General features: G+C 48.6%; 45 protein-coding genes (2 of these 45 cut by a window edge). 8 read left to right on the forward strand and 37 right to left on the reverse strand.

Going from position 1 to position 57,671, the window contains the following annotated elements:
- A protein-coding gene (locus QD47_RS01640) for an amino acid permease (RefSeq protein ID WP_044644484.1) crosses the window boundary here: on the forward strand, nt 1-846 show its 3' portion. It extends 621 nt beyond the left edge of the window; 846 of the gene's 1,467 nt are visible here — the last part of the coding sequence; the start codon falls outside the window, past its left edge; it ends in the stop codon at nt 844-846.
- 121 nt (nt 847-967) lie between these two features.
- On the opposite strand, the gene QD47_RS01645 is transcribed toward QD47_RS01640, so the two are convergent.
- Nucleotides 968-2,308 (reverse strand): MFS transporter, encoded by a 1,341-nt coding sequence (locus QD47_RS01645; RefSeq protein ID WP_044644485.1) that lies wholly within the window; start codon nt 2,306-2,308, stop codon nt 968-970.
- A 52-nt stretch (nt 2,309-2,360) separates the two neighbouring features.
- Nucleotides 2,361-3,488, reverse strand: a complete 1,128-nt coding sequence (locus QD47_RS01650) for a transglutaminase domain-containing protein (protein ID WP_044644486.1) — start codon at nt 3,486-3,488, stop codon at nt 2,361-2,363.
- 281 nt (nt 3,489-3,769) lie between these two features.
- On the opposite strand from QD47_RS01650, the gene QD47_RS01655 reads away from it, so the two are divergent.
- The 3 genes from QD47_RS01655 to QD47_RS30435 are packed head-to-tail and all read left to right on the forward strand — an operon-like array spanning nt 3,770 to nt 6,228.
- On the forward strand, nt 3,770-4,015 hold the full coding sequence (locus QD47_RS01655; RefSeq protein ID WP_044644606.1) for a FeoA family protein: 246 nt from the start codon (nt 3,770-3,772) through the stop codon (nt 4,013-4,015).
- The gene (feoB, locus tag QD47_RS01660) at nt 4,006-6,015 is read left to right on the forward strand and encodes a ferrous iron transport protein B (protein WP_044644487.1); all 2,010 of its coding nucleotides are present in this window, start codon (nt 4,006-4,008) and stop codon (nt 6,013-6,015) included. Before QD47_RS01655 ends, feoB begins: the two co-directional genes overlap by 10 nt.
- A gap of 36 nt (nt 6,016-6,051) precedes the next feature.
- Nucleotides 6,052-6,228, forward strand: a complete 177-nt coding sequence (locus QD47_RS30435; RefSeq protein ID WP_082067089.1) for a FeoB-associated Cys-rich membrane protein — start codon at nt 6,052-6,054, stop codon at nt 6,226-6,228.
- A gap of 86 nt (nt 6,229-6,314) precedes the next feature.
- Here the strand turns inward: QD47_RS30435 and xylB are convergent, their stop codons facing one another.
- Both xylB and xylA read right to left on the reverse strand, forming a co-directional pair.
- Nucleotides 6,315-7,838 carry a xylulokinase gene (gene xylB, locus QD47_RS01665; RefSeq protein WP_044644488.1) on the reverse strand — a complete coding sequence of 508 codons (1,524 nt, stop codon included), beginning with the start codon at nt 7,836-7,838 and terminating at the stop codon, nt 6,315-6,317.
- Nucleotides 7,839-7,895: 57 nt separating this feature from the next.
- Nucleotides 7,896-9,212, reverse strand: coding sequence for a xylose isomerase (gene xylA / locus QD47_RS01670; RefSeq protein WP_044644489.1), 1,317 nt, complete (start codon nt 9,210-9,212; stop codon nt 7,896-7,898).
- A gap of 159 nt (nt 9,213-9,371) precedes the next feature.
- Between xylA and QD47_RS01675 the strand changes: the two genes are divergently transcribed.
- Entirely contained in the window at nt 9,372-10,544 is a 1,173-nt protein-coding gene (locus QD47_RS01675) for an ROK family transcriptional regulator (RefSeq protein ID WP_044644490.1), read from the forward strand.
- Nucleotides 10,545-10,588: 44 nt separating this feature from the next.
- Here QD47_RS01675 and QD47_RS01680 read toward each other — a convergent pair whose 3' ends face one another.
- The 5 genes from QD47_RS01680 to trxB all read right to left on the reverse strand — a co-directional run bounded on the left by QD47_RS01680 (nt 10,589) and on the right by trxB (nt 16,484).
- Nucleotides 10,589-12,046, reverse strand: coding sequence for a glycoside hydrolase family 1 protein (locus QD47_RS01680; protein WP_044644491.1), 1,458 nt, complete (start codon nt 12,044-12,046; stop codon nt 10,589-10,591).
- Between the two features lie 16 nt (nt 12,047-12,062).
- Nucleotides 12,063-12,899, reverse strand: a complete 837-nt coding sequence (licT, locus tag QD47_RS01685) for a BglG family transcription antiterminator LicT (protein ID WP_044644492.1) — start codon at nt 12,897-12,899, stop codon at nt 12,063-12,065.
- 50 nt (nt 12,900-12,949) lie between these two features.
- Nucleotides 12,950-14,833: a beta-glucoside-specific PTS transporter subunit IIABC gene (locus tag QD47_RS01690; protein WP_044644493.1), complete on the reverse strand. Its 1,884-nt coding sequence runs from the start codon at nt 14,831-14,833 to the stop codon at nt 12,950-12,952.
- A gap of 418 nt (nt 14,834-15,251) precedes the next feature.
- On the reverse strand, nt 15,252-15,482 hold the full coding sequence (locus tag QD47_RS01695; RefSeq protein ID WP_044644494.1) for a glutaredoxin family protein: 231 nt from the start codon (nt 15,480-15,482) through the stop codon (nt 15,252-15,254).
- Between the two features lie 60 nt (nt 15,483-15,542).
- A complete protein-coding gene (gene trxB / locus QD47_RS01700) occupies nt 15,543-16,484 on the reverse strand; it encodes a thioredoxin-disulfide reductase (protein ID WP_044644495.1) in 942 nt (313 codons plus the stop codon).
- A 281-nt stretch (nt 16,485-16,765) separates the two neighbouring features.
- On the opposite strand from trxB, the gene QD47_RS01705 reads away from it, so the two are divergent.
- A complete protein-coding gene (locus tag QD47_RS01705; protein WP_044644496.1) occupies nt 16,766-17,497 on the forward strand; it encodes a ZIP family metal transporter in 732 nt (243 codons plus the stop codon).
- Between the two features lie 77 nt (nt 17,498-17,574).
- On the opposite strand, the gene QD47_RS01710 is transcribed toward QD47_RS01705, so the two are convergent.
- Nucleotides 17,575-18,024 carry a hypothetical protein gene (locus QD47_RS01710; protein ID WP_044644497.1) on the reverse strand — a complete coding sequence of 150 codons (450 nt, stop codon included), beginning with the start codon at nt 18,022-18,024 and terminating at the stop codon, nt 17,575-17,577.
- A gap of 10 nt (nt 18,025-18,034) precedes the next feature.
- Nucleotides 18,035-18,589 (reverse strand): NAD(P)H-dependent oxidoreductase, encoded by a 555-nt coding sequence (locus QD47_RS01715; RefSeq protein WP_044644498.1) that lies wholly within the window; start codon nt 18,587-18,589, stop codon nt 18,035-18,037.
- A 134-nt stretch (nt 18,590-18,723) separates the two neighbouring features.
- Between QD47_RS01715 and QD47_RS01720 the strand changes: the two genes are divergently transcribed.
- On the forward strand, nt 18,724-19,359 hold the full coding sequence (locus QD47_RS01720; protein WP_044644499.1) for an HlyD family efflux transporter periplasmic adaptor subunit: 636 nt from the start codon (nt 18,724-18,726) through the stop codon (nt 19,357-19,359).
- 9 nt (nt 19,360-19,368) lie between these two features.
- The gene (locus tag QD47_RS01725) at nt 19,369-20,892 is read left to right on the forward strand and encodes a DHA2 family efflux MFS transporter permease subunit (RefSeq protein ID WP_044644500.1); all 1,524 of its coding nucleotides are present in this window, start codon (nt 19,369-19,371) and stop codon (nt 20,890-20,892) included.
- A 169-nt stretch (nt 20,893-21,061) separates the two neighbouring features.
- Here the strand turns inward: QD47_RS01725 and QD47_RS01730 are convergent, their stop codons facing one another.
- From QD47_RS01730 to QD47_RS01855, 26 genes are all read right to left on the reverse strand, one after another.
- Nucleotides 21,062-23,044: a heavy metal translocating P-type ATPase gene (locus tag QD47_RS01730; RefSeq protein WP_044644607.1), complete on the reverse strand. Its 1,983-nt coding sequence runs from the start codon at nt 23,042-23,044 to the stop codon at nt 21,062-21,064.
- 320 nt (nt 23,045-23,364) lie between these two features.
- Nucleotides 23,365-24,822, reverse strand: a complete 1,458-nt coding sequence (locus tag QD47_RS01735) for an aldolase/citrate lyase/malate synthase family protein (RefSeq protein ID WP_044644501.1) — start codon at nt 24,820-24,822, stop codon at nt 23,365-23,367.
- Nucleotides 24,823-25,094: 272 nt separating this feature from the next.
- On the reverse strand, nt 25,095-27,509 hold the full coding sequence (locus QD47_RS01740; RefSeq protein ID WP_044644502.1) for a heavy metal translocating P-type ATPase: 2,415 nt from the start codon (nt 27,507-27,509) through the stop codon (nt 25,095-25,097).
- 185 nt (nt 27,510-27,694) lie between these two features.
- Entirely contained in the window at nt 27,695-28,063 is a 369-nt protein-coding gene (locus QD47_RS01745; RefSeq protein ID WP_014278144.1) for an ArsR/SmtB family transcription factor, read from the reverse strand.
- Between the two features lie 153 nt (nt 28,064-28,216).
- Complete coding sequence (locus QD47_RS01750) at nt 28,217-29,341, reverse strand: NADH:flavin oxidoreductase (RefSeq protein ID WP_044644503.1); 1,125 nt, start codon at nt 29,339-29,341, stop codon at nt 28,217-28,219.
- Nucleotides 29,342-29,546: 205 nt separating this feature from the next.
- On the reverse strand, nt 29,547-29,882 hold the full coding sequence (gene cyoD / locus QD47_RS01755) for a cytochrome o ubiquinol oxidase subunit IV (RefSeq protein ID WP_044644504.1): 336 nt from the start codon (nt 29,880-29,882) through the stop codon (nt 29,547-29,549).
- The gene (gene cyoC / locus QD47_RS01760; RefSeq protein ID WP_044644505.1) at nt 29,883-30,491 is read right to left on the reverse strand and encodes a cytochrome o ubiquinol oxidase subunit III; all 609 of its coding nucleotides are present in this window, start codon (nt 30,489-30,491) and stop codon (nt 29,883-29,885) included.
- Nucleotides 30,491-32,467, reverse strand: coding sequence for a cbb3-type cytochrome c oxidase subunit I (locus QD47_RS01765; RefSeq protein ID WP_044644506.1), 1,977 nt, complete (start codon nt 32,465-32,467; stop codon nt 30,491-30,493). The genes cyoC and QD47_RS01765 overlap by 1 nt, the downstream gene beginning before the upstream one ends.
- A 25-nt stretch (nt 32,468-32,492) precedes the next feature.
- A complete protein-coding gene (gene cyoA / locus QD47_RS01770; protein WP_044644507.1) occupies nt 32,493-33,470 on the reverse strand; it encodes a ubiquinol oxidase subunit II in 978 nt (325 codons plus the stop codon).
- Nucleotides 33,471-33,838: 368 nt separating this feature from the next.
- Nucleotides 33,839-34,087, reverse strand: coding sequence for a hypothetical protein (locus tag QD47_RS01775; RefSeq protein ID WP_044644508.1), 249 nt, complete (start codon nt 34,085-34,087; stop codon nt 33,839-33,841).
- Between the two features lie 216 nt (nt 34,088-34,303).
- Nucleotides 34,304-35,650: a GH1 family beta-glucosidase gene (locus QD47_RS01780; RefSeq protein WP_044644509.1), complete on the reverse strand. Its 1,347-nt coding sequence runs from the start codon at nt 35,648-35,650 to the stop codon at nt 34,304-34,306.
- A complete protein-coding gene (locus tag QD47_RS01785; protein ID WP_044644510.1) occupies nt 35,647-38,136 on the reverse strand; it encodes a glycoside hydrolase family 95 protein in 2,490 nt (829 codons plus the stop codon). Before QD47_RS01785 ends, QD47_RS01780 begins: the two co-directional genes overlap by 4 nt.
- Before the next feature lie 115 nt (nt 38,137-38,251).
- Nucleotides 38,252-39,946 carry an ABC transporter substrate-binding protein gene (locus QD47_RS01790; protein WP_044644511.1) on the reverse strand — a complete coding sequence of 565 codons (1,695 nt, stop codon included), beginning with the start codon at nt 39,944-39,946 and terminating at the stop codon, nt 38,252-38,254.
- 88 nt (nt 39,947-40,034) lie between these two features.
- Complete coding sequence (locus tag QD47_RS01795; protein WP_044644512.1) at nt 40,035-40,937, reverse strand: carbohydrate ABC transporter permease; 903 nt, start codon at nt 40,935-40,937, stop codon at nt 40,035-40,037.
- Nucleotides 40,938-40,952: 15 nt separating this feature from the next.
- Entirely contained in the window at nt 40,953-41,966 is a 1,014-nt protein-coding gene (locus tag QD47_RS01800; protein ID WP_044644513.1) for an ABC transporter permease, read from the reverse strand.
- 312 nt (nt 41,967-42,278) lie between these two features.
- On the reverse strand, nt 42,279-42,695 hold the full coding sequence (locus QD47_RS01805) for a cupredoxin domain-containing protein (protein WP_044644514.1): 417 nt from the start codon (nt 42,693-42,695) through the stop codon (nt 42,279-42,281).
- A 130-nt stretch (nt 42,696-42,825) separates the two neighbouring features.
- The gene (cydC, locus tag QD47_RS01810) at nt 42,826-44,646 is read right to left on the reverse strand and encodes a thiol reductant ABC exporter subunit CydC (RefSeq protein ID WP_044644515.1); all 1,821 of its coding nucleotides are present in this window, start codon (nt 44,644-44,646) and stop codon (nt 42,826-42,828) included.
- Nucleotides 44,627-46,426, reverse strand: coding sequence for a thiol reductant ABC exporter subunit CydD (gene cydD, locus QD47_RS01815; protein WP_044644516.1), 1,800 nt, complete (start codon nt 46,424-46,426; stop codon nt 44,627-44,629). Before cydD ends, cydC begins: the two co-directional genes overlap by 20 nt.
- The gene (gene cydB / locus QD47_RS01820; RefSeq protein WP_044644517.1) at nt 46,426-47,439 is read right to left on the reverse strand and encodes a cytochrome d ubiquinol oxidase subunit II; all 1,014 of its coding nucleotides are present in this window, start codon (nt 47,437-47,439) and stop codon (nt 46,426-46,428) included. The genes cydD and cydB overlap by 1 nt, the downstream gene beginning before the upstream one ends.
- The gene (locus tag QD47_RS01825; protein ID WP_044644518.1) at nt 47,426-48,832 is read right to left on the reverse strand and encodes a cytochrome ubiquinol oxidase subunit I; all 1,407 of its coding nucleotides are present in this window, start codon (nt 48,830-48,832) and stop codon (nt 47,426-47,428) included. The genes cydB and QD47_RS01825 overlap by 14 nt, the downstream gene beginning before the upstream one ends.
- A 407-nt stretch (nt 48,833-49,239) precedes the next feature.
- A complete protein-coding gene (locus tag QD47_RS01830) occupies nt 49,240-50,880 on the reverse strand; it encodes a response regulator transcription factor (RefSeq protein WP_044644519.1) in 1,641 nt (546 codons plus the stop codon).
- Nucleotides 50,873-52,663, reverse strand: a complete 1,791-nt coding sequence (locus QD47_RS01835) for a sensor histidine kinase (RefSeq protein ID WP_044644520.1) — start codon at nt 52,661-52,663, stop codon at nt 50,873-50,875. The genes QD47_RS01830 and QD47_RS01835 overlap by 8 nt, the downstream gene beginning before the upstream one ends.
- Before the next feature lie 161 nt (nt 52,664-52,824).
- Nucleotides 52,825-53,406, reverse strand: coding sequence for a peptide deformylase (gene def / locus QD47_RS01840; protein ID WP_044644521.1), 582 nt, complete (start codon nt 53,404-53,406; stop codon nt 52,825-52,827).
- 287 nt (nt 53,407-53,693) lie between these two features.
- Nucleotides 53,694-56,210 (reverse strand): glycoside hydrolase family 3 N-terminal domain-containing protein, encoded by a 2,517-nt coding sequence (locus QD47_RS01845; protein ID WP_044644522.1) that lies wholly within the window; start codon nt 56,208-56,210, stop codon nt 53,694-53,696.
- Nucleotides 56,211-56,212: 2 nt separating this feature from the next.
- Nucleotides 56,213-57,478, reverse strand: coding sequence for a PTS sugar transporter subunit IIC (locus QD47_RS01850; RefSeq protein ID WP_052646706.1), 1,266 nt, complete (start codon nt 57,476-57,478; stop codon nt 56,213-56,215).
- A gap of 35 nt (nt 57,479-57,513) precedes the next feature.
- Nucleotides 57,514-57,671, reverse strand: the 3' portion of a protein-coding gene (locus QD47_RS01855; protein ID WP_044644523.1) for a PTS lactose/cellobiose transporter subunit IIA. 157 nt of this gene lie beyond the right edge of the window; only the last 158 of its 315 coding nucleotides appear in the window; the start codon falls outside the window, past its right edge — the gene reads right to left on this strand; it ends in the stop codon at nt 57,514-57,516.

Raw genomic sequence — 57,671 nt, forward strand, 5'->3', positions numbered from 1 at the left:
TTCATGGCCGCAGGCTTTTCCTTTCAGGGAACGGAGCTGATCGGGGTAGCCGCCGGAGAGAGTGAAAATCCGCGTGAAAATGTGCCGCGCGCCATCCGTCAAATCTTTTGGCGCATCCTGTTCTTTTATATTCTGGCGATTCTCGTCATTGGATTGATTATTCCGTACACCAATCCGAATTTGCTGCGGGGAGATATCAGTGACATCGGGGTCAGCCCGTTCACACTGGTATTTGAAAAAGCGGGGCTTGCCATTGCCGCCTCCGTTATGAACGCCGTTATTTTAACTTCCGTATTGTCGGCAGGTAATTCCGGGATGTACGCGGCAACACGTGTACTGTACGCTTTGGCACGGGAAGGCAAAGCCCCCCGTTTCCTCGGACATATCAATCGGCGCGGCATTCCCATGAATGCACTGCTGATCACGACCGCTGTCGGTATGCTGGCCTTCCTCGCCTCCCTGTATGGGGACGGTGTGGTGTACAACTGGCTGCTAAATGCTTCCGGGATGTGCGGATTTATTACATGGGTCGGTATTGCGGTCAGCCATTATCGTTTCCGCCGTGCCTTTACAGCACAGGGTCGCAGTTTGAGTGAGCTTCCCTACAAAGCCCGCTGGTTCCCGTTTGGTCCCTTATTTGCCTTCGCACTATGTATCATCGTGATTATCGGGCAAGGTGCCGATGCCTTTACAGGGCAAGCGATTGACTGGAAAACGATGATCGCTACGTACATGAGTGTGCCGCTGTTCCTTCTTCTGTGGCTCGGCTACAAATGGATCAAGCGTACCAAAATCGTTCCACTAAACGAGTGTGATTTGGACCCGGATGCGTCTTCTGGTAAATAAACAATAATAAAAAAAGCCCGTCTCCGGGCATATACAGGTAGAAATGCGGATGAACGGTCCTATGGATCGGATCAGGTTCATCCGCATCTTCTCCCTGATATGTGGAGACGGGCTTTTTCTGTTATCCGGAAGAAGAAGCTACTGGAGCTGTCAAAGACATAGACAAGGCACGACGGCTAAAGATGCCATAAATCACAGCAATCAGCGTCAGCAGTGCAGAAAACAAATACAAATTAACGATGCCCAGATGGTCTGCAATCCAGCCCATCAGCAATAGCGAGATGCAAAACGTCATGCTCGTCAGCGTAGCCTGTGCGGACAGCACCTTGGGTAAATCGTGTACAGATACGCTCATTTGCATCATCGTGCGGCGGGATACGACGGACATTTCCGCAGGCAATCCCATCAACAGCACGATAAGAAGTGTAAGCGGCGGTAATGTGTTAAGCGCATACCAAGCCGTTAACAGTCCATAGCAAGCCATCCCCACCAGCATCGCGGGCAGCAGTCTGCGCTGCAAATACTTGACACAAGCGAGAACAATGATCCCACCGCCAATCGCGCCTGCAAAATACGCCGCATTAATGTATCCCCACCATGCCTCGCTTTTGTGCAGCACCTGCTGAGCGAAGGCAAGCGTGAATGCTCCTACCCAAACCGAACCACCCAGCAGGTCGATCATATCCATAAAAATAAGAGCCTTGAGCCTTCGGCTGGCTCCGATAAGACTCCAGCCTTCACGCAATATTTCCTTTTTGCGCTTGGGAGGTAACGCCGGGCTCTCCGGCTCCGGGCCATACAGTGTATCTTCCAACTGTGCGGGGGAGGTTGAAGCCAGTACGTCTCCGCTTTGCACCCGAGTTCCGGGTTGCAGTAAATAATGGGCTTTGCCCTCTAGCGGATCACGGATCAAGCTGGTAAAGATCAGGGCCACCAAATATAGCCCACAAGCCACCAGCAGTGTTTTTTCCGAGCCCATCATGGCTACCAGTACACCGCTAAGCCCCCATCCAGCCAATTGCACGGTCTGATCGCTGACCGATACGAGGCTGTTCGCCCGCATCAGCCCTTCCCCGGACGCAAGGCGCGGAATCAGCGCATTACGTGCAGGTGTGGTCCAACCGTCCAGAAAGGACATCGCTGCTACCAGTGTAAACACAAGCACCCATACCGGGTTTGTGCCCGCTGACCACAAATGCCCCAGCAGGAGAGCGAAGAAAGCCAGTTGGCCAAATTGGGAAACGAACAGAATAAATGGAAGCTGGAACCGGGCCAATATCAGCGGTGCTAAAAAGCCGCTAATCATCTGTGCGCCCATTCGCAACAACGGAACGAGAACCGAGGAAAAGATCGAATCCGTTTCATGAAACACCAGAGAAACCAGCGCCATGATATAAAGAATATCGGCCGCATTCGACATCGTCTGCGTGCCGAGCAGATAAGTAAAGGAACGCTTATGCATATGAATAAAATACTCCCTTATGAATGTAGCTTTTTCTATTGCAGCAAAATGATCAGGTCCATTTCAGGGTTACACGGAGATTTCCGGTGCTGCCTAAATCCGTGATCTGATAGGAAATAGATTTTAACCCGAGCTGATACAACGACTGTAAATCTTCTTTGAGACTTCGCTCTGTTCCCTGATAGCCGAAGGTAAGCGTGGCCCCTCCCTTATTAATCTCTTTGCGAACCTGCTCCTTGATTTCGGAGGATGATTTAACCAGACCCTTGCCGTCTTGCAGCGTATATTCCAGAGTATTGTACAGCTTTTGATACACAGCAGCCTTGGGTCCGCCCGCAGCGACCAATCCCGACAAGGTCTGCCGATACGAGATGTTCGCCTGAGGATACTGTTTAACCCAGGAGTGATCCCGGCGCATTTCGGCATCAGTCAGCAGATAATACGAAGTGCTTACCTCGTTGCCACGATCCGGGGTCGGATCATCCCATGTCGTATCCATGTGGTACCAATGTCCATCCAGCAAAACAAGATTCCATGCATGCAACTGGCCTCCTGCTCTTCCCTCCACAATCCGGTTGGAAATCCCGGCACGTTCCAGCATTTTGTAGGCCAGTAATGAATAGCCCTGACACACTGTACTTCCGGTTTTCAGGCCATCGTATGCCGTGTATTTTTGCTGCGTTTCATCATACTTCAAACGAACCACAATCCAGTCATGAATGGCCTTCACCTTCTCATGATCTGTCATTCCCTTCGTAATGATGTCCCCCAGCACAGCTTTAACCGTGCTATCCACATATGCGGTTTGTTCCTTCGTCTCCCGGTAACTCAGACGGATCGTAACCTCGGCGGACGTGGTTGTGCCTGTATAGCTGAATGCGTAGCTTTTGATCGTATAATTCACATACGGATCACTCTCCATCGCCTGTTTGATGGCTGTCTGTAGCTGCTGCTTGAGACCGTTCACCCGCCCTTGATATGTAAAGGTCAGCGTTTCACTCCGCGTAGCCATTGCCTGTAAGAGCTTATTTTGAAGCTGCTGTGACGAAACGGATGGAGCCGGCTTGACCGACGCAGCATATACATTGTTCCCCCACTCCACAGCATGTGGCAGCAACACAGCCAGCACTGCACCTGCCGCCAGGCATTTTATAAGCCTAACCCCGATTTTTCTGTTCATACAGAGCGTTCCTGCCCTTCTTAGCATAATTGTAAACAGCTCTATCTTACCATAAAAACAACTAACCCAAGCGCTCTACTTTTGTCGGTTACAGGCGGGCAAGAATCTGGATAAAGACAGGTTTTGACACTACGCTTATCTCCCCGACTGAATAGGCAACAGACAGGCCATACCGTTCACAGAGAGTTTTATCACAGCAGCTTGGCACTCCTTATGATATGGTACTGGCATCGGAAATCATTGATATTGATTCTCATTCTACATTAGAAAGGCTGAGCACCATGCCAGAATGTATCTCGCTCCTTCGTACTCCACCGGGTCAACCCGTGCGGCTGCAATCCCTTGCCTCTCTTCACCCCTCATTGCGCCGACGCTTAACGGACATGGGGATTGACGAAGGTTCCATTATACGGTTAAAAAAAATCAGTCTGTTGGGCGGCCCTATTGTCATTGAATGCAACGGTCAACTGGTCGGCCTCCGTCAAAATCAGGTAAAACAACTGGAGGTTGTTCCTTCATGGACATGATTGCTCTATTCGGTAATCCCAACACGGGGAAAACCTCATTATTCAACAAGCTGACTCGTACGTATGCAGAGGTAGGGAACTGGTCCGGGGTGACGGTGGAAAAGAAAACAGGCCTGCTGCGCGACAAGTCTGCCGTTTTGGTGGATTTGCCAGGCGCTTATTCATTGCTTCCACTTTCACTGGATGAAGGCATCGCCACCCGTTATTTGCTGGAAGAACCGCCTGCGGCCCTGATTAACATCGTGGATGCCTCCCAGCTCCAGCGCAATCTGTACCTGACTGTACAACTACTGGAATATGGCCGTCCACTTGTACTTGGGTTAAACATGACCGACGTAGCCGATGCCACCGGTCTTCGGGTAAACAAGGAATTGTTGGCTGATCAATTGAACGTTCCCATCATTCCCATGGTGGCACGCACGGGCAGCGGCAGTAAGCAAATGCTCGCATCACTTCGAGAGGTACGACGTGCGCCAAATTCCTTCCAGTTGGATTACGGCCCTGCCGTCGAGGCTGCTATTACAGATATTTGCAGTTTGCTGACGAATACACTTGTGCCAAGCCCTCGGTGGGCAGCTCTACAGTGTCTGGAAAACAATCCTGTCGTTATGGAATGGATGACGAATAAGGTACAGCGTGAAAAAGTAACTGAACGCATCCAGCGTTGCGAGAAAGAACTTCTCCGTGAAGGCTATTCGGCTACTCCCGCTCAGCATATCCGTTCTGTACGTACAGCGTGGATCGCTGATCTGTGTACAAAGGCGCTCGACACGTCCAAACTCAAGCCGCACAGTCTGACAGACAGGCTGGACGCACTGCTAACACATCGGTATTTGGGGATTCCCATCTTTTTGTTGCTGATGTACGCTACCTTCAAGTTCACCTTCGATTGGGCGGGTACTGTTCTTTCAGATATGCTGGACGGATTTTTTTCAGGGACACTAAGCAGTTGGATTACTGAATTGCTCGTTTACTTGAACGCGTCCGCTTTTACGCAGAGTCTTATCGTGGACGGTATCGTGGCAGGAGTTGGGGGCGTGCTCGTTTTTCTGCCTCAAATCGCTATTTTGTTCCTGATTATTTCGCTGATTGAAGACTCCGGGTATATGGCACGGGTTACGATATTAATGGACCGTCTCATGCAAGCTGTCGGTTTGAACGGGAAAAGCTTCATTCCCTTCATTATCGGATTTGGCTGCAATGTTCCTGCGATTATGGCGGCACGCACCATTGAACAGCCCAGAGAACGCCTCATTACAACGTTGCTGGTGCCCTTTATGTCATGTTCGGCCCGCCTGCCGGTATATGCATTGTTTGCGGGTGTATTTTTTCCAACACATGCGGCAAGCATCATCATGCTGATGTATGTGTTAGGAATCACCGTATCGCTTATACTTGCCAAAATCTTTTCCAAAGTATCCATTTTATCGGGTGAGCCTTCCCTCTTCATCGTGGAGCTTCCCCCTTATCGTGTGCCGCAAGCTCTTACACTGTTTCGTAGCACGTGGGAAAAGGTCAAGGGCTTCGTACGTAAAGCCGGAACGATCATTCTTGCAGGCTCCGTTGGCATCTGGCTCTTGTCCAATTTCGGCCCACAAGGGTTCGGTGCAGACATGAATGATAGCCTGCTTGCCACTGTTGGAGGATGGTTCGCCCCCATACTGGCCCCTCTGGGCTTCGGTACCTGGCAAGCAGGCGCATCCCTGCTCACAGGCTTTATGGCCAAGGAGGTTGTGGTATCGACGATGAATATCATTTACCACGTTCCGGACATGCAGGGACTAGAAATGCAAGTAAGGCATGCCTTTACGCCGTTAGCCTCTTTTAGCTTCATGGTGTTCATTCTGTTGTATGTGCCATGTCTGGCCACGGTAGCGGTCATTCGTAAAGAAACCCTTTCGTGGCGCTGGACCGGATTTTCCGTGATCTATCCTTTGACCGTTGCGTATATTATTGCCGTTGTGATCTATCAGTGTGGCAGGTTATTAGGTTGGGGTTAAGTTAGAGCCTTATGAAAATAGAAGGAAGTGGATTCCATGATCAATATCATCATTTTACTGGTGATTCTCGGTTATAGCGCGTGGGTGTTCGTACGCTTTTTGCGAAAAAGCCGTCAAGGTGCTTGTGCCGGATGCTCATCGAGCAAATCATGTCCGGGCTGTGCCACGAGTGCTGTGAAGGAAGACCAAGCGAACATCAACAGAAATATCTAATCCAAACTTAGCATCCCCATGAAAAAAGCGTCTGCGGGTTTATCCTGACCCGAAGACGCTTTTCCTTTACTCTCAAACTCACAATATTAGCGGTATTCCGCCAACCGTTCATTTAGCTCCCGCGTGTGCAGGTAAACTTCACGATACAGCTCATACAGGCCTTCATATCGAACCACACGTTCCGGGTCTGGCGAGTATCTGGCTGCTTCACGGAGAAAAAATTCCGCGCACGCTTGCAACGATTCAAACCAGCCGCTTCCGTAAGCGGCCAGCATCGCCGCCCCCAATGCAGGCCCTTGCTCACTTTCCAGCTTGATGATATCCGCGTTAAAAATGTCTGCCTGCATTTGCAGCCACGCTTCATTACGTGCACCGCCGCCGATGGAAATGATCTCATTCACCGGTTTGCCCGTTCCTCTGAGAATATCAATGGATTCCTTAAGCGAGAATGTAATTCCCTCCAGCACCGCCCGTGTAAAATGTGCAAGCTTATGTCCCGCATCCATCCCGATAAAGCTGCCTCGAATGGTTGCATCAGGATGAGGGGTACGTTCGCCGACAATATAAGGCGTAAACAGCAGTCCGCGGCTACCCGGCTCAATCGAGTCCACACCTTCCAACAGCGCATCAAAAGAATGCTCCGGTGCAAAGGTATCTTTAAACCACGTCAGGCTGTACCCGGCCGCGAGTGTAACGCCCATAATATAATAAGCATCCTGCTCACTATGATTAAAAAAATGCGCCCGCCCCTGCACATCAATGTCCTTGCGTTCCTCATAGGAAAGTACAACACCCGATGTGCCAATGCTGCACAAGGTGCGGCCTTCGCTCAAAATGCCTGCGCCAATCGCACCACATGCGTTGTCCGCGCCACCTGCATACACCTTCGTTGCAGGCGAAAGTCCGGTCTGCTCCGCAATCTCCGGCAGCAGCGTGCCTGTCTGATCGAACGATTCCACCAACGGTGGGAACAGAGTCAACGGCAGTTCGAAAGCAGCAGCAATCTCTTGGCTCCACTGCTTTTTGGCCACATCCAGCAGCAGCGTGCCCGCCGCATCCGAATACTCCGTTGCCAGTTCTCCCGTCAGGCGATACCGCACATAATCCTTCGGCAGCATAAAATGGGCTGCACCAGCCAGCACGTCCGGCTCATGCTCCTGCACCCACAGCAGCTTGGGCAGCGTGAAGCCTTCCAGCGCCCGGTTACGCGCGATACTTAGCAGCTCCGGCCCGAGCTGTTGTTCAATGCGGCGGCACTGCGCCGTTGTACGTGTATCGTTCCACAGGATGGCTGGACGAAGCACTTGCCCTTCCTTGTCTGTCAGCACAAGCCCGTGCATCTGTCCCGAAAAGCTAATGCCGTCCACAGCATCTGCCCCGCCGATTCCGGCCTTTTCCACGAGCTGCTTCAGTGCTGTTAACGTGCCGCTGACCCAATCCTCGGGATGCTGCTCGCTATACCCTGCCTTCGGTTGATGGAGTGGATAAGACTGGGAGGTTTCAAAAGCCACCTGTCCCTTGCGGTTGACCAGTACCGTTTTGACCGCGCTGGTACCCAAGTCCACGCCGATGACGTAGCGCTCTTGCTCCTGTTTCTGCTTTTCCTGCATCGAAGTTCCTCCTTTCCTGTTACCTTGTAGACGCTGTCTCATGTATAGGTTCTGGCATTAATCCGCCAAAATGTATTGATTTAATGTGGCTTTCAGATACTCCTGACGACCGGATACGTTTTTGCGTGGTGCTTCGTTCTCCAGTGCATATTCTGCCAGCGAAGCAAGCGTTGCTTTACCGGATACGATGTCTGCTCCAATACCTTCTTTAAAGCTGCTATAGCGCTTCTCAATAAAGTCCTCGAATACGCGATCCTCGATCAGTTTGGCAGCTACTTTCAGGCCTTTCGCATACGTATCCATACCCGCGATATGTGCGAGGAACAGATCCTCTGGCTCAAATGATGCTCTACGCACCTTGGCATCAAAGTTGATACCGCCGCGGCCCAAGCCTTCATTTTGCAGCACTTCATACATGGTCAGGGTTGCATCATACAGATCAACCGGGAATTCGTCCGTATCCCAGCCCAGCAGCAAATCTCCCTGATTTGCATCCAGTGATCCAAGCATACCGTTAATCCGTGCTACACGCACTTCATGATCAAAGGTATGACCCGCCAAAGTCGCATGGTTAGCCTCCAGATTGAGCTTGAAATGCTGATCCAGATCATATTTTTGCAGGAAAGCAATCGTCGTTGCCGCATCAAAATCATACTGGTGCTTGGTTGGCTCCTTCGGCTTCGGCTCGATCAGGAACTGGGCATCAAAGCCGATCTCCCGCGCATAGTCTACTGCCAGATGGAACATCCGTCCCAAATTGTCCTGCTCCAGCTTCAAATCTGTATTCAGCAGCGTATCGTAGCCTTCACGACCTCCCCAGAACACATAGTTGTCCGCACCCAGACGTTTGCCCACTTCCAGGCCTTTCTTTATCTGGGCAGCTGCGTGTGCGTATACATCTGCATTGCAAGTCGTCGCAGCTCCATGCAAATAACGTGGATGGCTGAACATATTCGCCGTGTTCCACAGCAGCTTTTTACCCGTTGCCTTCATATGCTCTTCGATCAAATCCACGATGGTATCCAAGTTGCTGTAAAATTCCTTGAGCGACGCGCCTTCTGGAGCAATATCCACATCATGGAAAGCAAAATAAGGCAGGTTCAGCTTATCCAGCAGCTCAAAAGCAGCTTCCACACGGGCCTTCGCCAAATCCAGCCCGGTAAACTTGGACCACGGGCGCTCCGCTGTCTCTACCCCAAATGGATCAGATCCACCTGCAACAAGTGTATGCCAATAAGCCATACTAAAACGCAAATGCTCCTCCATCGTTTTCCCAGCCACGATTTCCTGATGATTATAAAATTTGAACGCAAAAGGATTATTGGACTGCTTGCCCTCAAAATTAATTTTGGATACCTGCTCGAAATAAGCCATTAATAAGTTCCTCCTTTGTGGTAACCGTTATAGCAATCTTTATAGTAAACGTTTACAAAAAAGATTCTAGCACAGCCAAAAGACTTTGTCTATTGCTTAAACTAAGTTTGTTTTTATGATATACTATTGGGAATTACACCAACAGGAAGTGAAAAAATCATGAATGTCACTGGCGATCAGGCGCTTGTCAAAAAGCTGAATAAATCCATTGTGCTTGAGCGCATTCGCCTCCATGCTCCCCTATCCCGGGCACAATTATCCAGTCAAACCGGGTTAAATAAGGCTACCGTTTCCAACCTGGTGGCGGAGCTGATCACCGACGGGCTTGTATATGAAACGGGATTAGGTGAATCCAGTGGCGGTCGCAAGCCTTTAATGTTGCTGTTTAACAGTCGTGCGGGCTTTGTTCTCGGCATCGAGGTCAGCGTGCAGTATATCAAGGGTGCTCTGACCGATTTGGCAGGAACCATTGAAACAGAGCTTACCTTCCCCCTTGCGCAGCATGATCCTGCTTTTGTTATGGAGCAGATTCAAAGGCTGGTTCAGGAGCTTATGCAGACGGTCCCTCCCTCCCCTCATGGCATCGTCGGTATTGGGCTAGGGGTGCCAGGTATGGTGGATGAATCGGGAACTGTTTTGTTCGCGCCCAATCTGGGCTGGGAAGAGGTTCCGCTGCGGCAACAGCTTGAGGAAGAGCTTGGGCTTCCCGTGGTGGTGGATAACGAAGCCAATGTCGGTGCGCAAGGCGAGCTGTACTATGGTATGGACAGCGATCACCGGCAGTTGGTGCGGGATCTGGTCTACATCAGTGCAGGGTCCGGGATTGGGGCCGGGATTATCATAGACGGCAAGCCGTATCAAGGAGCTTGGGGATACGCCGGAGAGACAGGTCATATGTCCATTGACTGGAACGGGCGGCTCTGCTCCTGCGGTAGCCGGGGCTGCTGGGAACTATATGCTTCGGAGAAGGCGTATGCGGCATCCACTTTCAAGCTGCCCGCACACAGTACAGCGGAATTACTGCCGTTTGCCCTGCAAGGTGACACGAATACGTTAAGCGTCTTTCGTGATATCGGGCGATATTTGGGCGTGGGCATTACCAACATTGTGAACAGCCTCAACCCCGGAATGCTTATCATCGGCGGTCCACTAGCGGAAGCCAGACCATGGCTGGAACAGAGTATGCGTGAGGTGATTGATGAACGTGCCTTGCCCTATCACCGACGGCAGCTGCAAATCCGTTTTTCCACGCTTGGCAGCTGTTCGACCATGCTGGGTGCAGCCTACGCGGCGACTGCTCCTTTTCTCGGGCGTGTACGGGTATCTTTGTAAAAAAGCGTACGGGAACACTAAAGTTCCTGTACGCCCCATTTTTCTTACAACCCGTTATTGGAGATAACATCTTTATACCAGTAGAAGCTTTTTTTTCGTTTTCTTTCAAGTGTCCCGTTACCGTCATTGTCTTTGTCCACATATATAAATCCGTATCTTTTTTCCATTTCAGATGAGGAATAACTGACCAAATCGATCGCTCCCCAGCTGGTGTAACCCATGAGTTCAACCCCGTCCAGAATAGCTTCATGCATTTGTTCAAAATGAGCACGGAAGTAATCAATACGGTAATCATCCTGAATACTACCGTCTTCCTCCACCTTGTCGTACGCTCCCAAACCATTTTCTACAATGAACAATGGTACTTCATAGCGGCTGTACAGCTCGTTAAGAGAAAGTCGCAAGCCGACCGGGTCAACCTGCCAGCCCCAATCACTCGTTTCCAGATAAGGATTTTTAACGCCGCCAATCGTATTGCCACTGACTTTTTCCATGCCTTCACTATCCGCACTGGCAACCAGCGACATATAGTAACTAAAGGAAATGAAATCCACCGGATGCGTTTTTAAAATTTCATCGTCGCTCTCAAGCTTTTCAATCACGATCCCCTTTTCATGGAAGAAGCGTTTCATATAATGCGGGTACGCACCACGAACCTGTACATCTGTGAAAAAATAGTTAAACTGATTCGCTTTAAACGCTGCAAGCATATCCTGCGGATTACAGGTGTGCGGATACGTCGTCAGCCGGGTTAACATACAGCCGATTTTCGAGCCGGGAACAATTTCGTGACAGTATTTCACAGCCAAAGCACTAGCCACAAATTGATGATGCAACCCCTGATAAACCGCCTGTTCTACATTTTCAAAGCGTTCCGGTATAATCCCACCGCTCGTAAACGGATGCCGAACGATACTATCTATTTCATTAAAAGTGATCCAGTGCTTTACTTTATTTTTGTATCTTGTAAACACGGTTTTACAAAAATGAATAAAGAAATCTACAACCTTCCGTTGGGTCCAGCCCCCGTAATGATTGACAAGATACATCGGCATTTCGTAGTGAGACAGGGTAACAAGCGGCTCGATCCCATTTTTATGCATTTCATCAAACAGCCGATCATAAAATTGCAATCCAGCCTCGTTAGGCTTGTCCTCATCTCCGTTTGGAAAAATACGCGTCCATGCAATAGATACCCGTAACGTTTTAAAGCCCATTTCACCAAACAATGCTAAATCTTCAGGATAGCGGTGATAGAAATCAATTCCCTGGCGTTTGGGATAATCATGATCTGATGTGTCCTGCATCGCCTTTTGGATATGCTCCTCGGTCATTGAATTGTGTTTTTTGTAATCACTTTTGCTAACATTCCTTTTGTAAATAGCCATATCTGCTGTAGATATCCCTTTACCATCAACATTCCAGGCTCCTTCTACCTGGTTCGCGGCTACAGCTCCTCCCCATAGAAAGCCTTCTGGAAATGTTCTTTTGATCTCTGTCACATCTAGCTCCTCCTCTTTAATTTCTGCTCATGACTCGTTTTAAGTGAATGATCAGGTACATTAGTTCTTCATCTGGAATAGAAAGCTCAAATTTTGCTTCAATATACTGTTGAATCGTTAACGCGCACTTCTCTTCTTCCGGATACTTGTTCACAATTTGGCTCATTAATTCCTGGTCTTGAGAATCCAACATTTTATGTTCAAGTAATCTCTGAACAAAAAATTGAAGGTGCGTTAAAAACCGTGAATAGTTAATGCTGTGGGTATCCAGTTCGATTCGGTAATGAATTTTAATGATGTTCAAAATGTCTTTGACCGTATTGGTCATCAATAAAACCTGGTTCATATTGTTATCGGTCTGTTGGGCATTGACTAGATGAAAGGCGATATTAGCCGCTTCCTCTTCAGGCAGCTTGTGACCGATTCGCTTTTCAATCAAGGTGAGCGCATACAGACCAATGCCAAACTCTTCCGGGTAAAATTTTTTGACCTCCCAAAGCATCCGGTTCTGAATCGTCATGTGGTCTTTAAACCGTTTGGTTGCCATAAACAGATGGTCTGTCAGGGAAATATATAGATGTTCATTCAAGTGACTGGATAGAACACTTTTGGCATAAGATATGATTTCATCCGCCATAATCAAATACTCCTTGGGAGTTTCCTTCATTAAGGCCGTCAAATCGGAAGACATACTTTCATTTTCAAGAACATATATCTTTTCGATCTCGTTCTCATCGACGAAGTCACCAGGTTTGCTTTTAAAGCCGATACCTTTCCCCATCACGATAATCTCTTTGTGATCCTTACGTTTGGCAAGCACAATACTCGTATTGAGAACTTTTATTACTTTCATATCCAACGACCTCTCACTTTCCAGGCTTGATTCCCCCAACAAACACACTGTTAAAGTACAGTAATCAGAGGCTTCTCTGGCCCTGTCTTTCCTGAATTTTCATGACTCATGATCTCCAGATAGTCCGGCGTATTGGTCACAATAATTGGAGTTATCGTATCATATCCCGCCTTTTGTATGGCTTCAAGCTCGAATTCAATCAGAAGCTGTCCATGCTTAATGACGTCACCTTCTTGCACATGCACCGTAAAATGCTGGCCCTTCAGCTTAACGGTATCCAAACCGATATGAATGAGCAGTTCTACGCCTTCAACAGACTTTAAGCCTATGGAATGCTTGGTGCGGAACACAGTGTCCACGGTGCCGTCAAAAGGTGCAACTACTTTTCCGCTACTTGGCTGAATAGCAATCCCTTTGCCCATGGCTTCCTGAGAGAACGCTTCATCCTTGACCTGCTGTAAGGGAATGACCTCCCCCTCCATAGGTGCAAAAATAACGATTTTGGACTTGATGCTCTTATCTTGCGCTTGAGCAGGCTCCGGACGAGATTCTGTTTTGACCGGTTCGGTAACCGTATCCTTAAATCCGATCACGTATACTGCTATAAACGTCACAACGATCGAAATGGCCATCGTAATGAGTGCATACACCAGGTTGGAGTGATCTTCACTGATAAACATCGGCAGTGATGCAAAACCAGGACCCACAGCGGCATAAGCTTTTAGATTCACAAGTCCGGCAAACAATCCGGCAACACCAGCTCCAATCATGCAAGCGAACAGTGTTTTTTTCAGGCGTAAATGCACGCCGTACAAGGCAGGCTCTGTAATTCCGAATACCCCTGAAATACCTGCCGACAAAGCAATTTGTTTAAACTTGGGATCTTTTGTTTTCAGCGAGACGGCAAACGCACCAGCGCCTTGTGCCATATTGGAAGCCAACATGGCAATCAGTACCAATGTTTCATATCCTGGTGAAGCCAGCGCAGCAAATATGATAGGATAAAATACTTTGTGCATGCCGAACATGACGATTAGCGGCATCACGATAGACATCAACACTACCGTAAGCCAGCCAATTCTTTCCTGAATCCAGAATACACCGTTTGACATCCCCAAGCCCAGATACGTCCCCAGCGGTCCTAAAGCAATGAGAGCGACAGGCGCGACAATCAGAATAACGATTAATGGTTTTAAAAATATTTTCACAGGTCCAGGGGAGATTTTATCAGCAAATTTCTCAATGTAGGACATGAACCATATGGTCAAAATAATGGGAATAACAGAGGTGGCATACTGTACCGACGCTACGGGCAGGCCCGCAAATGTGACTGCCTTCTCACCACCTAACAAACTGATTAAGTTCGGATGAAGCAGCACGCCCCCAAGGAGTACGGATACGAATGGATTGGTCTTGAATTTCTGTGCGCTGGAGAAAGCCAGCAGCATAGGCAGAAAATAAAATGCCGCATCCGCGATTACACTTAAAACCATGTACGTTTGGCTTTCCTTGCTCATGATTCCGGTTACTGTACACAGCAAGAGCAATGCTTTTAGCATCCCGGAAGCGGCAATGGCCGGGATAATGGGCTGGAAAATACCTGCAATCATGCTCGCAAAGGCATTAAACAATCCCTTAAGGCTTCGGTCTGCCTTCACTTTTTCGGCTTCATCCGAGGACGATTTATCTGGGTCCAGCAATTTGACCAGCTCATTGTAGACATAGCCTACATCATTTCCTATGATGACCTGATATTGTCCACCGCTATTCACGGCTCCCATAACCCCGTCCAAGGCTTTAATTTCATCAGTTCGTGCCAATTCCGGTTTACGGAGCGTCATTCTCAATCGAGTAGAGCAATGAATGACACTGTTAATATTATCGTTCCCACCCACTTTATTAAAAATGGCTTGTGCGGTATCTTTGTAATTCATGAGTTACACCTTCCTTCTTAAAATAGGGAACAAAAAAAGACCTAAAAAGGGTAGGGAAAAATATCCTACCCAATCTAGGTCTTGCCTGCCGAACAGTAACACGCCTGTATTGGATAATCTGCTATTTAATTAATTAAGAGGTACTGATTGATTGTTAATTGTACAATGATGAACTGTTACATAAAGCAACCCGGGTTTTAAGCGCTTACAATTCAAATATAACACCAACCAGCTATAGATGCAACGTTTTTCGACAAAATTCTCCTAATCGTAGGGCAGCAGGGCAAAGGGCGACGACTGCTTTGTAACCCAATTGTTGTCGTTCAAAATTAGCAATAAGGCCCCCATCGCAGTCTGTACCTGCGTCGAGGGCCTTATTGAAATCATATGACGATTTGTGAATCCGCTGTGAAGCTGATTAAGCGTTCAATACTTTTTCAAACTTGGTTTTGTTCATGCCGGAAATACGTTCTTCTCCAATCAGGGTCAATGGAACGGCACGAATGCCCATGTCCCAAACTTCTTGAGCGAAAGCATCATTGGTTTCGATGTTGCGTTCTTCGTACTCTACACCTTTCTCAGTCAAATAGCTTTTCACTTGACGACAATGCGGGCAGTGTGTAGATGTGTATACAATGGCTTTTTCCATGAATATCACCTCATAATTTATTTTTGTAGAAATTATATTTATTCATACTTAAACGAAATATTACAGTGCCAGTGCGCTGTGCTCCAGACTTTCAATGTATTTCTCGCTGTCCATAGCAGCCATGCAACCACTGCCTGCTGCTGTAATCGCTTGTCTATAGCGTGTGTCTTGGACGTCGCCACAAGCGAATACGCCAGGTACGTTTGTTTCGGAAGTACCAGGATTTACGACGATATAACCGTTCGCATCAGTTGTGATTTGACCACCCAGGAAGCCAGTATTTGGATGATGACCGATCGCCACGAATACGCCGCTAACTGTAATAATTTCCTCTTTACCTGTTTCATTATTCAATACTTTCAAGCCAGTTACCCCGTTCTCGTCAGCAATCACTTCTACAGGAGTACGATTCAGTGCCCATTCGATTTTAGTGTTTGCACGAGCGCGGTCCTGCATAATTTTGGAGGCGCGCATTTCTTCACGACGATGCACCAGCGTTACTTTGGAGGCAAAACGTGTCAGGAAGTTTGCTTCCTCCAACGCCGAGTCTCCACCACCAATAACAACAATTTCTTTGCCACGGAAAAAGAATCCGTCACATGTTGCGCAAGTGCTCACGCCACGTCCAATATTATCCTGCTCACCCGGAATACCCAGGTATTTCGCAGTCGCACCTGTGGAAATGATCAGCGTATCTGTAACCAATTCGCCCAAGCCCTCCACATCCAATGTGAACGGACGAGCGGCTGTGTCGACCTTGTTCACCCAGCCTGTGCGGAATTCAGCACCGAAACGTTCTGCTTGCTTACGCATATTATCCATCAGATCGGGTCCCATGATTCCTTCGGGAAAGCCAGGGAAGTTTTCAACATCTGTTGTTGTAGTCAATTGTCCGCCCGGTTGTGGTCCTTCAATCACCAGTGGACTCATATTTGCGCGTGCCAGATAAATAGCAGCTGTCAAACCGGCAGGGCCGGTACCTATAATAATGGACTTGTACATATCTTTGTTCCTCCTAAAATATGATAAGAATGATATAGCGAGTTTTCGGTACCGGGAGATGGGCTAATGCATATACTCTAAAAGTAGTTCTGCCAGACGCTCATTCAAAAATGTGGACACCCGGATCTTGCAAAAACGATTTACATATTTAATATCTTTTTATGACTTAGACTGATTCTAAATCCTAATTCCATTATGCGGAAAGAGCTGCAAACAGTCAAATGAAGTTTTCATGAAGCGAACCTTAAAGATTAATCAGGTATGGAGGGATTATCCCGATTATGAGTGACATGTTTGTAGGTAGCCTTATTTCTGCCCTGTCCACCGGGCTCGGTGCCGTGCCCATACTGTTTATGCGTAAAATTACGCACCGTCTTCGTGATGTACTGTTGGCTTATGCTGCGGGGATCATGACTTCTGCATCGGTGTACAACCTCATTCCCGAGGCCATCAATCATTCCAACTGGTTCGTGCTGTCTGCGGGGATTTTACTCGGCTGTCTTGTGCTGCTAGTGATGGAAATGTATATTCCACATGCCGATCTGGAGAACCCGGATTCCAAAACCTTTCATCTGGAGTCCAAATCTTTTCTCATCATCGCGGCCATTACACTGCATAATTTACCCGAGGGACTTTCCGTCGGGGTCAGCTATGCGAGCGAAACTCAAAATCTTGGTAATCTCATTGCCTTTTCCATCGGTCTGCAAAATGCCCCGGAAGGCTTTATTGTCGCTCTATTCCTCGTGAATCAAAACATTGGTCGCTTCAAGGCATTGGGCATTGCCACCCTCACCGGGGCCGTTGAAATTATTACAAGTCTGATTGGATTTTATTTGAGCAGTTGGGTTAATGGACTGGTTCCTTACGGTCTTGCCTTTGCCGCAGGAGCGATGATGTTTATCGTCTACAAGGAGCTGATTCCCGAAAGCCACGGGGACGGCAACCAACGTATCGCAACCTTCTCTTTTATTCTCGGTCTGATTACGATGATTGGTCTAACCGAATGGCTATAGCCGTGTATCACAAAAAGGCTGCCCTCTGCCTGTAGTCCAGACAGAAGAGCAGCCTTTAGGCATGTCTCGTTCGCACTTCATTTTTTTCGGTTCATAGAGCGCAGCGCTTCACGATATTGCTCGTCCTCGCTTTTGTGAGTCTCACGTTCTCCATGATTATTTTTATGCGGTTCTTCCTTTTCTTCGCCCTTTCCGGCAAATCCACGCAAAGCCGCCCGATAGTCCTGATCCCCATAAGAATCTATGTTATCTCTCAGCGGCCTGGTATTCGTATCTACGTCAGACTCCTCATGATGAATCCCCGCCTCCGCAGCCTTATGGCGCGTCTCTCGCGTAGAATCAGGATCCGGCAACTCCCTCGCCTTGGGCTCCACTTCCACCGGATAAGGACGTTTGCTTCTTTGCCGTGAATCCTCGTCGGACGGGCTGACCGCTTTTTTGGGAGAGGGTTTACGCGCCATTTTCGTGTTGAATACCAGCAAAAAGATAAAAGCAACCGCAGCTACTACGATAAAAGCAATAGTCATGAGCGGCCTCCTATTCTCTGCCAGCGTTACGGTACCGTCCCGCCGTCTCAGCGACCCGTTGGCCCAAAGACCGACCAAGTGCAAGATCATCATCCGTTGGGAAATTGGCCGGACCGTTCGGGTCTGTCTCCACCGGACATGTCACCCCTACGCCGTAATAGGAGCCGTAGAGCGCATTTTCCGTAATATTGGCGGGCAGCCCTACGATAATCATGCCTTGATGCAGCATCGGAGTAATCAAATTCAGCAGTGTGGATTCCAAGCCGCCATGAACGGTAGCTGTCGTGCAGAACACCGCTCCGATTTTATCTATCAGCTTGCCCTGCGCCCACAGATACCCGAGCTTATCAATCCAGCTTTTCAAGCCACTGCTGATCGTCCCAAAATGACCCGGGCATCCCCAAATGATCGCGTCCGCGTTTACCAGCTCATTCACATCGGCTTTATCGACATGCTTCAGTAACACTTCTGTGTGCTCATGGCGTGCGCCTTCCGCGATCGAACGAGCAAGACGCTCCGTATGGCCATTTTCACTGTCATATACAATCATGATTCTGGTCGTCATTATGCGCATCATCCTTTGTCAGCAAAATCATCCTTTTCACATGCGCTCTTATCCTTCCCCAAAATCCCTCTGAATATTGTGAAACACATTTGGCGCATACTTTGAAAATCCAAGAACTAGGGAGGCATGTACACATGAATTCACGCGCCATATTGGTCAACCTGCTGGTTATTATCATTATTCTGGCAGGGGGCGGAGCCGCCGCCTATTATTACAATCAATCCGCTAACTACATAAAAACCGACAATGCCCAAGTGAGCGGACAAGCCGTCACCGTTGCCTCTCCAAGCGCGGGCAAGCTTACAGGCTGGAACGCTGAAGTCGGCAAAACCTACACGGCTGGAAGCACACTTGGCAGTGTAGAGGGGGGCGGAAGCCGGGTTAGCATCACCATTCCAACCGATGGCACCATTGTGCAGCAATCTGCGGTCAACAACTCGATTGTCGGGGCGGGTACGCCTTTGGCCAAAGCTGTTGATCTGAATAATTTATGGATTACTGCCAATATAGACGAAACGGCTGTGCAGGACCTTCAGGTGGGACAGACGGTGGATGTATATATTGATGCATACCCCGACACGTCCCTAAGCGGCAAAATCGAAAAGATCGGTCTGGCGACTGCCGCCACCTTCTCACTGCTCCCTACTTCCAATACTACTGCCAACTATACCAAGGTGACGCAGGTCGTGCCTGTTAACATTTCCATTCAAGGCTACAAAGGACTGGGCATTATCCCGGGCATGAGTGCAAGCATCAGAGTACACAAGTAGGAGGCTGTCATGGAACAAAAAATGTCCATCGGACGAATCCTGTCCGTACTGCTGCTGGGCGCCTTCATTTCTATTTTGAATCAAACCCTGCTGAATGTGGCGATTCCGCATTTGATGAACGACTTCAATGTATCCGCAACTACCGTTCAATGGCTATCCACCGGATATATGCTGACCAACGGTATTTTGATTCCGATTACCGCCTTCATGATTGAGTCGTTCGGGACACGTGCGCTGTTTATTTCCGCGATGGGGCTGTTTACTGCGGGTTCTGTCGTTTGCGCCGTCAGTACCGGTTTTGCGCCTATGCTGGTCGGACGCATCATTCAGGCCAGCGGAGCGGGTATTATCATGCCAGTGGTTATGAACGTGTTCCTGACCGTATTCCCCCCGGAAAAACGGGGGGCAGCCATGGGAACGATGGGCATCGCGATGATGTTTGCCCCAGCGATAGGACCCACTTTATCCGGCTGGATCGTGGAGCATTACAGCTGGCGGCTGCTATTTTTACTGGTCATTCCGCTGGCGATCATTGATATTCTGTTTGCCGTACGCTGGCTGAAAAATGTGTCCAAGCTGACGTATCCTCATTTTGACCTGCTCGGAACGATCTTTTCGACCCTTGGCTTCGGCTTCCTGCTGTATGGCTTCAGTTCCGCTGGAGACAAGGGCTGGAGCAGCAATACAGTAGTGCTCACGCTCGCTGCCGGGCTCGTGTTTATTGTAATGTTTGTCGTACGCGAGCTGAATATGAGACAGCCCATGCTGGAGTTCCGTGTGTTTAAGTATGATATTTTTACGGTATCCACGCTGGTCGGCGCTACCATCAATATGACGATGTTCGGTGGAATGCTGCTGTTGCCGATTTATCTGCAAAATATACGCAGCTTTACACCGCTGCAATCCGGTTTGCTGTTATTGCCCGGCGCACTGCTGATGGGTGTCATGTCACCGATATCGGGAGCGATTTTCGACCGCATTGGTGCGAGGCCACTAGCAATTATCGGGTTGATCATTACGGCAGTCACGACATGGGAATTCAGTCTGCTGACGGATGCCACGACCTATGGACACATTATGATCATCTATACGATCCGCAGCTTCGGGATGTCATTGTTAATGATGTCCGTACAGACAGAAGGGCTGAATCAGCTTCCTCCCCATCTCGGCAGCCACGGTACAGCCATGTCCAATACGGTACGGCAAATCGCCGGGTCTATCGGCACCGCATGGCTCATTACGGTGATGAGCAGCCGGGCTACGGTTCATTTGGCGGATTATGCGAATGTGGCTACCACCGCCAATGTTCCTTTAACCGAAGGCGTAGCTGAGCTGGGGCAAACCCTCGCGCAAACGGCTGGAGTTTCGACGGAAACTGGCTCGGCGCTTGCGTTACAGCAGGTATATCGAAGTGCCGTTACAGAATCGACGATCCATGGCATTAACGATGCATTTATCATTGCTACCGGAATCGCGCTGGCAGGACTGCTGTTTTCCCTGTTCTTACGCCGGTCTACACCCCGTCGGAGGTGAAATTACAGCTATAAGCTGAACCAAAGATGTACATGAAGCGCCACTATGCGGTCGGATGGTACTTCCCATCGCTGTTGCGCTAGTTCATCTTATAGAGATGATTTCCGTGGTTACGCAAAGAAGGAGCATTCACCCCTGTCCTTTAAGGGATGTGAATGCTCCCTTCCATTTATGACCGCAGCAGGCGCAAGCCGTTCAAAATGACAAGCAACGTGCTGCCCTCATGCCCGATGACGCCAAATGGCAAAGCTATATCTTGCACAAAGTTGCTAATGATGAGCAGTAAAATGACACTTACGGCGAAGATCATATTTTGCTTGACCACGCGCTGTGCCTTTCGTGCCAGCGCTACCGTCGGAGCAATCTCTTCGATCCCGTCGTTCATCAGCACCACATCCGCGACCTCCAGTGCGGCTCCACTGCCATGCATACCCATGCCCAGTCCGACCGTTGCGGCAGCCAGTGCCGGAGCATCGTTCACACCGTCGCCGACCATGACGACATGCCCGTACTGCTCCCGAAGCATGCGAATATGACTGACTTTGTCCTCTGGCATCAAACCAGCATATACCGCATCGACTCCGGCCTGCGCCGCGATCACAGCGGCGGTTTCCGGGCGGTCTCCGGTCAGCATGACGACCCGGATGCCCTGCGCTTGCAGGCGTCTCACCGCATCCTGCGCCTGTGGCCGCAGCTCGTCGCGCAATGCCAGCATCCCGGCAATCCGGTCATCCGCGAGGATAATGGATACGGTTTTGCCCTCAGCTTCCAGCCGGGCACGTGTTTCCACCCATTCCAGCTCTGCCAGCGGGCTAGCGTCATCCAGCGCATCCGTGCGCCCGATTTTCCACCTCACCCCGTCTACCATGCCTTCCATTCCCCATCCGGTTAGAGAGTGTACTTGCTCCACTGCGGGAAGCTCTCGCTGCCCCAATTCAGCTTCGGCTTTGGCTACAAGCGCTCGTGCCAACGGATGCATGGAGTAGCTTTCTATTGCCGCGACAATGTGTAACAGTTCATCGGCATCGTAGCCTGTGGCGGTAATCCAGTCGGTAACAACAGGTGAACCGATGGTCAGCGTACCTGTTTTGTCAAAGGCGACGACAGATGTCAGCGCCATATTTTCCACATGCGCACCACCTTTGAACAGAATACCCCGACGGGCACGGTTGGAAATAGCCGACAGCATGACTGGCATAATGGATGATACGAGTGCGCACGGTGAGGCCACAACGAGAAATACCATTGCCTTGTAAAACGCAGCTGCCCACGTCCAGCCCAATACCATTGGCGCACCTGCAATAACAATCAGCGTAACAGCAACAACAATTCGGGCGTAAATCGACTCGAACCTTTTGATAAACCGTTGGGAATCGGGGACCTCTGTCTGCGCTTCCTCCACCATACGGATGATTTTTGAAAATAGAGTGCCTTCGGAGGATTGACTAACCTCCACGTACAGCACGCCTTCCCCGTTAATGGTGCCCGCATATACCTCGTCACCCGCCGCTTTGTTCACCGGAATGGATTCCCCGGTAATAGATGCCTGATTCACCGCCGAAACGCCCTTGGAAATCCGGCCATCCGCCGGAATCAGTTCGCCCGGCTTCACCAGCAGCAAATCACCCGGCAGCAGTTGCTCAATACCAACCGTTTCTGTCCCCTCGTGGGACAGACGCAAAGCCGTTTCCGGCTTCAACGCCATCAGCTCGGAAATATCCTTGCTGCTGCGCTCGGTGGTATAGCTCTCCAGCGCACCGCTGAGTGCAAAAATGAAGATCAGCATTGCTCCTTCATTCCAATAGCCAATAGCCGCAGCCCCCAATGACGCTGCAATCATGAGCAGGTTGACATCCAGATCACGTTCACGGACCAGCGTCTCAATGCCTTCTCTGGCTTTGGACCAGCCACCCAGGGCGTAGGAAACCACATACAGGATGACCGCCAGCCATTGCGACCAATGCGAGACGCCCCATGCCATCAGCATAAGTGTTCCACTGCCCAGAGCAGCCTGCATCTCCTTGTTTTTCAGCATGCTTTTGAGCTGGAATTGTGGTTTGCGATTCGGGCCTGGCCGTCCGCTGCCGCTGTTTTTTGAAAGTATCCGATCAGAGGGAGACAATGTCTTTTGAAGTTGTTGAACTGCTTGCATCATGTCACATTCCTTTCCTTTTTTGTTCTTTGTTACTGCATCTCATTGAGAATGATATCCATTGTTAAGTGCCTTAAAATAGCACATGCTGCTTCGGGAAGCCCGAAACAGCATGTTTGGCAATGAGAATGATAATCATTTTTGCATTTATGCAATTATTTTGGTTTAGAGAAACTTTCGCTTTATTATATATCTTTTCTTCTCCGATTGTAAACCAACATTCGCCCAAATAAAAAAGATACCTGCGCAAACAGCGCAGATATCCTATATATTTTAAAAGCATGCTGTCATACGAATTGCGTGTTACCTTCGGAATTGGGCTACAGCGGAAACCGCTGGACGGGGCTTTGTAGAGCAACAGAGCCTTGTTGCTGCTCTGCTTGTTGAAGCAGTCCGAAACGTGCAGCCGCAAGACGTGCAACGGAAGCTGCTTTTTCCGGGCAAATCACGCCCGTTAGCCCGCTTCCCCAGATGGAAGCTTCATCCAGCGAATCGTGAATAGCATCTAACGCCACCCATACGGGCAGCTCGGATTTCACGCCCCGAATAGCGTGCATTATGCATTGTATCGTTTCACTGGTGTTCTCAAAACCACCAGCAACGGGTTGATTCAACCGATGCACGGCCTCACCATTACATGATGGAATCGGTGCGATTTCCAAAATCACCGCATCGGCAAAACGCGCCATATCTGCGGCTTGCGCCGCCTGCTTGATCTGTTGCGCTTTCACTTCCGGCATGAGGTTGGCGCTGTCAGACTCATGAGACGGTTTGGTCTGCCTGTTCCATGTTTGGCTGACGTTGAGCTTCGAGGGGACATCGACCGTCAAAAGCACTCCTACCCGATATGGAATGCACCGCAGACGGCCGCATAAGGTCTGCTCCGCAACGCCGTCGATCCAATCCCGGGTTGCCCGGAATTGGTTCACGCCAGCCGGATTGCGCACCACAATCTCCAACTGCGGTTCTCCCCCCTGCTGCACACTTCGCAACGCCGCACGCAGCAACGCCTCCAACTGCATATCTTGCAAGCTTCCGATGCCCACTGCGTTGTTTTGTTCGATCAGGGCGATTGTGAGTGGTAATCCGTTCAGAGACTCGAACAAGCCTTCATACTCTGTTTCCAGCAGCCCGATAATTCGCCGGGACAGATGCTCACACAATCCGGGCAAGCCAGATGCCTGATTAAAGGCTTTGTACGTGTCTGATGCACGAGAGCCTGGAATAAGGAGGGGGTCAGGCTCCCCGTCAGGACCATGAATCGTATGCCCGGACTCTGCCGCGTCCAGATAGGCACGGCATAATTCAGCCACACGGCTGGACGACTGCGACAAGGGGCCGTGCAGAAGACTATAGCCATCAAGGCTGCCCATACTTAGACCGATTGCTGACTCCTTGCTTGTATAATTCACATGGGCAGGATCATCAGCATAGATACGTATGAATGTACGCCTGTATTCATCGCCCCACTCCAGTAGTGTGGTCATCGCTTCCCTGTCATCGTTGCCCTTATTCAGCAGCGTTTCCCCTATTAGCTCGGAGTCCGCAGCCAGCAACGCCTCCTCTTGACTGATCCTGCCCTGTTCGGCTAATCCGACCAGCCAGCCCAACGGGTCTTCCTCCTGTGAGGCAGATACTTCACTGCACCCTGTCAGCACCGACTCGACAGCCAGTCTCTGTGCAGCAGCGGCCTCACTCCCCGACTCGGGGTCATTGCAATCCCGACTGTTTTTTTCACTCAATAGTTCTGCGAATACATGCATCAGTTTAGCCTCCATGCTACAAATCCATCCTTTCTCCCGTCAGCAAGTTGGCACACACGAATTTGAGTATCCCACCATAAAAGAAAACGCTTACCTATTAGACGTCAAGTGGAATTCAAATGAGCCTTACCTGTAAGGTCCCTACCTTAACGTATTAGGCGCACCCCACATTTATACATATCTGTAGAACGACAGGAAAGCATAGATTAAACCGCAGCATGGAACGAAAAAACCCCCGGATTTCAAAGGATGAATACATCCGATGATAACCCGAGGGCATTGATTTTTTATTCGAAAGAACGTACTTTCAGTACACGCATAACATTTAGTACGGCAAGCAGTGTTACGCCCACGTCGGAGAATACAGCCTCCCACATGGTAGCAATACCGAACGCACCCAAAGTGAGAAACACGGCTTTGACGCCTAGTGCAAATATAATATTCTGCCATACGATGCGGCGTGTACGCTTGGCGATATGAATCGCTGTAACCAATCTTGAAGGCTCGTCGTTCATGATCACTATATCCGCCGCCTCAATCGCGGCATCTGAACCCAAACCACCCATCGCTACACCTACATCTGCCAGTGCCAGCACAGGAGTATCATTAATCCCGTCGCCCACGAACAAAATCTTGTCGCCCGCTTTTTTACTTGCAGACAGTTGTTCAATCGCTTCGGCTTTATGCTGGGGTAACAGCTCTGCACGTACTTCGTCCAGACCCAACTGTCGTCCTACGGCCTCTGCAACCGTCCGGTTGTCACCTGTCAGCATGATCGTTTTCACTATACCCAGCTTTTTCAGTGAAGCAATCGTTCGTGCCGCGTCCTCTTTGACCTCATCCGAAATCAGGATGCATCCGACATACGTTCCGTCTACAGCCACATGAACGACCGTTCCTTCATCCATCGTTCCTGCACGTTGTGCATCGTCAAAAGCAACTTGCTCCCGCTCCATCAGCTTCGCATTCCCGGCCAACACCAGGCGACCATCTATGTGCGCTTGAATCCCATGACCGGAAATCTCGCTATATTGCTGTACCCGCTCGGCTTGAAGCTCCTTGCCATAGGAATCACGCAGGGATGCCGCAATAGGATGCGTGGAATGCAGCTCCGCCAAAGCAGCCGTTTCCAGCAGGCTTTCCTTCGTAAATTCCCCGGCAGGATAAATGCCTGTTACACGGAAAACCCCTTTGGTGAGTGTACCTGTTTTATCAAAAACAGCATATTTCACATGGTTCAGTGCTTCAAGATAGTTCCCGCCTTTAATCAGCACACCTGAACGGGAGGCAGCCCCGATGCCGCCAAAGAAGCCCAACGGAATGGATACGACCAGCGCACATGGGCAAGAAATGACGAGGAAAACAAGTGCACGATATACCCAATCTGCAAACTGCGCTCCCGGTACGACGAGTGGCGGAACAACTGCCAGCAGCAGCGCAACGATAACCACAACAGGAGTATAGTATCTGGAAAACTTGGTGATAAACTTTTCGGTCGGCGCTTTTTTGGCACTCGCATTTTGCACCAGCTCCAAAATTTTAGAGACCGCCGATTCGCTGAATTCCTTGCTAACCTCTACAGTTAAAAGTCCGTTCGTATTGATAAATCCGCTCATCACACTGCTTCCCGGCTCCACAGTACGAGGCACGGATTCACCCGTCAGCGCCGAGGTATCCACATGCGATTTTCCGTCTACAACCTTACCATCCAGCGGAATCTTCTCGCCCGGCTTGATTACAATCAGATCACCGACACGCACATCCTCGGGTGACACCCGACTTACGGAATCAGCCGTCTTCAGGTTGGCATAGTCCGGTCGAATATCCATGAGGTCGCTGATAGATTTGCGCGAACGATTAACCGCAATGCCCTGGAATAGCTCACCGATTTGATAAAAGAACATGACGGCTACGCCTTCCGGATATTGCCCAATTGCAAATGCGCCAACAGTAGCCAGCGTCATCAGGAAATATTCGTCAAAAGCCATTCCTCGCACCAGACTGCGCATAGCCTGCAAGACTACATCTCCACCAACAATGATATATGCCAGTAAAAACAGTGCCAGCTTGCCTAGGCCCTCTACAGGCAACCACCAGGCAACAGCCGCAACGACTGCACCGATAGCCAAGCGTGTAATCATGCGTCGTATACCGTCTGTACCGTGGTCATGTGTATGCCCGGCATGGCTGTCATCCTCATGCGAATGTGAATGAGCATGTGTGGAATCACCATGATCATGTGCATGTTCGCCATGGTGGTGGCCATCATGGGCATGAACTTCCTCAGCATGTGCTTCATGACTATGAGTATGATCTGTGTGGCTGTGAACTCCATGTTGTTGGCCGTTCTCATGCGTATGTCCTTCACCATACTCATGACTATGGGGGCGCTCCCCTGCGCTGCCTGCCTGCGCTGCATCCGCCACTCTCCGACTGTTCTCACCCGAGCGTCCCCGGGCGCTTTTTACGATCATTCGGACGTGAGGCTCCAGTCTGTGAACCTTCCGTTCCGTTTGACGGAGGATCTCCTCTTTTTGATCCGAGCTTGCTGTCATCGTCAATGTTTTCGTAACAAAACTGACCGAGCAATCAAGCACACCTTCTATTTTACTGACTCCATTTTCAATCTTTAGAGCACAGTTGGCACAATCCAAGCCTTCCAAAATCCATTCGTGCCGTTCCGTTCTTTTCAGAGCATCCATAATCATTGGCCTCCAATTAACTATATATGAGCAACTGTTCATATATTATTTATTAAACTTATTATATTCAGTATCATGAGTAAAAGTCAATGATAATAGCCCCTTTCCGCCAAATAAATCTATTTCATCGGACAAACACCAAAAGAGCGCCAATCGCTTGGCGCCCTGCTTTTTCTATCCCAAAATTATTGATGTGAAATGTGCTGGTGGGTTTGCAAAAATATCTGCTCCACATGATTATCATCCAGCGAATAAAACACCGTTTTGCCTTCCTTGCGCCGTTTGACAATGCGCAGATTGCGCAAATAACGAAGCTGGTGAGATACCGCAGACTGCCCCATATTCAACACCTGGGTCAGATCATGTACACACAGCTCCTTCTGAGCCAAAGCATAGATTAGCTTGATCCGTGTCGGATCACCCAAGGCTTTGAACAGCTCCGACATTTTGTATGCGATGGAATCCTCAACAAGAGAAGATTTTATGTGTTCAATTTCTTTGTCTGAACCGTGACAAGCCGGCTCGCAATCCAAAGCTTCCGTTTCAGAATTCATCCTTTTCACCCCGTGTATTTCGACTTGATGCTCCTATTATAGCAAATTCGTAGAATTTACGAATAGCTTATATTACAGCTTGCCCTGTAACGGAGAATTTTCAAGTCTCAATGCCTGGCTACCCACCCTGTATAGCGTTGCGCTAAATAAGGCTTAATTCAACGTTTTTAATGCTTCATCACTGTAAGGCACGAGTTCCTCTATCCGTTTATCACGTAACTTAACCGCAAACGCCGGGTCAACCAGCAAAGCCCGTCCAACCGCGACCAGATCAGCTTCCTCTCGCTCTACTTGTCCAACAAGTTGTTCTAATCTTGCCTGTACGCTACTCGAATTATCAGTCTGGCTGTTATTATTTTTTTCCAGTTCACTCAAAAAAGCCTTCTCCAAACCAATGGAGCCTACAGTAATAACCGGCTTGCCTGTTAGCTTTTTGGTCCAAGCTGCTAAATTTAGATCAGACCCTTCAAATTCCGGTTCCCAAAAACGGCGGCTTGAGCAGTGGAATACATCCACCCCGGCCTTCACCAATGGAGACAGAAACTGTTCAAGCTCCTCCGGTGTCTGTGCCAATTTCTCTCCATAATGGTACATCTTCCACTGGGAAAATCGCAGTACAATTGGAAAATCCGGACCCACTGCACGACGACAAGCCTCAATGACCTCCACCGCAAACCGAGTACGCTGGGCCAAATTGCCTCCGTATTGATCTGTACGCTTGTTCGTTTTATCCCAGAAAAACTGGTCAATTAAATAGCCGTGTGCACCATGAAGCTCAATGCCGTCGAAACCCACCTGCTTTGCATCCGCTGCGGCTTGGGCATAGGCTGCGATGATATCAGCAATCTCGGTCTCAGTCAACGGATCAACTACCTTTTCACCAGCAGGAGTGATACCGGACGGACCGACGGGTAATGCCTCGGGATTCGGCTGGTTAGCCGCGCCTATTTTCCGGGCCGCACCCACATGCCAGAGCTGCGGAATAATCTTGCCACCCACCGCATGAACCTCCTCGACTACCTTCGCCCACCCCTTCAAACCTTCACCATAAAAGTTAGGAATACTCGTGTGCTCCACGGCTGCGGGATGATTAATAGCAGTTCCCTCGGTAATAATCAATCCGACTGCATTTTCCGCACGGCGACGATAATACGCGGCAACCTCAGGGCCTGGGACACCTTGAGGAGAAAAATTCCGTGTCATTGGAGCCATAACGATCCGATTGGGAAGAGATAAGTTACCTGCCTTAAAAGGTTTAAATAGTATATCTGTATTCATTATTTTCATCCTCCGCTCTCAACTAGTGTTATCATTTTCACCCTACTGTTATACAATTCCATTTTACACAAAGTTAAACTTGAGTTCAAGTAGCCACAGTTTATATTCCAACACGATACTCACAAAAAAAGAGGAAGCGGCTCTAAGCTGCTTCCTCTTACCTAATTAGTTTGTACTTGAGTGATTTTGCAAAAATCCTGACTTATTATTGTGCTACCATGTTGTATTCCATAATCCAGACAGAACCGCCAACAATGGTCAACAGGATGACTACACCGAAAATCAAAGTCATGACATTCCAGCGTGGTCCATTGCTTTCACGGATGTGCATGAAGAAGAAAAGCTGAACCAGAAATTGCAGCACTGCCGCGGCTAAAATAACAACCATGGTCGAAGTGCGGCTCAACATATGATTCATAACCACACCGAGAGGAATGATGGTCAGTACGATGGACAGAATAAACCCGATAACATAGGATTTCACTGAACCGTGAGAATCATCATGACCATGCGAACCCGCTCCTGATTGATGCTGTGCCATCTACATCACCCCCATCAAATAGACGACTGTCAGCAAGAAGATCCAGACAGCGTCCAAAAAGTGCCAGTACAAGCTCAATGCCGAAACTTTGCCCTTCGTCTCTGGAGTGAGCCCGCGTTTTTTCAACTGAAACATAAGGCCGATCATCCATACCAGACCTAACGAAACGTGAAGTCCGTGCGTACCGACCAATGTGAAGAATGCCGACAGGAACGCGCTCGTTCCAAAATTGGCTCCTTCGTGTACCAATTCAACAAACTCGTAAACCTCAAAACCGATAAAACCAAGACCCAGGATCGCCGTCACGATTAACCAGTTGATTAATCCCTTCATGCTTCCTTTGTTCATGGCCAACACAGCCAGACCGCTTGTGAAGCTGCTTGTGAGCAAGAGGAACGTTTCAATGATAACGCCCGTCATGTTAAACAGCTCTGCGCCCCCCGGTCCTCCAGCTGTGCTGTTCCGAAGGACGACGAAGGTTGCGAACAAGGTACTGAACAGGATTACGTCCGTTACAAGAAAGATCCAGAAACCAAGCATCTTCAATTCTTGTGGATCGTGATGCCCGTGGTCATGATCATGGCTGTGATGTGCTGATGCTTGTGCCATTATACAGACCCCCTTATTGCCGCTTCCGTGCGTTTTACTTCATCCGCAGGGATGTAGTAGTCGCCATCATACGAGAAGAAAGAACGACAAATCATACAAATCGCAACGCCGATCAGACCCGGAATATAGAAGAACGACCACCCGAATACAAAACCAAAACCTGCGATGAAAAAGAATACCGACATAATGAATGGAATCGCCGAGTTTTTCGGCATATGAATCGCTTCAATTGGCGGTTGCTTTCTGAAAATTCCTTTTGCGCGTTTGTCTTTCTCTGCCCACCAGTCATCACGTTCTTCTACTTGTGGGATGGTAGCAAAATTGTATTCCGGTGCAGGTGAAGGGATCGACCATTCCAACGTATGACCACCCCAAGGGTCGCCTGTTGTATCCTTCAGCTTGCGGAAATTTTTGATACCCAGAAGAATTTGTAGAACCTGGAACAAGAAACCAATCCCCATCAGGAATGCTCCAACGGTTGATACAAGGTTAAGCGGCTGCCAGCCAGTATCCCAGCCGTAAGTGCTCAGACGACGTGTCATACCCATCAGACCGAGGGAATATTGTGGAATGAAACACACATAGAAGCCGATATTCCAGAACCAGAAAGCCCATTTACCCGGCGTTTCAGGCAGAGTGAAGCCGAACATTTTAGGCCACCAGTAGTACAGACCTGCCAGATAACCGAACACTACACCGCCAATCAGAGCGGAGTGAAAGTGAGCGACCAGGAAGTAACTGTTATGGAACTGGAAGTCCGCAGGCGCTACAGACAACATGACGCCCGTCAAACCTGCAATCAGGAAGTTCGGAATAAAAGCGATTGCCCACATCATAGGTGTCTTAAATGTGATCTTACCCCGATACATCGTGAACAGCCAGTTAAACACTTTAACCCCTGTCGGTATTGCGATAACCATCGTCGAAATGGCAAAGAATGCATTAACATCTGCGCCTGATCCCATCGTGAAGAAGTGATGCGCCCAGGTGAAGAAGGACAGGATAGCAATCATGAACATGGCGTAAACCATGGATTTGTAGCCAAACAATTTCTTTTTGGAGAATACGCTGATGACCTCGGAATAAATACCGAAGGCAGGTATAACTACGATATACACCTCAGGGTGACCCCACATCCAGATCAGGTTGATATACATCATCGGGTTACCGCCGAAATCAAGGGTAAAGAAATGTCCTCCTCCGAAGCGGTCAAGGAACAGCAAAGCCAATGTTATCGTCAGAATCGGAAACGCGAAAATGATGATAACACATGATGAAAATACGGACCACGTAAAGACAGGCATTTTCATCCACGTCATACCAGGTGCGCGCATTTTAATAATGGTAACAATAAAGTTAATCCCCGTAGCCAATGAACCTATACCAGAAATCTGTATACCCCAGATATAAAAGTTCTGACCGACGCCGGGACTAAATTGCAACTCCGAAAGCGGTGGATAACTCAACCAACCTGCGTCCGGCGAACCGCCAATAACGAAGGACAGGTTGAATAGCATCGCTCCCATAAAGAACAGCCAGAAGCTCAGCGCGTTCAGGAAAGGAAACGCAACGTCACGCGCACCAATTTGAAGTGGTACCGCGATGTTAAACAAACCAAACATCAATGGCATCGCCATAAACAAGATCATGATCGTGCCATGCGTTGTAAAGATCTGATTGTAATGCTCAGGATGCAAAAGTGTAACATCCGGTGTAGCAAGCTGTAAACGCATCAACAATGCGTCCACGCCTCCGCGGAACAGCATCAAGATGGCTGCGAGGATATACATAATACCGACTTTTTTATGGTCAACGGTAGTCAACCAGTTTTTCCAAAGCCAGCCCCATTTTTTGAAATAAGTGAGCACAAACACGATCCCGATCATCGCGAGAGCAATAGAAACATCCGCTCCATAAATCATTGGGTCTCCAGTAACGAAGAAAGTGGATGCAAACTCTTTTATTTTGTCAAGCATTGGGGGCCTCCTTCCCTATAATCATTTAATTGTGTCCGCTCATATTCATATTACTCATGGTGCCTGTATCTTCAGTGCTGCCAGACTTGGAAGAACCTTCTGTGGAAGCTCCGCCATGCCCAGCATGAGGATTAGGAGCCCCTTCCACTACATACTTGGTCACAATATCCTGGAACAAACCGTCTGGAATTGAAGAATACTCGTCAGTCTGGGAAAGGCCTGGTTTGGCAAGCGCCAAATAGCCATCCTTCGTCAGGGGCTTGGATTGCTTCTTAATGTTAGCAACCCAGTTTTTATAATCTTCATCCGACTGAACCTCTACATCAAAGCGCATTTGTCCAAAATGCTCACCGCTGAAGTTTGCGCCCGAACCAAAGTAAGTTCCTTCTTGATCAGCCTGCAAATGCAGCTTCATAGCCATGCCTGACATGGTGTAGATCTGGCCACCCAATTGCGGAATCCAGAACGAGTTCATCGGCGCATCAGCAGTCAGTTCGAAACGGACCGGAACGCCTTTAGGAATGTGAATTTTATTGACTGTAGCAATACCTTCTTCCGGATACATAAAGAGCCATTTCCAGTCCAGTGCAGTTACTTGGATGGTTACTGGCTTTTGTGTGCTTGCCATTGGCTTGGAAGGCTCCAGCAAGTAGGTATATCTCGCAGTGATAACCGCAAGAATCAAGATGACAACAATTGGAATACTCCACCATACGGTCTCCAGTTTTTTACTGTCGTCCCAGTGGGGTTCGTACTTCGCCTTGTTATCCGGTGCGTCGCGATAACGCCAAATGATGAAAAAAGTCAAAATCATGACCGGTACAATCAGAAGTGCAGCCATAGACGTTGAAAGAATGATCAGCTCTTTTTGTGCTTGCCCAATAGGTCCTTTCGGATCGAAAACAACGTATTTTCCGCCAGCATAAAAACACGTCCAAATGAGCAATGCTACCGTGAGCACGGTCAAAACCAACGCAATAATCGCTTTTGGTTTTTTGTTCATGTTGTTCCCCTCTCCTTAAATAATAAATTACTCAAAACTTACGAACTCCTGTAATGTTGCCCCTATATAAGATATCAGAAAAGAGGGGACTTTTTTTATTGTTAACAGAATTGTCGATTATTTGTCCGTTTTTTGTGAAAAACCTCTCTAAAAATAAAATTTCTCTTGCAAATTCAAAATCTACTATTACTACAAAGGTGACATAAGCCAATACTATATCGAAGCATTCCAAGGAAGACAGACTGCTTGTAGCTGAAGTTTGTTCTTGCGATGTCAGGAAGCAAAAAACGGGGCTCCAGACAGTTTATTGTTCCACACTGTGCGAAGACCCACGTTGTTGTTTTTCTATAGATGTTTTTTCAGTTGTATTAACTGCGCCCCTTCTCCTGATCTTCCTTCTTGCGGGCAATGACCAGCCCTTTTCCGATCATATAAATAAAAAATCCGCCAACGACACATCCAATACCCACCATTAAATATATATTACGATCACTTAGATTACCTAAATTGAACAAAATAAGAATAATGCCCACAATCCAAGCGATCCAGGCGATGACAGACACCGAGCGGCTCATTTGCTTTTCGTTCGATCCTGATTTTCTAAAATTCGAAGCCATATCCTCCACTCCCTCTGGTCTAAAATTGTTGAAACGCCCTCTTCAGGTATTTTTGTCAGTATGCACAATCACTGTGAATTTATTCTTGATAGCCTCACCATACTTTTAGCAACCTGCAATTTCATCCTGGGTATTATTACCCCGGAGGGCTTGTTGTTCAAACAAAAGGGAGCGAAGACAGGCCAATGTCCGCTTTAGTATCAAAGTACATTTCTTTTAACGTCTGGTCTCCAGCCAGTTGTTACTTACCACATTTCGATACCAATAGTAGCTTTCCTTGGGGGTGCGGGCCAGAGTGCGGAAATCGACATGAATCATGCCGAATCTCATATTGTACCCTTCCGCCCATTCAAAATTGTCCATAAGCGACCATGCCATATAGCCTTTCACATGAAGGCCGTCATGAATCGCCCGATGTACCTGCACCAAATGCTGCTGTATATAGGAGATACGGCGGTCATCCTGAACCTTGCCATTTACGACCTCATCGTTGATACAAGCCCCGTTCTCTGTAATGTAAATATCGATATTGCCGTACTTTTGCAAATAATGCAGGATCTCATACAACCCGCGCGATTCCACCGGCCAGCCGATATCCGTGACGGGGAATCCCATATTAATCTCTTCGGATTGAAGGAACCCGGCTTCGGGATTAAAACGATTGACGGACATAGCGTAGTAGTTTATACCGATCAGATCAATAGGTTCGCTAATAATGCCCATATCTCCTTCTTGAATCGGTACGGTAGCTCCTTGCTCGGCGAACCAGTCTACCAGAAATTGAGGATACGAACCCTGATAGATGGGCTGGAGAAACCAGTCACTATGCAGGGAAACCGTACGCGCACACGCCGCTTTGTCTTCCTCGGAAGTGCTATAGGGCACAGCCCATGAGACATTCGGCGCTATGCCGATCTGACCGCTGGTGCCCAACTCGCGGAAACGACGTACAGATAGACCATGCGCAACCAGCAGATGATGCCCAACGTTGATGGCTGTCTGGAGATTGGTCAGACCAGGAGCATGAACTCCCAGCATATTGGATAAAAAAGCGATGCACCACGGCTCATTAAACGTCAGCCAATGGTGTATTTTCCCATGGAACTCACGGAACATCGTCTCTGCATACTGGACGAATGCCTGAATCGTGCGACGGTTTTCCCATCCTCCGGCATCTTGAAGTACCTGCGGCAGATCCCAGTGATACAGCGTACAAAACGGCTCAATTCCATTTTCGTTCAGCATATCTACTACGCGATGATAATAGTCCAATCCTTCTTGATTAACTTCACCGTCACCATTGGGGAATATACGCGGCCAAGATACCGAAAAACGATATGTACGAATGCCCAGCTCCTTCATCAGCCGGATATCTTCTTCATAGCGATGATAGCTGTCACAGGCTACATTCCCGTTATCTCCGTTGAACACCTTGCCAGGCGTATGGGCAAAGGTATCCCAGATGGACAAACCTCTTCCCTCCTCCTCATAGGCCCCCTCGATTTGATAGGCTGCTGTTGCCGTCCCCCACATAAAGTCCTGCGGAAATTGAAAAATGGTCATATTTGCTCTTCCTCTCCATCAATAATAATCGAATGTCTGTCCGTTATTTCCTGCTCTTTGGTAAAATTCCATGACAAAATGAATCCTCCATGCTTCGGATCAGGCTGAGCCTGCCGAGCATCTGCGCTAAACGGATGAGCACTGCGAATCGTGCAGCGTCCCGTCGGGGCGGATGCGTTAAGTTCCGCGCGGACGAGCCGGGAACCGGACCATTCCATGCCAACCGTCATCCCGCCATGCCCCCGCAATCCGCTGACCCGCCCCTCAGGCCATGCAGAAGGCAGGGCAGGCAGCAAGGTCAGCTCACCCGGACGGCTTTGTAGCAGCATTTCCGCGATACCCGCCGTCGCTCCGAAATTACCGTCGATCTGAAAAGGCGGATGAGCGTCGAATAAATTGGGGTAGGTCGAGCGCGACAGCAACGTGCGAACATACCGATGCGCTGCTTCGCCATCCTCCAACCGCGCGTACAGGTTAATCAACCAGGCGCAGCTCCAGCCGGTATGACCTCCGCCATGATCGAGCCGTCGGCGCAGCGATATGCGGGCCGCCTCCGCCAGCTCCGGGGTATCGCGAACATGAATTTGTCGGCCAGGGTACAATCCATACAGATGCGAAACATGTCGATGTCCCGGCTCCGCTTCCTCAAAATCGGTAAACCATTCCTGTAGCTGTCCGTGACGACCGATCTGATAAGGCAGCAGGCGTTGCAGCGTCTCTTCACAGCGGTTGCGGAACTCATCGTCTAATTCCAGCAGCTCCGCAGCCTGAATGCAGTTGCTCAGCAACTCCCGAATTAACGTCATATCCATCGTGGAGCCCATGGATATACTGCAATCCTCTCCATCCGGGGTTATAAATTTGTTTTCAGGTGATGTAGACGGAGAGGTCACTAGCCAGCCAGCCGGGCCTTCCACGAGCCAATCCATACAAAAGGCGGCCGCTCCCTTCATCAGCGGATAAGCTTGTTCCGCCAAATAAGCCGTATCCTGAGTAAACAGATACCGTTCCCATAAATGGGCGGTTAGCCAGACACCCCCGAGCGGCCAAAAGGCCCAACTGGCATGGCCTCCTGACGGTCCGGCATACCTCCAGACGTCTACATTATGGTGGGCCGTCCAGCCTTGAGCGCCATAATGGATCGAAGCAACTCTGCGTCCCGTACGGCTAACTTCACCAATCATGTGCAGCAGTGGTTCATGGCACTCGGCAAGATTGCATATCTCCACCGGCCAATAGTTCATCTGGGTATTAATGTTGGTTGTATAATTGCTGTTCCACGGCGGCTGCACCCGGTCATTCCAGATACCTTGAAGATTGGCGGGCTGACTGCCTGGACGCGAACTGGCTATCAGCAAGTAGCGTCCATACTGAAACAACAGCACCTCCAAATCCGGGTCCGCCTGACCTTCACGGTACTGCTCCAATCGCAAATCAGTCGGAATTTGTCTTTTTGTAATTTGATCCGTCCCGGCATCATCCCCAAGCTCTAACTCAACACGGCCAAACAGTTCCCGATGATCTTGCTCATGCCGATGCTTCACCTGCTCGTATCCAAGCGAGACCGCTCTAGCCAGCGTAGCTTGGCATACGGCTGTCGGTTCCGTTGCATCACTGTCCGGTCGAGTATCGAATCCCCGGAATCCGGTAGCTGCGGCCAAATATATCGTGAGTTTATCTGCACCCGATACGCTCAGCACTCCATCATCATCCTCTGTCAGCGTCCCCCCCTCGGCGATAATCCGTGCCTGAATCGCAAAAGCCATCCCCAATTCATCCTCATAAACAACCGACTGCGGATGATCACCGTGATAATTGGATTCCACATGACTGGGCGCTCGCCCGGTCAACGTAATTAAGTCCCTCGTTGGTTCACCTGAAGAGTCATCTTCCTTATCGCTATCCCATTGGGATGAATCACCAAAATGTGCATCCTCGCCAGCCTCGGCTTCACAAGGATGCGGTGTAGTGATACGCACGATTGCATTGATCTTGCCAAGCCTATCCGCAGTCAGCGATACCATAATAATTCCATCCGGCACACTGGCAATGACTTCACGGGTATAACGAATACCGCCACTATGAAAAGTGACCGCCGCCGTTCCGGTGGCCAAATCCAGTTCGCGTTCATACTCCACGATTGCCCCAAGTCCCTCCTGTGTAATCCATAAATCGCCCAGAGGCTGATAAGCCTCCGTATCTCGACCCAGCATGTTCGTATTAATCAGATGTTCCGCGTCCTTGTATTTTCCGTCCGCAATCAGTTCCCTGACGGGCTTCAAATATCGCAATGCATCATACTGAACGCCATCCCTGGGAAATCCGGACCAGAGCGTATCCTCGTTTAATTGCAAACGCTCCTCCCCGATCCCGCCAAATACCATCGCGCCCAGCCTCCCATTGCCGACAGGCAATGCTTCCTCCCACACCTCGGCAGGCTGGCGATACCATAAACGCAGGGATTTTTGCTTTTCGCGTTGTCTCACATCAAACCCTCCCCCATTGAGACTAAACAGAGCGCCGATCCCGTATGAACCACAAGGACAAGCGCTCCGTCATTCCGACATCCATCATTTTGTTGCGCCTCGTTAAGTCAGCTCGCTATTTAGAAGCCTTGCCGCTCCACAATTCCACTCTGTCCTTCACCAATTGAGTATATTGTTGCTCCATTTGTACCGCTCCGGCAGCATCCAGCTCTTTAAGCATGTTGTCGTAGACAGTGTCAAAATTGGATGTTGGGGCCAAGATAGCCTCCGGTATACGCTTACGGATAATATCCGTCGTTTTTTTGAACGTAACGTTATAGCTGGATTCATTGTCTGTCGTCAGGTTATAAGCTGCGCCCCATGGCTTCACATCAAATTCCTTCTCGCTCGGGAACAGTTCCTTCCACGTTTTTACGCCATACGCCTTGAGCGACTCCTTTTCCGGCTCCGAATAGCTTGCGATAATTTGTTCCGGAAATTTGGTGGTGTAATAGTTACCCGCAGGGTCCTTCACACCATCGCCGTAGTGTCCACTGATCAACGTGTACAGCTCCAGCCCGGTTGTTTTGTTGAAATTGGTGGCGTTGTTCGTTTTTTGCTCCAGCACATCAGCCGGAATGACGCGTTTGCCATCTTTAATTTCATAATGCTTTCCTTCGATTCCCCAGTTCACCAGCACCTGTCCTTCATCGGAGGCTAGAAAATCAAGGAACTTAATAGCCCGCACCGGGTCCTTGCAGCTCTCGGTAATGCCTACACCGTAACCGGACATAAAGCCTGTATCCTGAAAGGAATGATCCTTATATTCCTCCGAAAGTGTAACTGGAAAATGTGCATAGCTGGCATCCGCCTTGCCTGACGTTTTTAACGCATTTTCAGCTTCCAGGTAGCCCCACTCCTGGTCAATTAGACCAAGAACACGCCCGCTGGCGATTTTGGATTTGTATTGGTCACTTTTTTGTACAAAGGATTCCTTATCCAGCAGCCCCTCATTGTACATGTGGTTTAACCAGCGAAAATATTCTTTTTCCACCGGGCGCTTGTAATGGAGCTTGGCTTCAAATGTCTTGGGATCAATATTATATTCTCCATCGTCTGACGCTCCGGTCGTCTGGTAGGCAGGGTTGGTTACGGTAATCATGATTCTCCAGTCATCCGCATCCAGCGTGAGGGGAATTGTCTTTTTACCGTCAATGGTCGGATGTTTGGCTACATAGGTTTTGAGTACGTTTTCATAATCCTGTAGCGTTTTTACCTTCGGATATCCCAGCTCCTTAAGTACCCTGTGCTGGATTTCAAATCCACCCGTCGCATCAAAGTTCTTCTGACCCACACCTGCATACGTTGGGATGACATAGATGGCCTGATCCTTGTTGCTGTATTTCAGTCGATTCATGTAGGGGCCGTACAGCTTTTTGAGATTCGGCGCGTGATCATTGATCAGATCTGTCAGATCAATCATGGCCCCCGCATCCACGAGCTTGCTAATATTCGCTTTAGGAGAAACCAAGTCCGGGTATTCTCCACTTGCTGCCATCAAAGCAATTCGGTCATCTCCACCTCCGCCACTGACATCAAATTCCGCATTCAAGGTTACACCTGTTTTCTTGGTGATTTCCTTGCCTATTTCATCCTTCATTCCATTCCATTTCGGGCTTGTATCTGCTCCGAAGAAGCTAAACGTAATCGGGTCCGTTCCGCTGGATGAGCCTTCCTTCGCTGCATTTTGGCTCCCGCTACAGCCTGCCAGTGCAGTAAGTGATACCGCAAGCAGGGGAATAAGTGCAAATCTGGACCAAACCTTTTTCATGAACAAAACCTCCTGTATTCATATGATGACTTAGCCTGCAAAATAGCTGTTACTTTACCGCTGGGAATCCGGCTTTTATGATTTCACGTTATGATTTCACCGCACCCAGCGTCATGCCGCCTACAAAATACTTTTGCAGGAACGGATACACCAGCAGGATGGGGAGCGTGACCGTAATCGTAATCGCCATTTTGATCGACTCTGGCGAGATTTGTGCCATTTGCTTTGCCATATCATTGCTGTTCGTCATACTGGAGCCGCCTTGCTGCGTACTTTGCAGTACCTTCATCAGCTCAAATTGCAGCGTCGTCCATTGCGCAGCTCCTCCGTTATACAAATACGTATCAAACCACGAGTTCCACTGATTTACCGCCAAAAAGAGAGCAATGGTCGCCAATACAGGCTTACACAACGGTAAAATAATTTTCCAATAAATTGTAAAATCATTCGCACCATCCAGCTTGGCGGATTCCTGAAGCGCATACGGCAAACCATCCATAAAGGAACGAATGACAAATACGTTAAACGCACTAATCAACGTCGGAAAAATATATACCCAGAACGTACCCAGCAAATGCAAATCACGCATCAAAATAAATACGGGCACCATCCCGCCAGAAAAATACATCGTCAACGCCAAAAACGTGGAAATGAATTTGCGGGCGCGAAAATCGACCCGACTCAGCGTAAATGCAAGCATGGATGCACAGATGAGTCCCAGCACCGTCCCCACCACTGTACGTAAAATCGATACCTGCAGTCCCTGAAGAAGACCGTCATATTGGAAAATCGTTTTGTAATTTTCGAGTGTAAATTGGCGGGGCCATATATAAATGCCCCCACGAACAGTGTCCGTCGAATTGTTCAAGGAAATCGCAAGTACGTTCAGAAACGGATACAGCGTCACGACCACGATTAGAGCCATGAGGATATAGTTGAACAGATCGAACACCTTTTCAGACCTGGTCGCGTTAAAAGCCTTTGTCGTCATTTCGCAGCTCCCTCCCTACATGATGCTTTCTTTGGTCAGTTTTTTGAATATGCCATTTGCCGTAAACAACAATAGGATGCTGACCAGTGAGTTGAAAATACCAATCGCCGTCCCGTAAGAGAACCGACCCAAATTAATCCCGTAATTCAGCGCATACAAATCCAGCACCTCGGAATAATCCGTCACCAGACTGTTGCCGAGCAAGAACTGCTTTTCAAAACCGTTGCTCACCAGATGCCCAATCGCCATAATGAACAGAACGGCAATGGTCGAACGGATACCCGGTAGCGTAATATGCCACATCTGTCTCCAGCGACTTGCCCCGTCCACACGCGAGGCTTCATACTGCTCCTGATCAATTCCGGTAATGGCGGCTAAATAAATAATCGTATTCCAGCCCGTCTCTTTCCATATATCGGAAGCGGTTACAATATACCAGAACCAACTTCCCTTTGCCATAAACTGAATCGGCTCATCCACAATATGAAGCGCTATCAATATATCGTTGACGATACCTCCGTCGATGGACAGCATCTTTGTGACCAATCCGGCAACAACTACCCAGGATACAAAATGCGGAAGGTAAGATACCGTCTGCACGAAGCGCTTGAACAACATCCCCCGTAGCTCATTTAGCAGAATGGCAAAAAAGATCGGTACAACAAAACCAAACACAATGCCCATCAGGCTCATCGCCAGCGTATTGCGTAATACCAGATAAAATCGTTCATCCTGAAATAGCTCAATAAAGTTATTCAGCCCTACCCATTTCTGGTCCGAAAAAGATTTGGCCGGCTTATAATTTTGAAACGCCATCGTCCAGCCCCACAGCGGAAGATAACTGAAAACAAACACCCATATGACGAAAGGAATGGACATAAAATAAAGGTACTTTTGTTGCTTTACACTGTCCCACAAGCCTTTTTCTCCACGCCCGCGCTTCGGCCCGCGTACCTTGCGCGGTCTGCCCAGGTTAGACTCAGGAATCGTAGCACCAGCATTGGAAGCGGTTTCAGTTGATGATTCCATAACAAGCTCCTCCTTGTATATAGTTACTATTATCATACTTTGCTGGCTTGAAAGCGGATACCCAACGAATTAGGAGAAAAATCAGTTCAAAATTAGATATCCTCTACCGAATTAAAAAAGCTCCATCCACTCTTTAAAATTACAAATATGTCCATATTTATCAGGCAATGTTACCTTTGTGCCGTCTAATTCTCAAAAACCAGAAAAACTTCTCAACAGACCCAACAGAGCTAATCGGGGTATAAAAAATGAACACAATGTGATAAAAAAATAGCCTCCCCGCACAAAATGTGCTGGAAAGCTGGTATTGATTTATTTTACCGTGATCGTCCCATAGAACATGTACATACCGCAGTTATACTCATAGACACCCGGTTTCAGGTCTTTGACAGTAAAATAATTATTTTCGTGGTCCATAAAGACGTCCATTCCAAGCTTCAACGATTGTACTTCATCTATGCAAGTAAAGGATGTCGACCTCTTAAAATTAATTTTAGTCGGGACACCAGCTTTTATTTCAATATTTTTAGGATAAAAACCATCTCCCTCTACATTTACCGTAGCAATTTCATACTTGGCTCTGTCCGGCTCTTCTTGAACAGTTTTAGGTTGGCTAGCCGGAAACGACGACACGCTCCCCTGAAAATAAAATAAGACAAAACCGCCCACGATCAGGGCTACAACTCCAATGAGCATCAAGTGCCAATTTTTAGAGATGAATGTTTTCATGCAGATCAGTCCCCTCCAGTTGATCGTTCACGTGTAACACTTCAACTCTAGCCAGTATATAAAAGTTAATCAAAATTTAAAATACTTTATTCGAGCTATGTTGCACCGATGCTTGATCTTCTCTATTTCTTTACAGACCGGGATGATCCAGTTCATACAGGTTGCGGTATCGGGGCTGCTCCTGCCAAAGCTGCTCATGACTGCCTCGCATCGAAATGCCGCCTTGCTCCATAAAGATCACCTCGTCCATATGCTCCATTCCGGTCAGATGATGTGTAATCCAGATAAGCGTTTTGCCCTCCAGCACACGAAACATCGTCTGCATTAGTTCATGCTCTGTCAGCGGATCGAGTCCCACCGTTGGCTCATCCAGTAGAACAATGGGGTGATTTTGAAGCAAAATCCGCGCCAGTGCAATTCGTTGCCTTTCTCCACCGGAAAAGCGCAGGCCCGTTTCCTGCATCCGGGTGTCGTAGCCATCCGGCAAGGAATCAATCAGCGTTCCCAGTCCCACCTGCTCCGTTACTGCCCGAACCTCTTCCAGCGTAGCATCGGGCCGCGCCAAGCGAATATTGTTCGCTACCGTTGTATCGAACAAATACGGTTGCTGGTTTAACACTGCAAACAGGCTGGAATACGCCCCGCCTGTATACACGGGCGCACCTGCGACAGTGACGCTCCCTTCATCCGGCTGCAATGCACCCTGAATCAGATTCAGCAACGTAGACTTGCCCGCACCGCTACGACCAAGCAGCGCAACCTTACCCCCTTGCGGCACACGCAGGGAAATGTCGCGCACGCTCCATTCTTGCGTTGCTGCATAGCGGTAGCTCACGTTGTTCAGCAGCAGTTCACCTGCGTTGCCCGATCGCTGGGCGGTAACATGTTCCGCCTCTATTTTGTCTACTATGCCTCCTGCTGCTTGCCGCCCTGTATGCACAGAAGCCGAGGTTGAAAACGGTGTAGATGCGGCAGTTGTAGGTGTATGTTTTTCCGAATCTTTCAACCGTCGTAGCGAATCCTGATATTCCGGCGCATGGACCACCGCTTCTCCAGCGCGGACAAAAGCATCCAGCAATGGAAAAGCAACAAGCGCAAAGGATGCCAACCATGTTGCCTCTATGCGGTTCTCTGCTACCAGCCCTCCAGCCCATACGGTCATCATCACAATTCCTCCACCTACGACGCACTGTGCGATCCAATGAGAGCGCCATTCACCACGCCGAAGTGAATTTTCCACTACAGCAGCCTTGTTTTGCCGTTGGGTGAAGGAAGCCAGAAAATGTCCAGTCCGCCCACTCAGCATCAGATCACTCATGCCGAACAATGCATCAGTCAGCTCCTGATAGGCTGTACTCCGTTCCTGCTTGAACGTTCGTCGTTTAGCGAGCGAGGTCCACAGCGAGATGGCCGGGGCGATAAAAAGTAAAAATCCGCAATACAGCGCCATCATCAGGGCAAAGGTTCCGTCCATCCATCCGAGTGCTGAAATCCCCAGCGCATAGATGAGCAACGCCGATATCGCAGGCAGAACCAGCTTCAAATATATGTTTTGAAGCTGCTCAATATCCTCCGCCAGCAAACCCAACAGATCCCCTGTGCGAAACTTACTGCGAATCATAAGTGCTTGCGGTTCTACCGCCCGATACAGCCGCACCCGCATACGGGACACGAGACGCAGAGCGGCATCATGCCCCACCAACCGTTCCAGATACTGAATGACTGCTTTACTAAAACCGAACGTCCGTACAAGCACAATCGGAACGTACACCATCAATATATTTTCGGGTTTTAAAGCCGAACGGGTAATCAGATGACCGGACGTAAAGAGCAATGCGCCTGCACATCCAATCGCCAGAGCGCCCAAAAGGGCCGCAGCCAGAAAGGCCCAGAAATATTGTCTCAGATAAAATATAAACCAGCCTTGGCCGCTATTGTCCGTGGCTCGCATATCGTCCGTCCCCTCCTTCCGTCATTCCCGTCAGCAAACGGTAATATCCTCCCTTGCGGGCAACCAATTGCTTATGTGATCCTGCTTCTTCCAGACGGCCTTGATTCATCATCCAGACACAGTCCATATCCGGCATCCAATGGAGTCGATGGGTCGCGAGAAACACTCTTTTATGTTGCAAAACAGATAAAATCGTCTGTTTTAGCTCCCATTCCGTCTCAATATCCAAATGTGCAGTCGGCTCATCCAGCAAAATCACTGGACGATTACTCAGTAAAGCACGCGCCAACGCTATCCGTTGCGCCTGTCCTCCACTCAGCGTCCGGCCCGCTTCACCAATCGGCTCATCCAATCCATTCGGAAGACCATCCACCAGCTCACGCAGTCCAACCGCGTCAATCGCCCATTCCACTTGCTCGTTGGATGCCTCCGGTTCATAAAACCGGATATTATCCGCCAAGGAAGCGCTGAACAGGTACGGATGCTGCGGAATATAGGCAATATGACGCTGCCATTCGGCTTTGGCATCACCAGCCAATGCCCATCCATTCACGTTCAGCTCGCCCGAGGTCGGTTCAGCGAAGCCGCCAAGCAAACTGAGCAGCGTTGTTTTACCTGCACCGCTGGCTCCGACGATGCCGATCATATTCATATGCGGCTCAACACTCGCGGATATGTGGTCAAGCCGTGCGGAACCGTCCTCGTTGAGAAGGCATATATCCGACAACCTGATCATATCCTGTCCCGTGATATTTAGGGCATTGCCGTCACCCTTTGCATTGTCTGTGCTGCCACTCCCCGTAAGGATATCCACGGAATCTGTTTGCTGAGCCGCTTCATCCTCTGTACCGAGAATGGAGCGCATTGCACCCCAAGCCTCCTTGCCATCCAGCGAGGCATGATAGTCCGATCCCAACTGGCGTACAGGCATAAAATATTCCGGGGCCAAAATCAGTACCGCAAGTGCCGCTTCCAGTCCCACCGATCCGCTAATCAGTCGCAAGCCCAAGCCTACCGCCACAAAAGCGACCGATAACATACTAAAAAAATCGAGAGCAAAAGAGGACAGGAACGCGACCCGCAGTGTATGCATCGTAGCCGTACGGTACTGGTCGCTGACCTTCCCGACCGTTTCTCCATGCTCCCGGCTACGGCCCAAAAAACGCAGCGTCTGTAGGCCGCGCAACGAATCCGTGAAATGATGCGACAATAGGCGATAGGAGCGCCACTGTTTATCTGCCTGCTTCCGCGCCGCCAAGCCCAGCAGGATAAAGAAGCCAACCAGGATGGGCATCGTAGCCGTCAAAATCACACCTGAAATTACATCCAATGTGAAAACAGACACAAGCACAAGTATCGTCACACACATCATGTCAATCATACGCGGAATGGACAACTCCAAATACGTGCGAAAACGATCCACTCCATCCAGCGCCAACGTCACCAGCTTCCCGCTACCTTCCTTTGCAGCAAAAACAGGCCCTCGCTCGAACAAACGAGCAAGCAGACGCTCCCGCAAGGAAGCGCCTGATGCTTCGGCAAAACGGCCTGCTGTCCGGCGTTGCAGCCAGATCATCGTATGCCTCGCCGCAAAAGCCGCGAAAAACAACGCCAGTGGCGGCCAAGCCATCACCAGCGGATGTTTATCAAATAAAATCGTAACAGCCTTTGCCAAAAAGATCGCTTGCGCAATCACAGCGGCCCCCTGGGCCAGGGAAAGGGCGGCCAGCAGCAGCATTACCGGCCGAATGCCCTTTAATCCAAACCATGCTTTATCCATTAGTATTCCAAATGATCCTTTTCACTGAGACGCTTATGGAAAACAAAGTAGCTCCACGCCTGATAAGCCAGCACAAAGGGTAAAAGCGTTGCTGCAACAATCGTCATGGCTTTCAGGGTGTAATGACTGGAGCTTGCATTATAAATCGTCAAATCAAATGCACTGTTGATCGAGCTCACCATAAATCTCGGGAACAAGCCGACGAACAACGAAACGAATGTCAGCAAAATGATAGCTCCTGTCATCCCGAAGGCCCAACCTTCGCGGCGCTGCTTCAGGAAATACCACGCCAGCACATAGGCGACGATCCCCACTGCAACTGCGGCGTACATATAAGGGCCACGACGTGCGAATAAGTCTGTTGCAAAATAAGTCCATACCACCATACCCGCGAGCAAAACACCTAATATCGGAAGAAATTTTGACGCAATCACACGAGCACGATCCCGTACTTCTCCAATCGTCCGCAGAGAAATAAACGTCAGCCCATGCATCAAACACATCCCAACCACGGTCAGTCCAATCCATACCGTATATCCGTTAAACACATCGGAGAATCCGGCTTTCAAGTCCATGTTTTGCTGAATAGGTACACCCTTTACCAAAGCCGCAAAAGCCATACCGAACAGCATCGGCGGCAGAAAGCTACCAATCAGAATGCAGGCATCCCACGTCCCTGTCCACCATTTTCCTTCTGCCTTGCCCCGGAATTCAAAGGAAACTCCGCGTAAAATCAAACCAAGCAGAATAAGTACAAATATCAGATAATATCCGCTGAACATGGTCGCATACCAGTGCGGGAAAGCCGCGAACATCGCACCTGCTGCTGTGATCAGCCATACTTCGTTTGCATCCCAGAATGGACCAATCGTATTGATCATCAAGCGTTTTTGCTGATCGTTACGCGGCACCAGACCTGTAGCCATCCCCACCCCAAAATCAAAGCCCTCCAGGAAGAAGAAGCCGGTAAACAGCACAGCAATTAATAAGAACCACAAATCATTTAACGACATTGGTGTCACCCCCTTGAGCAAATGGATCATGGATTACCGTTTCCTGATGTGGTTCGATATCCGGACCTTTGCGAGCCGTACGGACAAACAGGAATGCCAGCACACCCGTTAAAATTAAATACAATGCGGTAAACGAGATCAGTGAGAACAGCACTTCCCCTGCCCCAACGGTAGGCGAAACCGAATCTTTGGTTTGAAGTAAACCAAAGACCGTCCAAGGCTGACGCCCCACTTCCGTCATGATCCAACCCGCAGTATTTCCAATGAATGGAAGTGATATACCGAGCATCATCAAGCGGAAGAACCAGCGGTGCGAACCCTCCAATTTTTTACGGAATGTCAGATAAGCTCCGTACAAAGCAAGTGCAATCATCGCACATCCGGCCGCAATCATAATGCGGAAGCTCCAAAATGTAGTACGTACTGGCGGGATATAGTTGCCCGGTCCGTAAGCTTGTTCATATTGTGCCTGAAGCTCATTCATCCCCAATACCGCGCCGGACAGCTTGTTATACGACAACAAACTCAGAAGATAAGGAAGCTTAAATTCAAAGCTGTTTTCCTTCTTGTCAGGGTCAATGCCTGCAATTACCGTCCAAGGGGCCGGGTCACTACTGTTTTCCCATAACCCTTCACTGGCAGCCATTTTCATTGGCTGTGTTTCCACCAAATATTGAGCCTGTCCGTGACCAAACATCGGGATTAACATCGAACTAATCAATGCAACAATAATACTTACTTTGAAAGAAGGCTTGAAAAAGTCCAGATTCTTCTTGTGCATCAGCTTCCATGCGCTAATACCTGCCACGAGAAAAGCGCCTGTCGCAATAGCTGCAAACAATGTGTGAGGAAACTCCCACAACAGCTGTTCGTTCGTCAACAGAGCGAAAAAATCTTTCATTTCTGCGCGACCATTTTGAATCTCGTATCCTACTGGACGCTGCATGAATGAGTTGGCTGCCAAAATCCACAGGGCGGACAGCATCGTACCGATGGATACCAGCCACATACAGGTTAAATGGACTGCTTTGGACAGCCGTTCCCAGCCGAACACCCACAATCCGATAAAGGTTGATTCCAGGAAAAAGGCAAGCAGTGCCTCAATCGCCAGCGGCGTACCGAACACATCACCGACAAAACGGGAGAAGTCAGACCAGTTCATCCCGAACTGGAACTCCTGCAAAATCCCGGTGACCACGCCTACTGCAAAGTTAATCAGCAAAAAAGTTCCCCAGAATTGAGCCATTTTTTTGTACAAATCATTTTTTTTGATTACATACATGGTCTCCATAATTGCCACCAGCAACGACAATCCAATGGAGATCGGCACATAAACAAAGTGAAGAATTGTTGTGGTTGCAAACTGCAACCGTGCCAATTCTAATACGTCCATGATGTTATTCCTCCCCCTGCGCTTCTCTTAAGAATGAATGTTAGTAATTGGGTTCTGAAGCCTTCTTTCTTCCTTGTGATAGTATTCACATTGTTACATATGGAACGATCACTTTTTATGAACAGCCTCCTCAAGCATCTTCATACGGAATCTCATGATCCGGCTTCAGAATATCATCATTATATAGAATAGGTTTGAATGAAATAGAATCGAAAGTGTGAACATCGTGTCAAAGCTGTGTCGTAATGATGGCGAATTTATGAAAACAACTCAAATCTTCTAGTTAGTGTGACATTTTCGATTGATCTGTCCAATTTTTTTCCATGAAAAAAAGCCTCTCTTCGTTCGGAGACTTTTGCTCCGACATCCGCAAGAGAGACTTCATCAATTTAACCCACGGGAATCCATCAACTGCCATCCGTCCCTCTGTTCTTCTGAACCCGACTACGATAGGAGGAAGGCGACATCCCCGCATATTTTTTGAATTTGCCGTGAAAATAATCGGCATTGGCATATCCGACACGTCCTGCCACCTGATGCACCCTGATCCCCTGTGCAAGCAATTCCCTTGCCCGCTCGATCCTCACCTTGTCCAGATAGGCGTTAAAAGCTTCGCCCGTATGACTTTTGAACAATTTTCCCAAATAGCCGCTGTTGTAATTAAACATATCCGCCAATAGCTCCAAGCGCAAATTCTCATCATAATGACTATGAATGAAATCAATCAATTGTTTCATGATCGTTTCCTTACCACCTGGATCGGTCTGACCAATCCATTGCAGAACATGCTCCTTCGACCGATCCACCAGCTCTCCCAAGGTTGAATAGGCATATACATCCGTAATCAAGCGGGAATGCTCTTCCAGCACCATACGGCTCTGTTCCTGTCCAGCCGCATACTTGTTCAGCGCCAAGGTAAATGTCTGTGCAAACGCCGCCTTGATTTCAGCCTCTGAACGATAGACCTGTGGAAATTGGACCTCCATTTCCTTCAATACACGTATTGCAGCTTCACGATTGGACATATCCAACGCGTAGTACAGCTTCTCTGCATAACGCATGGGGTCTGAGGCTTTGTCAGTCGTTTCGCACATTTCCTCGTCCGAAGTTTCCAAATCGTGCAGGTCACTGGTAAGCATCACCCTTTCCGCCCGGAAAAGAAAAGTACGCTCCAGTAGACGCAGCGCCTGTTCAAAAGAACTCGAAATATCATGAAGTCTCTCCACCGGATCGCCAGCAGCTACGTATATTTTCGTTGCCCACGGCTTTAGCGCCTGTCGCCAGGAAGCCAGCAATCGAACAGCATTTTCTTCTGTGTCCACCGTGGAGGGAAGTAGCAAGCCTGTATATATTCCTGCCTCGAATACAATCCCCCTGCCCTGCTCCCCGCACATTTCCGTTAGCCGCAGCTTTGCTGCCGACTGCCTGGCTTGCCGATCCCAGTCGGGTATCCGCAGATCCAGCAGTACGACCTGATAGCTTCCCCAATCCAAAGAGGGTGGCGCCGGATGCTGGCCATAATGTTCAGCTTGCTCCGTTCCTCCGTGGAGAGGCTCGCTGTGTTCCAATGCACCACGATTAGCCCGATCTTCCTGAACCGGAAACAGCAGGATTTCGATCCAATCGCTCTCATGGGCAGGCGGGTTCCCCCACTTGCCGTCTTCTTTTTCGCTCTCAATGCTTCGCCGTACCCGTTTCAGCTCTGTCGTCATTTCTTCTTCGTCCACAGGCTTCAATAAAAAACCATCCACGCCAAAGCCCATCGCCTGCCGCGCATAATCAAAGTCTGCATATCCGCTTAAAATGAGAAAATGAAAAGGCTCGCCGTTCATTTCGCGTATGCTCCGTATGACCTCCAGCCCGCTCATCCCCGGCATACGAATGTCAACAATGACCAGCTCCGGCCGGTGCTCCTTAAATTTATCCAATGCCTCACGCCCGTTCCCTGCGGTATCTACAATATGAAAGCCGCAGTCTCTCCAATCAATAATGGAGGTCAATCCTTCACGAATCGCAGGCTCATCATCCACAATCATCGCTTTATACATTCGACCCCTCCTCCTTGGGTATTGAAAAGGCTACGGTTGTTCCTGCCTGCGGTACGCTCTCCATGTGCAGACCATAACGTTCACCATACATCAGCGTCAGACGCTGGTGAACATTGCGCAGACCAATACTGCTCCCTTCCGGCTCTTCCGTGCCTGTGATACGGTCAAGCAGACGGGACAACTGTTCTGCCTCCATGCCAACTCCATCGTCGGCTACTTTTATTTGCAACTCTCGTAGCTCCATCGAAATATCGACTTTCACGGTAACCGGTTCTTCCTTGTTTTCCAGGCCATGAATAACTGCGTTCTCCACCAGCGGCTGTATAATTAATGGAGGAATGGACATTTCCTCAGCGCTTTCTTCCAGATTCACTTCATAGATCAAACGATTTCCAAACCGGAACTGCTGAATTTGTAAATAGGATCGCACCATATCCAGTTCCTGACGCACTGTCGTTTTACCGCTGCCAATCTCCAGATTCCGCCGCATCAATCGGCCAAGCAAACGCACCGTCGTTGCAATTTCCGCCTCCCCGTTCAGATGCGCCTTCATTCGAATAGACTCCAGCGCATTAAACAGGAAGTGCGGGTTAATCTGGCTTGCCATCATTTTCAGCTTGATATCCTTTTGCGCCATTTCGAGCCTGTTGTTTTTCTCACTCGCTTCATAAACCTGCCCCATCAACTGGCCGATGCTGGCAACCATATAGTTGAAGCGGCGGGACAAGTCCCCGATTTCGTCCATCCCCTCCACGCTCGACACGACATGAAAATCCCCCGCAGCCACCTTACCCAGCTCATGGCTCAACCGCTGTAGCCGTTTGGTGATCAGCCAGGAAATCATCGTAATTAGAACCAATGCCATGACCAGCACCGCAAGAACACATAATGCGCCGATCAAGCTGATCCGGTTCGCTCCCTGCACAATGTGTTCCGTCGAAAACACCGAAATAATCGTCAATCCGCTCACACTGGAGGCTGGCAACAGCTCATCCACAATAATGTTCGAGGATTTCCCGTTTATTTTCGCCTCATATATACCCTTACCCGCACCCTGTACATCAAAGCCCAAATGCAAATCCACCAATGTTTGACCCACGGACTGTGTATGGGTAGCCGCGACCACAATTCCATTGCGATCCACAATCAACGTTTCAAACGGCTCCTTGCTGAGCATATTGTTCAGCTCCGTCTGACTCAGTGCAATCATCAGAACTCCCTTGGTATTGTATTCGGGAAAGGGAATTTGCCTCACCAGACTCAGCCGATTTACCGGGTTGTCCTCTTTATCCTGAATATAAAACCAGTTAATCGCCGTCCCCTTCAAGGCCGTCTCGAACCACTTCTGCTGCTCAATGCCAGAATCTACAGGGACAAATTCCAGATTATTAACAAGCGTCGGATTATACGAATAAAACCGGATGGTCGCAATCTCTCTATACTGCTGTACATACTCATTAAAGTCTTTGTATTGATGATACGCATTCATCAGCTCTACCATGCCCGAATAACGGCGATTCGCCATCTCCCTCAGCCTTTTATCGAACATCAGCCCATTTGAAATATCCGTGGGTACGCGCAGTAAATTTGCAGTCTGGCTCTTGATCTTTTCCACATTGTTCACCGTTTGAGCAATCGCGCTGTCCAAAGCCTGCTCTCGCAAATAAAACGTGACACAGCCGCCCACCACCAGCACCGGGATCATGACAATCAGCACGTAGGAGAACAGCAGCTTATTTCGCATACGCATATTATTCATCAGATGTCGAACTCCACGATACATGCCATCCCCCCGTTAGATAAGCGCTTACATTAATATGTATTACTTACTCACCGCATCACGATATACATGATTTCAGTTTAAAGCTTCGCAACATCTATATCTATATTTTTTGCAAAATAAAAATGTGGCGAACGGAGTCACCACACTTTACGGATCATGAACTATTCACGCACAAAAGGTTCGATATGCACACCCTGCGGCAGCTTTTGAGGATCGTCCGGGTTAATACGGTCATAGAACATAATGCCATCCAAATGGTCCATCTCGTGCTGTACCACAATCGCCGGATAGCCTTTGAAAGTCAGCAGTTCCTGCGTTCCGTCCGGCAAATTGGCCTTAATGCGAATTTTTTCATAACGCGGGACATATCCGGGTATGTAACGATCCACTGACAAGCAGCCTTCGCCCTGTTCCAAATAAATCATGGACGTCGAGTGGCTGACCAGCTTCGGATTAAACAGCGCATACTCCACCGTTTTGTCTCCATCCTGATAATAGACAGCACACATTCTTTTGTTCAGACCTACCTGATTGGCTGATAATCCCACACCCGGACGCAGATCATAACGGGTTGCCAGCTCTTCATTTTGACTATTTTTCAGATAATCCATCATCCACCGCATCTGTTGAAGATCCTCTTCACGCAGCGGCAGGCATACCGGATCAACCTTCGTACGCAAAATCGGTTCCCCTTCGCGCACAATATCCTTCGTGAGAAGCATGTCCATCGGTAGATTGCTCATTCATCAGCCTCGATTCATTTTAATAAATATACTCTCATATGATTCTGCGAAATATGGGGGAAATCCTCGATTTTACTGCAAGTTTTATCCCATAAATTATATCTATTAATGAAATGAATTGTCAAAAAGATAAACAAGAAAAGAGACTTACATATCGCACTAAGTGATTTGTAAGTCTCCTGATCTATGATAGCCATACAACCCCTGCTATAAATAAGCCGATACCAAAGAACGGAATGGGCACAATAACGATAATGCGCCCCTCCGACCATGTAGTGGCTTTTTTCTTAATCCAACAGCTCGAACGCAGCTTCCTGGACGTCTCTTGAATTAGTACCGATCCATACTTTAAAATCTCCAGATTCTGCCTGAAAGGAGCCATCCGAAGTGTTGAATTTCAAATCATCCTCTGTAATGGTGAATATAACCTGCTGACTTTCACCCGCAGTCAGGGAAATCCGCTTAAAACCTTTAAGCTCTTTTACAGGCCTTACGACACTGCCGACCAAATCCCGAATGTACATCTGTACAATTTCTTCCCCGCAGTATTCGCCTGTATTAGTAACGGTGACACTCGCTGTGATACTACCTCCGCGATGTAGATGCTCGGAATTAAGGACTACTTCAGAATATTTAAAAGTCGTGTAGCTCAAGCCATATCCGAAAGGATATAAAGGCTCATTGGACGCATCCAAATATTTTGAAGCATATTTTCCTTTTCGTTCTGTAGCAGGTCTACCGGTATTGTAGTGATTATAATAAATCGGAATTTGCCCCTCATTATACGGAAAACTCATGGTGAGCTTGCCAGACGGGGTATAGTCTCCATACAATACATCGGCGATGGCCTGTCCAGCCTGTGAACCGAGGTACCATGTCTCGACGATGGCATCCATATGCGTCTCAAACCAGTCTAACAACACAGGACGACCATTTGTAAGTACCAATACCGTCGGTTTGCCCAGCTTTACGATTTCTTGAGCTAGCTCCAGTTGTGCTTCTGGCAGTGAAATTTTCGTTTTGGAAGCCGCTTCGCCGGAATGCTCGCTTTCCTCACCGAGAGCCAAAACGATGACATCGCTATAAGCAGCGGCTTCAAGCGCTTCGGTAATTCCACCCTCAATTTTATGTTCAACGGCACAGCCTGCCACCACTGTAACAGAATCGTTCGCCGCAAGCTTGGATAGTACCCCTTCCAGCAGACTTACCGTTTGTTCTCCATAATTGGAGAATTGCCAGGAGCCCAACAAATCTTTACTAAGGGCAAACGGTCCAATTAAAGCGAGCTTTTGACCCGTCTTCTGTAAAGGCAGCACTTGTTTGTTTTTTAACAGCACAATGGACTTTCTCGCCAACGATCGGCTCTCCTCCAAATGTGCTTGAGACATGTATAGCCGTTCAGCCTCTTCCGGCCGGATGTAACGATACGGATCGTCCATAATTCCAATCTTGTATTTATAAGTAAGGATTCTGCTTACTGCTGCATTGATATGTTCTTCCGAAACCTGGCCTTCTGCCACCAGTTCAGGCAAAAACTTGGCATACATCTGTGTGACCATTTCGATGTCCAGCGTAGCATCCAGAGCTTGCTTGGCGGCTTGTTTGTTATCTTTGGCAACCCCGTGGACTGCAAGCTCCGAGATGGAACCATAGTCGGAAATAACCATGCCCTCAAAACCAAGCTCTTTTCTTAATAGCGTATTCAATATCTGTTTATTTCCGGCAATCGGTATGCCGTTATACGTGTTAAACGAGTTCATAACAGAGCCTGCGCCAGCAGCTAATCCAGCCTCAAAAGGAGGAAGATAGGTCTCTCTTAACCGCTGTTCCGATATATCTACCGTATTGTAATCTCGACCACCCTCAACAGCACCGTATGCGATGAAATGCTTGAGGCAGGCAATGATAGAGTCCCTGTCGGATAAATCTTCGCCCTGGAAACCTTCGACCTGAGCTTTGGCTATTTGTGAGCCCAAATAGGGATCTTCGCCCGCCCCTTCTACTACACGACCCCAACGAGGGTCGCGCGTAATATCCACCATGGGTCCATGGTTATAGGTCACGCCGGAGGCCGAGGCTTCCTTCGCTGAAATCGCAGTCGCCCGTTTGATCGCCTCCAAATCCCAGCTACAGGACCAAGCCAAGGGAACCGGAAAAATCGTTTGATAACCATGAATAACATCGGCATTGAAAAACAGCGGAATTTTCAGGCGTGATTTCTCTACTGCAATTTTTTGCAGTTCATACACCTTGTTCATATCAAAGGCTCCAAGGATGGAGCCTACTTTACCTTCTTCCACCAGTTTCTGCGGTGTGTCTGAAATGACCGTGTTGCCAAAGGAAAACGCTGAGGCTACCGTTTGGCTCATTTGGCCGATTTTTTCTTCTAACGTCATTCGGTCTAGCCATTCCTTAACGGCTGCATCAATTTCCGCAGCACTTCTCTGAACGGGTTCGGAGTGTTTTTCTTCCTTAATTTTCTGTTTGAGTCCTTCGAGCAACGAGGGGCCTTCCCCTACAGTTCCCGCCAGTTTGATGCTTCCTAACTTGGGAAAATCAATAGAACCGTTGCATTTTTCCGCCTCAAAGCCCAGTTCCAAGGTCACTTCTTTGCCAGCCAGCAGAGCAGACCGTCCGACGGCCTTCAACTTTTTCTGATCCACCGAAACTTTAAAGAACTCCACGTTAAAGTTCATAGGCTCCATTTTCATATTTACGGTATAGCCATGGTCGTTGGTAATTCTAAAAATGAACTTCATATTCAATACATCAGTTTGTACAATACAGTTCCAAATTCCTAACATGTTCAGGCTGCACCTCCCAATTCTTCCTTCTTCGCATGCTTATCAAGTGACTTGAAGAAAGGATAATAAGTAGCAAGAGATATGAGGATCAAAAATACCTGAAACAAGGCAACCCTCCAGCCACCGGACATAAATCCGTTAATAATAGGTGGAAGACCCAAAGGTACTTGCAGTCCCAGACGAGGCAATACATCCATCGTAGTTAGGAAGTAGGCCAGTGTGTAACTGATGATTGGACTGACGATGAAAGGAATCGCCAATACCGGGTTTAAAATAATCGGAGCACCAAAAATGGTCGGTTCACTGATCCCAAATATAGCCGATGGAAAAGCAATCTTGCCCAACGCTTTATAACGTTCACTTTTAGCCACAACCAGAAGAATAGCCAGTCCAATCGAACAGCCTGCTCCAATTCCATACACCAACATGAAGTTCATGCCCACAATGTTCGGAAGAGGTTGTCCTGCGGAGTAGGCGGACAAATTCTGTAAATCCAGGGCCATAAAGATGGGCATCATCACCGACAAACAAACCATTCCTCCGTGAATCCCTACGACCCACAAGATTTGGCTCAAAAGCCCGATCGTCAGAATAAAAGCCCAATACGTTCCTCCCAGATTTTGAAGAGGGGTCTGCAGGAGATGATAAACAAAGTTATGAATATTTCCATAGGAAGTTACATTGAACAAGCCATTAATACACAAATCAACCGCGATAATGACGAGTCCCGGGATCAGCCCGGCAAAAGATTTTGCAACGGACGGTGGAACGCCATCCGGCATCTTAATGGATATTCCCTTTTTAAGAAGCAAAGCATATAATCTGCCTACCATTAAACCCATAATAATAGATATAAATAATCCGGTTGCTCCCAGCCACTGAAACGGCAAGGAAAATGCTCCATCCTTACTCATATCCAATGGAGTGACGACTAAAAAGCTCAGCAAGGCCAGTATGCCTGCATTCAGTCCGTCTTGCTTATAATTTTTGGACATGCTGTATGCAATACTAAATACGGCATAGAGAGCGATCATGTCTGTAGTCAACTTGGTCGCCAACTGAAGGTAATTTTTCAATCCCGTGTCTGTAATAAAGCTTTGATAGGCATCTATGGGCAGAGCATTAACTAACGCCGCAATGGAACCTACGAAAATAATCGGCATCGTCCCCATTAAGCCCTTGGAAATAGCATCGAAGTATTTATTATCTTGTAATACTCCCGCAAATTGCTGTAGTTTTTCAGTGAAGGACTCTATTGAAATTGCCATATGGCTGCGCCTTCTTTCTCGATGTTTGTATTTTTTTAATGGTGCAATTCATAAAATACTTCAATTAATTCCTCAATTAAATCAATGGTTAATAAAGAGTTCATTAAATGATCCTGTGCATGTACAACCAGCAGATTCATTTCCAGCTTTTGATCGTCGGCTTCCTGCTGCATCAGCTTGGTCTGCACTTTAT

It is taken from the genome of Paenibacillus terrae, from assembly GCF_000943545.1.
Lineage (GTDB): Bacteria > Bacillota > Bacilli > Paenibacillales > Paenibacillaceae > Paenibacillus > Paenibacillus terrae_A.

What these genes read in the sequence shown, in the direction of transcription:
- QD47_RS01825 (WP_044644518.1), bottom strand. Translation starts at nt 48,832, where the DNA reads ATGGACGTATTAGAATTGGCACGGTTGCAGTTTGCAACCACAACAATT.
- QD47_RS01645 (WP_044644485.1), bottom strand. Translation starts at nt 2,308, where the DNA reads ATGCATAAGCGTTCCTTTACTTATCTGCTCGGCACGCAGACGATGTCG.
- QD47_RS30435 (WP_082067089.1), top strand. Translation starts at nt 6,052, where the DNA reads ATGATCAATATCATCATTTTACTGGTGATTCTCGGTTATAGCGCGTGG.
- QD47_RS01690 (WP_044644493.1), bottom strand. Translation starts at nt 14,833, where the DNA reads ATGAATTACAAAGATACCGCACAAGCCATTTTTAATAAAGTGGGTGGG.
- QD47_RS01805 (WP_044644514.1), bottom strand. Translation starts at nt 42,695, where the DNA reads ATGAAAACATTCATCTCTAAAAATTGGCACTTGATGCTCATTGGAGTT.
- cydD (WP_044644516.1), bottom strand. Translation starts at nt 46,426, where the DNA reads ATGGATAAAGCATGGTTTGGATTAAAGGGCATTCGGCCGGTAATGCTG.
- QD47_RS01720 (WP_044644499.1), top strand. Translation starts at nt 18,724, where the DNA reads ATGAATTCACGCGCCATATTGGTCAACCTGCTGGTTATTATCATTATT.
- QD47_RS01830 (WP_044644519.1), bottom strand. Translation starts at nt 50,880, where the DNA reads ATGTATAAAGCGATGATTGTGGATGATGAGCCTGCGATTCGTGAAGGA.
- QD47_RS01800 (WP_044644513.1), bottom strand. Translation starts at nt 41,966, where the DNA reads ATGGAATCATCAACTGAAACCGCTTCCAATGCTGGTGCTACGATTCCT.
- QD47_RS01710 (WP_044644497.1), bottom strand. Translation starts at nt 18,024, where the DNA reads ATGACTATTGCTTTTATCGTAGTAGCTGCGGTTGCTTTTATCTTTTTG.
- QD47_RS01735 (WP_044644501.1), bottom strand. Translation starts at nt 24,822, where the DNA reads ATGGAGGCTAAACTGATGCATGTATTCGCAGAACTATTGAGTGAAAAA.
- xylB (WP_044644488.1), bottom strand. Translation starts at nt 7,838, where the DNA reads ATGCAGGAAAAGCAGAAACAGGAGCAAGAGCGCTACGTCATCGGCGTG.
- QD47_RS01675 (WP_044644490.1), top strand. Translation starts at nt 9,372, where the DNA reads ATGAATGTCACTGGCGATCAGGCGCTTGTCAAAAAGCTGAATAAATCC.
- QD47_RS01790 (WP_044644511.1), bottom strand. Translation starts at nt 39,946, where the DNA reads ATGAAAAAGGTTTGGTCCAGATTTGCACTTATTCCCCTGCTTGCGGTA.
- QD47_RS01730 (WP_044644607.1), bottom strand. Translation starts at nt 23,044, where the DNA reads ATGCAAGCAGTTCAACAACTTCAAAAGACATTGTCTCCCTCTGATCGG.
- cyoA (WP_044644507.1), bottom strand. Translation starts at nt 33,470, where the DNA reads ATGAACAAAAAACCAAAAGCGATTATTGCGTTGGTTTTGACCGTGCTC.
- QD47_RS01795 (WP_044644512.1), bottom strand. Translation starts at nt 40,937, where the DNA reads ATGACGACAAAGGCTTTTAACGCGACCAGGTCTGAAAAGGTGTTCGAT.
- feoB (WP_044644487.1), top strand. Translation starts at nt 4,006, where the DNA reads ATGGACATGATTGCTCTATTCGGTAATCCCAACACGGGGAAAACCTCA.
- QD47_RS01775 (WP_044644508.1), bottom strand. Translation starts at nt 34,087, where the DNA reads ATGGCTTCGAATTTTAGAAAATCAGGATCGAACGAAAAGCAAATGAGC.
- licT (WP_044644492.1), bottom strand. Translation starts at nt 12,899, where the DNA reads ATGAAAGTAATAAAAGTTCTCAATACGAGTATTGTGCTTGCCAAACGT.
- QD47_RS01650 (WP_044644486.1), bottom strand. Translation starts at nt 3,488, where the DNA reads ATGAACAGAAAAATCGGGGTTAGGCTTATAAAATGCCTGGCGGCAGGT.
- cydB (WP_044644517.1), bottom strand. Translation starts at nt 47,439, where the DNA reads ATGTCGTTAAATGATTTGTGGTTCTTATTAATTGCTGTGCTGTTTACC.
- QD47_RS01655 (WP_044644606.1), top strand. Translation starts at nt 3,770, where the DNA reads ATGCCAGAATGTATCTCGCTCCTTCGTACTCCACCGGGTCAACCCGTG.
- xylA (WP_044644489.1), bottom strand. Translation starts at nt 9,212, where the DNA reads ATGGCTTATTTCGAGCAGGTATCCAAAATTAATTTTGAGGGCAAGCAG.
- QD47_RS01745 (WP_014278144.1), bottom strand. Translation starts at nt 28,063, where the DNA reads ATGAATTCTGAAACGGAAGCTTTGGATTGCGAGCCGGCTTGTCACGGT.
- def (WP_044644521.1), bottom strand. Translation starts at nt 53,406, where the DNA reads ATGAGCAATCTACCGATGGACATGCTTCTCACGAAGGATATTGTGCGC.
- QD47_RS01750 (WP_044644503.1), bottom strand. Translation starts at nt 29,341, where the DNA reads ATGAATACAGATATACTATTTAAACCTTTTAAGGCAGGTAACTTATCT.
- QD47_RS01740 (WP_044644502.1), bottom strand. Translation starts at nt 27,509, where the DNA reads ATGGATGCTCTGAAAAGAACGGAACGGCACGAATGGATTTTGGAAGGC.
- QD47_RS01765 (WP_044644506.1), bottom strand. Translation starts at nt 32,467, where the DNA reads ATGCTTGACAAAATAAAAGAGTTTGCATCCACTTTCTTCGTTACTGGA.
- QD47_RS01845 (WP_044644522.1), bottom strand. Translation starts at nt 56,210, where the DNA reads ATGTTAGGAATTTGGAACTGTATTGTACAAACTGATGTATTGAATATG.
- QD47_RS01725 (WP_044644500.1), top strand. Translation starts at nt 19,369, where the DNA reads ATGGAACAAAAAATGTCCATCGGACGAATCCTGTCCGTACTGCTGCTG.
- cyoC (WP_044644505.1), bottom strand. Translation starts at nt 30,491, where the DNA reads ATGGCACAAGCATCAGCACATCACAGCCATGATCATGACCACGGGCAT.
- trxB (WP_044644495.1), bottom strand. Translation starts at nt 16,484, where the DNA reads ATGTACAAGTCCATTATTATAGGTACCGGCCCTGCCGGTTTGACAGCT.
- cydC (WP_044644515.1), bottom strand. Translation starts at nt 44,646, where the DNA reads ATGCGAGCCACGGACAATAGCGGCCAAGGCTGGTTTATATTTTATCTG.
- QD47_RS01705 (WP_044644496.1), top strand. Translation starts at nt 16,766, where the DNA reads ATGAGTGACATGTTTGTAGGTAGCCTTATTTCTGCCCTGTCCACCGGG.
- QD47_RS01835 (WP_044644520.1), bottom strand. Translation starts at nt 52,663, where the DNA reads ATGTATCGTGGAGTTCGACATCTGATGAATAATATGCGTATGCGAAAT.
- QD47_RS01695 (WP_044644494.1), bottom strand. Translation starts at nt 15,482, where the DNA reads ATGGAAAAAGCCATTGTATACACATCTACACACTGCCCGCATTGTCGT.
- QD47_RS01850 (WP_052646706.1), bottom strand. Translation starts at nt 57,478, where the DNA reads ATGGCAATTTCAATAGAGTCCTTCACTGAAAAACTACAGCAATTTGCG.
- QD47_RS01780 (WP_044644509.1), bottom strand. Translation starts at nt 35,650, where the DNA reads ATGACCATTTTTCAATTTCCGCAGGACTTTATGTGGGGGACGGCAACA.
- cyoD (WP_044644504.1), bottom strand. Translation starts at nt 29,882, where the DNA reads ATGGCACAGCATCAATCAGGAGCGGGTTCGCATGGTCATGATGATTCT.
- QD47_RS01715 (WP_044644498.1), bottom strand. Translation starts at nt 18,589, where the DNA reads ATGACGACCAGAATCATGATTGTATATGACAGTGAAAATGGCCATACG.